This window comes from Streptomyces sp. NPDC091287, from assembly GCF_044768525.1.
Classification (GTDB): domain Bacteria; phylum Actinomycetota; class Actinomycetes; order Streptomycetales; family Streptomycetaceae; genus Streptomyces.
This window is the reverse complement of sequence record NZ_JBIVUV010000002.1, coordinates 414,588-465,840: the sequence shown is the minus strand read 5'-3', so window position 1 is coordinate 465,840 and position 51,253 is coordinate 414,588. Positions and strand designations below refer to the sequence as shown.

At 73.1% G+C, this 51,253-nt stretch carries 42 protein-coding genes and 1 pseudogene (1 of these 43 running past the window's edge); 22 read left to right on the top strand and 21 right to left on the bottom strand.

The window, feature by feature from the left end:
• On the top strand, positions 1–207 hold a 207-nt coding region (locus ACIQRW_RS04825; RefSeq protein ID WP_403754382.1), incomplete at its 5' end, for a response regulator transcription factor.
• Positions 208–364: 157 nt separating this feature from the next.
• Here the strand turns inward: ACIQRW_RS04825 and ACIQRW_RS04820 are convergent.
• Positions 365–886: a redoxin domain-containing protein gene (locus ACIQRW_RS04820; protein WP_403754379.1), complete on the bottom strand. Its 522-nt coding sequence runs from the start codon at positions 884–886 to the stop codon at positions 365–367.
• Positions 887–1,013: 127 nt separating this feature from the next.
• Entirely contained in the window at positions 1,014–1,400 is a 387-nt protein-coding gene (locus tag ACIQRW_RS04815; protein WP_403754376.1) for an ArsR/SmtB family transcription factor, read from the bottom strand.
• 95 nt (positions 1,401–1,495) lie between these two features.
• Between ACIQRW_RS04815 and ACIQRW_RS04810 the strand changes: the two genes are divergently transcribed.
• Complete coding sequence (locus ACIQRW_RS04810; protein ID WP_403754373.1) at positions 1,496–3,487, top strand: heavy metal translocating P-type ATPase; 1,992 nt, start codon at positions 1,496–1,498, stop codon at positions 3,485–3,487.
• 40 nt (positions 3,488–3,527) lie between these two features.
• Here ACIQRW_RS04810 and ACIQRW_RS04805 read toward each other — a convergent pair whose 3' ends face one another.
• The 7 genes from ACIQRW_RS04805 to ACIQRW_RS04775 form a co-directional block, all read right to left on the bottom strand.
• On the bottom strand, positions 3,528–5,678 hold the full coding sequence (locus ACIQRW_RS04805) for an ATP-binding protein (protein WP_403754370.1): 2,151 nt from the start codon (positions 5,676–5,678) through the stop codon (positions 3,528–3,530).
• Positions 5,675–6,379, bottom strand: a complete 705-nt coding sequence (locus ACIQRW_RS04800) for a DUF4255 domain-containing protein (protein ID WP_403754367.1) — start codon at positions 6,377–6,379, stop codon at positions 5,675–5,677. Before ACIQRW_RS04800 ends, ACIQRW_RS04805 begins: the two co-directional genes overlap by 4 nt.
• Positions 6,376–9,618: a hypothetical protein gene (locus tag ACIQRW_RS04795; RefSeq protein WP_403754364.1), complete on the bottom strand. Its 3,243-nt coding sequence runs from the start codon at positions 9,616–9,618 to the stop codon at positions 6,376–6,378. The genes ACIQRW_RS04800 and ACIQRW_RS04795 overlap by 4 nt, the downstream gene beginning before the upstream one ends.
• Positions 9,619–9,966: 348 nt before the next feature.
• Positions 9,967–10,350, bottom strand: coding sequence for an XRE family transcriptional regulator (locus tag ACIQRW_RS04790; protein ID WP_215107157.1), 384 nt, complete (start codon positions 10,348–10,350; stop codon positions 9,967–9,969).
• Positions 10,351–10,852: 502 nt separating this feature from the next.
• Positions 10,853–11,554, bottom strand: a complete 702-nt coding sequence (locus ACIQRW_RS04785) for an RES domain-containing protein (RefSeq protein WP_403754361.1) — start codon at positions 11,552–11,554, stop codon at positions 10,853–10,855.
• 215 nt (positions 11,555–11,769) lie between these two features.
• The gene (locus tag ACIQRW_RS04780; RefSeq protein ID WP_403754358.1) at positions 11,770–14,076 is read right to left on the bottom strand and encodes a WD40 repeat domain-containing protein; all 2,307 of its coding nucleotides are present in this window, start codon (positions 14,074–14,076) and stop codon (positions 11,770–11,772) included.
• Positions 14,073–16,181, bottom strand: a complete 2,109-nt coding sequence (locus ACIQRW_RS04775; protein ID WP_403754355.1) for an AAA family ATPase — start codon at positions 16,179–16,181, stop codon at positions 14,073–14,075. Before ACIQRW_RS04775 ends, ACIQRW_RS04780 begins: the two co-directional genes overlap by 4 nt.
• An 18-nt stretch (positions 16,182–16,199) precedes the next feature.
• Here ACIQRW_RS04775 and ACIQRW_RS04770 point away from each other — a divergent pair, with 18 nt between their 5' ends.
• On the top strand, positions 16,200–17,699 hold the full coding sequence (locus ACIQRW_RS04770) for an esterase/lipase family protein (RefSeq protein WP_403754352.1): 1,500 nt from the start codon (positions 16,200–16,202) through the stop codon (positions 17,697–17,699).
• Between the two features lie 124 nt (positions 17,700–17,823).
• Here the strand turns inward: ACIQRW_RS04770 and ACIQRW_RS04765 are convergent, their stop codons facing one another.
• A complete protein-coding gene (locus tag ACIQRW_RS04765; RefSeq protein WP_403754349.1) occupies positions 17,824–18,591 on the bottom strand; it encodes a response regulator transcription factor in 768 nt (255 codons plus the stop codon).
• Between the two features lie 241 nt (positions 18,592–18,832).
• Between ACIQRW_RS04765 and ACIQRW_RS04760 the strand changes: the two genes are divergently transcribed.
• The 5 genes from ACIQRW_RS04760 to ACIQRW_RS04740 all read left to right on the top strand — a co-directional run bounded on the left by ACIQRW_RS04760 (position 18,833) and on the right by ACIQRW_RS04740 (position 23,543).
• The gene (locus tag ACIQRW_RS04760) at positions 18,833–20,143 is read left to right on the top strand and encodes a hydrolytic protein (protein ID WP_403754449.1); all 1,311 of its coding nucleotides are present in this window, start codon (positions 18,833–18,835) and stop codon (positions 20,141–20,143) included.
• A gap of 703 nt (positions 20,144–20,846) precedes the next feature.
• Complete coding sequence (locus ACIQRW_RS04755; protein WP_403754346.1) at positions 20,847–22,388, top strand: phage tail sheath family protein; 1,542 nt, start codon at positions 20,847–20,849, stop codon at positions 22,386–22,388.
• A 62-nt stretch (positions 22,389–22,450) separates the two neighbouring features.
• A complete protein-coding gene (locus tag ACIQRW_RS04750) occupies positions 22,451–22,891 on the top strand; it encodes a phage tail protein (protein WP_073802749.1) in 441 nt (146 codons plus the stop codon).
• Positions 22,888–23,388: a hypothetical protein gene (locus ACIQRW_RS04745; protein WP_403754343.1), complete on the top strand. Its 501-nt coding sequence runs from the start codon at positions 22,888–22,890 to the stop codon at positions 23,386–23,388. The genes ACIQRW_RS04750 and ACIQRW_RS04745 overlap by 4 nt, the downstream gene beginning before the upstream one ends.
• Positions 23,385–23,543, top strand: coding sequence for a DUF6760 family protein (locus ACIQRW_RS04740; protein ID WP_003966147.1), 159 nt, complete (start codon positions 23,385–23,387; stop codon positions 23,541–23,543). The genes ACIQRW_RS04745 and ACIQRW_RS04740 overlap by 4 nt, the downstream gene beginning before the upstream one ends.
• A gap of 696 nt (positions 23,544–24,239) precedes the next feature.
• Here the strand turns inward: ACIQRW_RS04740 and ACIQRW_RS04735 are convergent.
• Both ACIQRW_RS04735 and ACIQRW_RS04730 read right to left on the bottom strand, forming a co-directional pair.
• Positions 24,240–24,905: a hypothetical protein gene (locus ACIQRW_RS04735; protein WP_403754341.1), complete on the bottom strand. Its 666-nt coding sequence runs from the start codon at positions 24,903–24,905 to the stop codon at positions 24,240–24,242.
• A 129-nt stretch (positions 24,906–25,034) separates the two neighbouring features.
• Complete coding sequence (locus tag ACIQRW_RS04730; RefSeq protein WP_403754338.1) at positions 25,035–25,703, bottom strand: hypothetical protein; 669 nt, start codon at positions 25,701–25,703, stop codon at positions 25,035–25,037.
• Positions 25,704–26,274: 571 nt separating this feature from the next.
• Between ACIQRW_RS04730 and ACIQRW_RS04725 the strand changes: the two genes are divergently transcribed.
• From ACIQRW_RS04725 to ACIQRW_RS04670, 12 genes are all read left to right on the top strand, one after another.
• Entirely contained in the window at positions 26,275–26,799 is a 525-nt protein-coding gene (locus ACIQRW_RS04725; RefSeq protein ID WP_403754335.1) for a hypothetical protein, read from the top strand.
• A gap of 92 nt (positions 26,800–26,891) precedes the next feature.
• On the top strand, positions 26,892–27,317 hold the full coding sequence (locus tag ACIQRW_RS04720) for a phage tail protein (RefSeq protein ID WP_403754332.1): 426 nt from the start codon (positions 26,892–26,894) through the stop codon (positions 27,315–27,317).
• A 58-nt stretch (positions 27,318–27,375) separates the two neighbouring features.
• Positions 27,376–28,098 carry a LysM peptidoglycan-binding domain-containing protein gene (locus ACIQRW_RS04715; protein WP_361326005.1) on the top strand — a complete coding sequence of 241 codons (723 nt, stop codon included), beginning with the start codon at positions 27,376–27,378 and terminating at the stop codon, positions 28,096–28,098.
• Positions 28,095–29,876, top strand: a complete 1,782-nt coding sequence (locus tag ACIQRW_RS04710) for a VgrG-related protein (protein WP_403754329.1) — start codon at positions 28,095–28,097, stop codon at positions 29,874–29,876. The genes ACIQRW_RS04715 and ACIQRW_RS04710 overlap by 4 nt, the downstream gene beginning before the upstream one ends.
• Positions 29,877–29,985: 109 nt before the next feature.
• On the top strand, positions 29,986–30,303 hold the full coding sequence (locus tag ACIQRW_RS04705) for a PAAR domain-containing protein (RefSeq protein WP_012378964.1): 318 nt from the start codon (positions 29,986–29,988) through the stop codon (positions 30,301–30,303).
• Positions 30,300–30,749 (top strand): GPW/gp25 family protein, encoded by a 450-nt coding sequence (locus tag ACIQRW_RS04700; RefSeq protein WP_359626507.1) that lies wholly within the window; start codon positions 30,300–30,302, stop codon positions 30,747–30,749. The genes ACIQRW_RS04705 and ACIQRW_RS04700 overlap by 4 nt, the downstream gene beginning before the upstream one ends.
• Positions 30,749–32,710, top strand: a complete 1,962-nt coding sequence (locus ACIQRW_RS04695) for a putative baseplate assembly protein (protein WP_403754325.1) — start codon at positions 30,749–30,751, stop codon at positions 32,708–32,710. The genes ACIQRW_RS04700 and ACIQRW_RS04695 overlap by 1 nt, the downstream gene beginning before the upstream one ends.
• Complete coding sequence (locus ACIQRW_RS04690; protein WP_403754323.1) at positions 32,707–33,282, top strand: phage tail protein I; 576 nt, start codon at positions 32,707–32,709, stop codon at positions 33,280–33,282. Before ACIQRW_RS04695 ends, ACIQRW_RS04690 begins: the two co-directional genes overlap by 4 nt.
• A 4-nt stretch (positions 33,283–33,286) precedes the next feature.
• A complete protein-coding gene (locus tag ACIQRW_RS04685) occupies positions 33,287–34,540 on the top strand; it encodes an NADase-type glycan-binding domain-containing protein (protein WP_403754320.1) in 1,254 nt (417 codons plus the stop codon).
• A gap of 484 nt (positions 34,541–35,024) precedes the next feature.
• Positions 35,025–36,002: a terpene synthase family protein gene (locus ACIQRW_RS04680; protein ID WP_403754446.1), complete on the top strand. Its 978-nt coding sequence runs from the start codon at positions 35,025–35,027 to the stop codon at positions 36,000–36,002.
• 317 nt (positions 36,003–36,319) lie between these two features.
• Positions 36,320–38,614 carry a peptidoglycan recognition protein gene (locus ACIQRW_RS04675; RefSeq protein WP_403754318.1) on the top strand — a complete coding sequence of 765 codons (2,295 nt, stop codon included), beginning with the start codon at positions 36,320–36,322 and terminating at the stop codon, positions 38,612–38,614.
• Between the two features lie 41 nt (positions 38,615–38,655).
• Entirely contained in the window at positions 38,656–40,131 is a 1,476-nt protein-coding gene (locus ACIQRW_RS04670) for a carboxylesterase/lipase family protein (RefSeq protein ID WP_403754315.1), read from the top strand.
• A gap of 36 nt (positions 40,132–40,167) precedes the next feature.
• On the opposite strand, the gene ACIQRW_RS04665 is transcribed toward ACIQRW_RS04670, so the two are convergent.
• The 8 genes from ACIQRW_RS04665 to ACIQRW_RS04630 all read right to left on the bottom strand — a co-directional run bounded on the left by ACIQRW_RS04665 (position 40,168) and on the right by ACIQRW_RS04630 (position 48,081).
• Positions 40,168–40,824 (bottom strand): TetR family transcriptional regulator, encoded by a 657-nt coding sequence (locus ACIQRW_RS04665; RefSeq protein WP_403754312.1) that lies wholly within the window; start codon positions 40,822–40,824, stop codon positions 40,168–40,170.
• 92 nt (positions 40,825–40,916) lie between these two features.
• Positions 40,917–41,984, bottom strand: coding sequence for a CopD family protein (locus ACIQRW_RS04660; RefSeq protein ID WP_403754309.1), 1,068 nt, complete (start codon positions 41,982–41,984; stop codon positions 40,917–40,919).
• A gap of 157 nt (positions 41,985–42,141) precedes the next feature.
• Positions 42,142–42,357, bottom strand: coding sequence for an EF-hand domain-containing protein (locus ACIQRW_RS04655; protein ID WP_217223211.1), 216 nt, complete (start codon positions 42,355–42,357; stop codon positions 42,142–42,144).
• 39 nt (positions 42,358–42,396) lie between these two features.
• A complete protein-coding gene (locus tag ACIQRW_RS04650; protein ID WP_403754306.1) occupies positions 42,397–43,284 on the bottom strand; it encodes a polysaccharide deacetylase family protein in 888 nt (295 codons plus the stop codon).
• Between the two features lie 440 nt (positions 43,285–43,724).
• Positions 43,725–44,240, bottom strand: a complete 516-nt coding sequence (locus tag ACIQRW_RS04645; protein ID WP_403754443.1) for an ATP-binding protein — start codon at positions 44,238–44,240, stop codon at positions 43,725–43,727.
• A 274-nt stretch (positions 44,241–44,514) separates the two neighbouring features.
• Entirely contained in the window at positions 44,515–45,282 is a 768-nt protein-coding gene (locus tag ACIQRW_RS04640; protein WP_403754303.1) for an enoyl-CoA hydratase/isomerase family protein, read from the bottom strand.
• A 93-nt stretch (positions 45,283–45,375) separates the two neighbouring features.
• Positions 45,376–46,623 carry an Ig-like domain-containing protein gene (locus ACIQRW_RS04635; RefSeq protein WP_403754300.1) on the bottom strand — a complete coding sequence of 416 codons (1,248 nt, stop codon included), beginning with the start codon at positions 46,621–46,623 and terminating at the stop codon, positions 45,376–45,378.
• A gap of 216 nt (positions 46,624–46,839) precedes the next feature.
• Complete coding sequence (locus ACIQRW_RS04630; protein WP_403754297.1) at positions 46,840–48,081, bottom strand: Ig-like domain-containing protein; 1,242 nt, start codon at positions 48,079–48,081, stop codon at positions 46,840–46,842.
• 151 nt (positions 48,082–48,232) lie between these two features.
• On the opposite strand from ACIQRW_RS04630, the gene glgX reads away from it, so the two are divergent.
• Positions 48,233–50,491, top strand: coding sequence for a glycogen debranching protein GlgX (gene glgX / locus ACIQRW_RS04625; protein WP_403754294.1), 2,259 nt, complete (start codon positions 48,233–48,235; stop codon positions 50,489–50,491).
• An 81-nt stretch (positions 50,492–50,572) separates the two neighbouring features.
• Here the strand turns inward: glgX and ACIQRW_RS04620 are convergent.
• Positions 50,573–50,803 (bottom strand): annotated as a pseudogene (locus ACIQRW_RS04620) (response regulator transcription factor); the annotation flags it as partial.
• A gap of 139 nt (positions 50,804–50,942) precedes the next feature.
• Here ACIQRW_RS04620 and ACIQRW_RS04615 point away from each other — a divergent pair.
• A protein-coding gene (locus ACIQRW_RS04615) for an ABC transporter transmembrane domain-containing protein (RefSeq protein ID WP_403754291.1) crosses the window boundary here: on the top strand, positions 50,943–51,253 show its 5' portion. The gene runs 1,654 nt beyond the window's last position; only the first 311 of its 1,965 coding nucleotides appear in the window; its start codon is at positions 50,943–50,945; its stop codon lies beyond the right edge, outside the window.

The window sequence follows — 51,253 nt, the reverse complement described above, 5'->3', positions numbered from 1 at the left end:
CACGGCGCCACCAACCGGCAAATCGCTCAGGCCCTGTTCATCAGCGAGAAGACCGTTGCCATCCACGTCTCCCGGTTGCTGGCGAAGCTCGGCGCAGCCAACCGCGGCCAGGCCGCGGCCATAGCGCATCAGCAGGGCTGGGTACCGGGAACAGGCGACATCCCCCGGCCCCCCGGGTCCTGCTCATCGCAGAGCTGTTCCCGGTAGCCGACGACGTGGGTGAGCGGCGGGGCGAAGGCAGCCCTGCTCATGTGCGTCGTCGGGTACCGATCGCGTCAGTCGTTGTGCTCCGAAGCCGAGGTCGGCCCGGCCTGGGCATGGGAGGAGGAGCGGCGCGCGTTCCTGCGGCGGATGGCCCAGGCCGTCAGGAGCAGCGCGGCCAGGAGCCCGGCCAGGGTGGCGGGGCCGACGGTGTCCAGGGTGTCGGCGAGGACGCGTTGGGCGGCGCCGGCGGTGTCGATGACGGGGTCGGTGGTGGCCGGGTCAAGTCCTTCATGCCCTCGTTCTTGTCCATCCCCGCCACACCGACGACGTTGGCCCTGCCCGCGTAGTCGGCCGCGACCTTCGCGGTCGCTGTGGCCTGGGCCTTGCACTTGGGACACCAGGGCGCCCAGAACCACAGCACGGTCGGCTTGCCCGCCAGCGCGTCGGCCTGGAACGGCTTCCCGTCCACCGTGGTCGCGGTGAACCGCAGCGCCTGCGGCACGACGGGCGCAGTGGTTCCATCGCTGCCGGCGTCGGGGGAGGCCGTCGGCTGTCCGGCGGACGACGAGCCCGGAGGGGATGCACCTGTCGGCTCGTCGTCGTCGCCGCTGTCCGCTCCGCATCCCGTGAGGGCGAACAGGGCGGCGACGAGGAGGGCAGGCAGAACAGTGCGGGCGCGCATGGTGGACTCCTGTGCGGTCGGGATGGGAGTGACTCCGGATCCGCCCTCCCCGCCCTGCGGCCGCTACAAGCCGCGAGGCTGTCGGCGGTGAGCGCTCCGCCTTGCGGGGAGCCGACCCTCGCGGGAATCAGCCGGCGACGGCGGACCCGGGGGCCTCGGCCGGGAGGTCACGGACGCCCAGGCGCAGGTGTTCGACGTGGTAGAGGGCCTGGTCGAGGAGTTCGGCGACGTGGTTGTCGTAGAGGGCGTAGATGATCGAACGGCCATGACGTTCGCCGGTGACCAGGCCGAGGTTGCGCAGCAGGCGTAGCTGGTGGGAGCAGGCGGAGGCCTCCATCCCCACGGCGTCGGCGAGGTCGCTCACCGAGCAGGGGCCTTCCTGGAGGCGGGCGAGAATGTGCAGCCGCGAGGGTGTGGCGAGGGCCTGGAGGGTGGCGGCGACGTCGGCGGCGCCGACCGCGTCGAGGCGTTCGCGGGTGGTGGCGCTGCTCCTGGCGTCTGCTCCGTGGCCCATGCCGTCATCATACGCGCGACACATGAAGACCTATTCATATATTCTTGTATGGTGAGCGTGTTGCCCGTCGTCCACCCGTGAAGGGTTGCTCTGTCATGTCCTCTGTCGTGGATCAACGGCCCGAGCCGGCGACCGCCGGGGCTCCGCGCCCGGTGGCGCCGAGGCGGCGTACGCGTCTCCTGGCGCTGCCGGAAGCCCGGTGGGCGCTGGCCTCCCTGGTGCTGTTCCTGCTGGCGCTCCCCGTGTATCTGCTGGGTGCTCCGGCGTGGGCGTGGGGCCCGCTGTTCGCCGCCTGCTACGTCACCGGCGGCTGGGATCCGGGGTGGGAGGGGCTCAAGGCCCTGCGGGAGAAGACGCTGGACGTGGACCTGCTGATGGTCGTCGCCGCGCTCGGCGCCGCCGCGATCGGGCAGGTCCTGGACGGGGCTCTGCTGATCGTCATCTTCGCCACCTCCGGCGCCCTGGAGGCGGTCGCGACCGCCCGCACCGCGGATTCCGTGCGCGGCCTGCTCGATCTCGCCCCCGACGTCGCGACCCGGCTCCGTGCGGACGGCGTCGAGGAGACCGTGGACGCCGAACGCCTCGCGGTGGGGGACGTCATCCTGGTGCGCCCCGGTGAGCGGGTCGGCGCGGACGGGCACGTCCTGGACGGGGCGAGCGACGTCGATCAGGCCACGATCACCGGCGAGCCGCTGCCGGTGGCCAAGCAGGCGGGGGACGAGGTGTTCGCCGGCACGGTGAACGGCACCGGTGCTCTGCGGGTGCGCGTCGAGCGGGATCCGGCGGACTCGGTGATCGCCCGGATCGTGAAGCTGGTCGAGGAGGCCTCCGGGACCAAGGCGCCGACCCAGTTGTTCATCGAGAAGGTCGAGCAGCGGTACTCGATCGGCATGGTCATCGCCACCCTGGCCGTCTTCGGCATCCCGCTGGTCTTCGGCGACGACCTCCGGTCGGCGCTGCTGCGCGCGATGACGTTCATGATCGTCGCCTCGCCGTGCGCGGTGGTCCTGTCGACCATGCCGCCGCTGCTGTCCGCGATCGCCAACGCGGGCCGCCACGGCGTGCTCGCGAAGTCCGCGGTCGTGATGGAGCGCCTGGGCCAGGTCGACGCGGTGGCGCTGGACAAGACCGGCACCCTGACCGAGGGCACCCCGCGGGTCACCGACGTCCTCCCCCTGCCCTCGTCGGGCCTGGACGAGGACCGGCTGCTGGCGCTGGCGGGGGCCGCCGAGCACCCGAGCGAACACCCCCTCGCCCGCGCCGTCGTCCGGGCCGCCCGGACACGCGGCCTCGTCCTCGCCGAGGCGACCGGTTTCGCCTCCTCCCCCGGGGCCGGCGTCACCGCGACCGTCGGCGGCCGCACCGTCCGGGTCGGGTCCCCGGCCCGCCTCGCCGCCGGCGGTCCCGGCCTCGACGAGACGGTCCGGTCGCTGGAGGACGGGGGCCGTACCGCGGTCCTCGTACTCCTCGACGGCGCCCCGGCCGGCGTGCTGGGGATCGCGGACCGGCTGCGCCCGGACGCGCGGGCGACGGTCGCCGCGCTCACCGAACTGACCGGCCGCACCCCGGTGTTGCTCACCGGTGACAACGAACGCGCCGCCCGCCGACTGGCCGCCGAGGTCGGGATCAGCGACGTCCGTGCCGGGCTCCTCCCGCAGGACAAGGTCGCCGCCGTGCGGGCCTGGGAGGCCGAGGGCCTGCGGGTGCTGGTCGTCGGCGACGGGGTCAACGACGCGCCCGCGCTGGCCGCCGCGCACACCGGCATCGCGATGGGCGGGGCCGGATCCGACCTCGCCCTGGAGACCGCGGACGCCGTCGTCGTCCGCGACGAACTCGCCGCCGTCCCCGCCGTCGTGGCCCTCTCCCGGACCGCCCGCCGGCTGGTCGTCCAGAACCTGGCCATCGCCGGTACCTTCATCGCCGCCCTGGTCGCCTGGGACCTGATCGGCACCCTCCCCCTGCCGCTCGGCGTCGCCGGGCACGAGGGCTCCACCGTCATCGTCGGCCTCAACGGCCTGCGTCTCCTGCGGGAGGCCGCCTGGGAGAGGGGCGCCCTCAGCGACATCGGGCCGGCGCGCGGGCGCTGAGGCCAGAGGAGGCCGGCGACGACCGTCGCCGTAACACCCGCTACCGCAGGCCGCGCCGCCGCTCCTTCGCCAGCCACGGCCCGAACTCGCTCTCCAGCACCAGCCGTCCGAGCTTGCGGTACTCCTGGAGCACCGCCGTGACGAGCTGGTCCATGTCCAGTGGCTCCCCCGACTCGGCCGCGAAGTAGGCGGCGGTCACCGCGCAGGCCCGGATCGACCCGCCGGCCAGCTCGAACCGGTCCGCGCAGAACTCCAGGTCGAGCGCGGCGTCGCGCGGGATCGCCGGGCCCAGACAGCGGTCCCACAGGGCCAGGCGCTGCCGGGCGTCGGGCATCGGGAACTCGGCGATCACGTCGAGGCGGCGGGTGAACGCCTCGTCGAGGTTGGCCCGGAGGTTGGTGGTGAGCACGGCGATGCCGTCGAAGGACTCCATGCGCTGGAGGAGGTAGGCCGACTCCACGTTGGCGTGCTTGTCGTGCGCGTCCTTGACCTGGGACCGCTTGCCGAAGATCGCGTCGGCCTCGTCGAACAGGAGGATGCCGTTGACGTCGGAGGCCTCGACGAAGATCCGCTCCAGGTTCTTCTCGGTCTCCCCGATGTACTTGTCGACCACCGTGGACAGGTCCACGACGTAGAGCTCCATGCCCAGTTCGGCGGCGATCACCTCGGCGGACATCGTCTTGCCGGTGCCGGACTCCCCGGCGAACAGGGCGATGACGCCCCTCCCCCGGCCGCCGCCCGGCCGCATCCGCCACTTCCCGAGGACCGTCTCGCGGTGGCGGGCGCGCAGGGCGAGTTCGCCGAGCTGGGTGCGGGTCGCCGGGGGCAGCACCAGGTCGTCCCAGCCGACCGCGGGCTCGATGCGGCGGGCGAGCCGTTCCAGGCCCGCGCCGTTCTGGGCGCGGACGGCCGTACGCAGGTCCTCCGGGGTCACCGGCCGCTGCCCGATGACGGCCAGCCGGGACGCGACGGTGCTCGCCCTGCGCAGTTGGTCGGAGTCGAGCCGGTAGGCGGCGGCGGACTCGATGAGGGCGTCGCCGGCGGACGCGTGCGCGGCGGACAGGCCGACCGTCCGGCCCGCTTCGGCGAGCGCGCGCCGCCATTGGCGCCCGGCGCCGTCGGGGTCGGGGGGCGGGACGGTGACGGGCACCGGGCTCTCCGCCGTCCACAGGGGGTCCCAGTTCTTCTTCCCGTACGCGATCAGGGGCGTGGAGCCGAGCGCCGCGCACAGGGAGCCGAGCAGCCGGGCCCCCTCGGGGCGTTCGGGGGCGAGCTTTTCGAGCGGGCCGAGGATCACCCCGGCGTGGCCGAGGCGGGCCTCGGTCGCCAGGGCCCGTACGAGCGGGGCCGGTTCGGCGGCGGTGGCGAGCGCCGCGACGTCGACGACCAGCGGGCGCCGGCCGGCCGCCGCCAGCGCCTCGACCGCGAGGCCGCGCGGGTCGCCGCCCCGGTCGAGCAGGTGCACCAGACCGCTGCCCGTGCCGAGGGCTGCCGCGATCCGGGAGACCTCGGGGCGCTCGTCCGGCTCCCGAGGGGGCGTGGCCTCCTGGACCAGCCCGCGCAGCCGGCCGTCGGTCCCTTCGTCTCCGAGGAGATGCGCGGTGACCCGGTCCGGTACGCGCAGGGTCCGGGAGAGCAGTGGGCGCTCGCCGTCCGTGATCTCCAGCAGCCCGCCCGCGACGAGCGGGGCGGACGGCGTGAACCGGAAGCGCCCGGAGCCCGCGGTGGGCAGCCCGCAGAGTTCCAGGGCCAGCCCGATGGTGGGCCGGCGGCGGGTGAGGTCGTCGTTGAGGTAGCCGTACAGCCGCTCGAACCGGGTGTCGATGTCCGGGGCCACGGCGACCAGCAGGAGTTCGACGTCCAGCGGGGCGAGACCGAAGCGGGCCGCCAGTCGGCCGAGCCGGCTCCCGGCCGGGGTGTCCGGCGAGGACCCGTCCGCGTACGCCGGTACCGCGGGCCCGTCCTCGTACGCCGGTACGGGCGTGAACGCGTCGCGGGTCTCCAGGATCCGTGCCGCGCCCTCGGGGGTGAGGTACTGCCCCCGGTAGGGGTCGTCGGGGTCCGGGTCGACGGCCCGGCGAGCCGCGACGGCCTCCCGGACCCGCTGCTCGACGCGGCCGAGCCGCTCCCAGAGTTCCTCGACGCCGGTCAGGGGGCCGTGCCCGTGGAGCTGTTGTGGTGCCAGGGTCATCGTGCGGCGTTCCCCCGCTTGCGTCGGCCGGGCGGCAACCGCCGCTCGCGAGGCGCGGCGAAGCCCTCCCCGCCCGGGTCGGACGCTCCCTCGTAGCGCAGGCGCCGGCCGGGGCCGTCGTCGTCGCCTTCCAGGTGGGGTGCGGCCTTCATCACGAGTCCTTCGGTGACGGGCGGGCCCGCGGGGGTACGTTCGCCGGCCAGCGGTGCGACGACCCGCAGATCGATCGCGGCCTTCAGCTCGCCGCCGAGCGCGGACCAGACGTCCGAGGCGGAGGGTCCGCCGGCTCCCGGCCCCGCCGCCTCCAGCTCCACGGTCAGGCCGAGTTCGGCGAGGCTTCCGGTGTGCATCCGGGCGGGCAGCACCTCGGAGCGGACGAGGACGCGCAACACCTCGGAGAGCAGCCGGTGTTCGTCCTGCGGGCGGTTGGTCCAGGCGGTGACCAGATAGGTCAGCTCGAACCAGCGGGGCGGGGTCCGCCAGCCGGTGACCATGCCCTCCTCGTCGTGTGTCTCGGCCGTGCCGCTGCGCCGCCTGCCCGCGTCCTCGCGGATGCCGTGCAGGAAGACGCTGATGGTCGGGGCGTTGCGGCGGGCGGACCAGTCCTTGGTCGGGGCGTCGAAGACCAGGTCGACGCCGCTGTCCTCCAGGCCGGCCTCGGCCAGCAGCAGCCGCAGCCCCTCGTCGACTTCGTGGATCATCGGCGGATCACCTCGTCCGGCGGGGTGATGGTGCCGAGCACCACGAGGAAGTCGGTCTTCACGGGGCTGAAGCCGGGGCCCTTCGCGGTGATCGTGCGCGGCCCGGTCCGGTCCTTGGCCACGATGAGGAGCTGGGCGATGAACGTGCCGTCGCCCAGCGGCCGGGTCGGGGCCGCGGCGGCGGTGATCCCGGGCTTCCAGCTGAGGGTGACGGGCGCGCCGGGCGGGAAGTCCTTGCCCCGTACGGAGGTGACGAAGCCGGGCTTGCCGACGGCGGGCACCGAGATGATGCGGGGCTGGAGGATACGCAGCGGGATCCGGGAGACGTTGTCGCGGAGGCCGGCGTCGGTGCCCGTGGTGGTGAGCGATGCCGTGATCGTCGTACGGAGGGCCTTGTCGGGCGACAGGACGACGCTGATGACCGTGGACGCGCCGGGTGCGAGGTCGGGGAGCGTGCACGTGCCGCCGGTGCAGCCCGCGGGGAGCGGTCCGGCGGGAATGCCTCCGGGCAGTCCGAGCTTCAGCCGGAGTCCGGTGGCGAGCGCGTTTCTGCCGTTGCGCACGGTGTACGTCACCACGACCTTGCCGCCGACGTAGCCGGGGCTGGGCTGGGCCCGCACGGTGACGCCGGGCCCGGCCTCGGGCGCGGGCGGCGGCGGTGCGGGGGCCGGCGGCGGGGGCGGCGTGGTCGTCGGCGGCGGGGTGGGGGTGGGCGTCGTCGGGGTCGGGGACGGCGTCGTGGGAGTGGGCGTGGGCGTGGGCGTCGGGGTCGGCGGCGGCACGTCCTCGACCGGGACGATCGTTCCGGTGGCGTTGTCCGTGGGGTTGGGGTCGAGGACCGCCCCGGTGACGGACCAGTTGACCCGCTGGTCGCCGGTGGTCACACCGGTCAGCCGGGCCGTGATCGTCACGTCGGTCCCGGGCGGGACGATGCCGAGGTCGCACTGGGGCGTACCGGCGGCGCAGGTCCCGGCGTCGGTGGTCAGCTCCTCCAGCCGTACGCCGGGCGGGGCGTCGACGGTGAGGAGGGTGCCGGGCGAGGGCGAGGGGCCCCGGTTGGTGACGGTGATCGCCACCTCGGTGGACGAGCCGACCTCCACCGGGTCGCCGGTGGGCGGTGCGGTCAGCGACAGGTCGACCGACTGCTGGAAGGCGGGCTCCTTCTGCCGCCCGTTGTGCGTGTTGTCGAGGGGAGCCACGTCGCCGGAGGCGATGTCGAGTACGGAGAGCTGCTCCATGGAGTTCGCCGGGAACTCCCGGCGCGAGGTGAACAGAAGCTTGCCGCCGTCGGGGGACCAGGCCACGTCACGGGGCTGGTGGGGGCCGGTCACGGAGGTGTCGGGGACCGGCAGGTCGCAGCCGTCGGGGTTGTCCTTCTGGACGGAGGGCAGCACGACCCGGCAGCCGCCGCCGCGCAGGGGCTTGATGAGGACCCCGGCCTGCTGGTTGACCCTGCCGCCGCCGTCCTTGCGGTTGAAGGCCACCTTCAGGCCGTCCGGGGAGAAGGCGGGGCTGTCGTCGATGACCTCGCAGTCGCCGGGGCAGATGGTGGCGCTCAGATCCCGCTGGCGGTCGAGGTTCGCCACCGGCACGACCCAGATGTGCTTGTTGGCGCCGTTGCCGTTGATGACCTGGCTGCGGGTGAAGGCGAGGTTGACGCCGTCGGAGGACCAGGTCGGCTGGGCGTCGTCGCCCGTCTGCCGGCCCTCGGGCGGCCGGATCTCGTCGAGGATCGCGCCGCTGGCGACGTCGGCGATGAGGATGCGGCTCGGGCCCGCCTCGTCCCCGACGCCGCCGGGCGAGGTCCGGGTGAACGCGAGCTTGGTGCCGTCGGGCGAGAAGGTGGGGTCGGTGTCCCAGTCCTTGGGGCCGCGCCCGTCGAGTCGCAGCACCTCCGCGTTCGTGCCGTCGGCGTCGGCCATCCAGATCTGTTCGATCCGCCCTTCGGCGCCGTCCTCGAAGCGGGTGACGACGATGCGTAGGCCGTCGGGCGTGTAGCTCTGCCGCTCGTGCCACGGGTCGTACCCGGCGGCCGGCCTGAACAGGGGGTTCTTGGCGTGGTCCGTGTTCGTGCGGGCCGCCGGGTCCTCCTTCAGGATGGTGAGGTGCAGGTCGCGGGGGTCGGAACCGTCCTGGCGGACGTCCTGGAGCGTCACGATGGACGACGCCGACAGGTCGCCCACCGGTTTGGCGGTGATGCGGGGCACGATGACGGTTCCGGCCGGGGCGAACCAGGTGGGCGGTCCCACCTCGCGGTTCTCGTCGACCAGTTGGTTCGGCGGCTTGTCCTGGAACGCGGTCACCCGGTAGGCGTGGTCGAAGTCGTCGCAGCCGCAGGTGTGGTACGGGCTGAGGAAGACGATGTCGTTGCCGTCGGGCAGCCAGGAGGCCGAGCGGGTGCCCCATTCGGCGTGCGCGCCGGCCAGCAGCGGCCGGTCGGTCCCGATGCCCTGGGTGGCCCGCAGTTCGGTGCCGTCGTCGACGGCCGGGTCGGGGTTCGTGGTGAGGGTGTACGCGACGAGGCCCCGGCGGGCGTCGTCGTCCACCGGGTTCCAGGACGGCTCGGTGGCGTCGCCGGCCGGTCCGTCGCTGATCCGGGTGCGCGGGCCGCCGGCGACGGCCTGCACGAATATCTGCCATCCCCGCAGGGCGTCGCCGTCGCAGGCGTACGCGATGCTCTTGCCGTCCGGGGACCAGGTCGGGGACTCTTCGTTGTCCGGGGTGTCGCTGAGCCGGCGCAGGCCCGAGCCGTCGACGCCGATCGACCACAGGTCGCGCTGGACCGTGCCGCCGGGCCCGGGCTCCGCCGAGTCGAAGACGACGGTCCGGCCGTCCGGGGAGAGTTCGGGGTGGGCCGCGTCCCGGTCGGTGGTGAGCCTGCGCACCGATCCGTCCGCGCCGCGTACGTACACCTGGGGCCGGGCGCTGTCACGCAGGCTGGTGAAGACCAGGAGGTCCCCCCGGGCGGAGGGGTCCTGGTCGTAGTGGGTGGGGCCGTCGCCGAACAGCGGGTCGGTGGTGTCCGTGTCGTTGGCGCGCCCCAGGCTGCGGTGTTCGGTGCCGGCGAAGGCGACGCGCCCCGCCTGGAGCGGTTCCGCGTCCGCCACGGCGGCGACGGCCTCGGCGGCCGCGTGCGGGGCGGCGGCCGAGCCGACCAGCAGCAGCGGTGCCAACAGCACCACCGCACCGGTCAGTCGGCCCAGCCGGGAATGCTTTGCCGGGCCAGCAGTGCCGGTCACGGCCCACCTCACAGTCTGTCGATGACTCTCCACCGGCCAGCTTCGCCCCCGCGCGGGGGCGAAGGACAGGCCGCGAGTACCCGGGACGGGGGAAGGGATCGCTGCCCTTTGCGGCGGGTGGGGGCACCGCGCCCGGGGCACCGGGCCGGCGAGGGGCCGGATTCGGCCGATGGGGTGGCGGATTCGGCCGGTCGGGGCCGGAGTGGTCGGCCGGTCGGGGCCGGAGTCGGGCGGTGGGTGGGCGGAGTCGGCCGGTGGGTGGGTGCCGGGCGGGGCGTACGACGGCGCCGCCGGTGACGGAGGTCCGTCAGGCCGGCGGCGGCGTCGCTGCTCAGGTGGGCGGGGGCGTCAGAGGTCGCCCTGGAGGTAGGAACGGGCCGCGGCCATCACGTCCTTGAAGTGCCCGTCGGCGATGGCCTGCAAGGGCGACTCGTCCTCCAGCTGGGGGTTCATCCCGATCATCCAGGCGCGGGCGGTGTGAGGGTTCTCGCCCTCCTCGATGAGCTTGAAGATCTGGTAGGCGGTGCGCAGGCGCACCTCGGCTTCGTAGCGCGGGGCGTTGAGCGCCCTGCACCATTTGCCGACCTGCTTGGCGTCCTCGATGCCGGCGACGTGCGCGGTCACGCGCTGGCTGAAGTTGTCCTGCAAAAAGCGCGCGATGTCCGCGATGGTCTGCTCCGTCGTGTCCCGGTGCGCGCGGGCCTCGGCGGCGGTCTCTCGCATGGTCTGCATGGTCTCCTCGTTTCCTCTCGCTCGCCGTGAGGCGACGGCCGAGGATGCGGGCGCCGGAAGCGCGATGACAGGAAGGGGGCTCGTGGCGCTGCCGTTCGTCAGGCTCGGGCGTGGGGTCCGCGCTGTGCGCGTGGATCCCCTGGCCGCTTCGGGCGCATCTTCGGGCCGGAGGAGGGGGCCGGGGTGCTGGGACATGCGGGTCGCTCCGCCACCGCGGTCGGGCGCGGCTTTCGGCAGGCGTAAGTGACCGACAGTCCGGGTCAACACGGCTTCCCCCCTCTGATATTGAGGAAAGGGTACCCGTCCACCTGTCACTTACTCCATACTTTTCCCACCTTAAAAGAGTGCTAAATCCCTCCTCTTGTTGCCATGCACGCCCCTGAGCTGCACGTTTCCGGCGGGGCCTCATGGTGGTGGAGCACGGGTAGGACCGCGTGCCGCGGGGCGGGGCACCGGATAGGGGGACACGCCGCACCGCCAGTCGGCCCCACCGGGGTGCGGATCACCGGACGGTGAGGCCGTACTCGCGGGCCACTTCCTTCAGTTCGACGGATTCGGCGAGGATCGGGCGGCGCTCGGCCTCGACGTAGTCGGTGCCGCTGAGGACGGCCCAGCAGCGGCGTCCGCCGTATCCCGACCGGTAGGCGATGCCCTGGGCCAGCCGGTGCCCTTCGGCGTTGCGCTGGGCCACGGTCCAGGCGGCGATCTGCCGTGCGACCCGGCGGTCCCGTCCGTGGATGTGTTCCTCGCTCAGCGGTCCTTCGATGCCCCACGCTTCGAACTCGTGCCGCAGCTCCCGGCGGAGCACCTCGCGGGTGGCGTCCGCGTCGACGTCCAGGAACCGGGCGTCGGACGCCAGCTTCAACCGGACCAGGATGTGGGTGTCGCGCCAGCTGGACGCGAGATGGCCGAGCTTCATCCGGCCGGCCGCGACGGGCTCGTCGGCGAGGAGTTCACGCATCTTCGGCTGGACCCGGAAGTGGGCCAGGGCCTCGGCGTAGCAGCCGGCCTGTTCGGACGCGCAGTAGAGCATGCCGTAGGTGAAGAGGCTGAAGCGGCCCGCCGACGATCCCTCGATGGTCTCGGGTTCGATCCGGTTGAACTTCAGCGGATCGCTCGATTTGCCGAGCCGCCAGATGCCCCGGTTCGGGGGGAGCGCGAGCTCGACCGGAGGAACGGCGCCTGGGTCTAAGACAGCGGTCATGAGTCCTCGATAGCGATATCTGTGATGGCGTGCCCGTGGGTCCCGGCTCGCGGCTGATCATTGTGGCGTACGCACCCCGCGCCTGTCGGCCCGTCATGGCCCGTCGTCGGGCGCATCGGCGGAGCACTTCGGCGCGCGGACGGCGCACGCGCGTGTCAGGGACGGTCGGGTCAGGGACGGTCGGGTCAGAGACGGTCGGGTCAGGGACGGTCGGGTCAGAGACGGTCGTGGTGGACACGGAAGATCATGGTTCCCGCCTCTCCGGTCGCGAGGAGCACGGTGGACGGCTCTCCTTCCGGCCGCGGAGCCGTGCGGAGGGCGCTGACGGGGTGGCCCGTGACGATCTGCAGGAGCAGCCTTTCGGCGGCCGCGTCCCACAGGTGGATCCCGGTGGCCCCGGCGGCGGCGATGACCACGCGTCTGCCGTGGGCCCGGAAGGCAGTCACGGCGTGGAGTTCCCCGTCCCCGGGGGCGAATTCGGCGAGGTGGCCGGAGGGCGCGTCGGGGTCCCAGAGCCTGAGCGTGCCGTTCTGCCCGGCGGTGACCAGCCGGAGGCCGGCCCCGCCCCGCGGACGGGCGAAGGCGACGTCGTTGACGATGTTCTGGCCGCACCGGATCGTCGGACCGCGCTGGGCGAGGGCGGTGACGTCCCAGACGCGGAGGTTTCCGTCGCTGCCGCCGGACGCGAGGAGGACGCCGTCGTCGGTACGGGTGGAGGCCAGGCAGCGGACGCTGAACCGGTGGTCGTCGAAGACGGCCACGGCTCGGTGCCGGTCGAGGTCCCACAACCGCACGGTTCCGTCGGCGCTCCCGCTGGCCAGCAGGCCGGAGCCGGCGCCGGGCAGTGCGAGGAGGGCGAGCGCGGGCGAGAAGTGGCCGCGCAGACGCGGCGGTGGCGTCGGGTCGTCGCCGGGAGAGGGGTTGTGGAGCGCGATGCTGTTGTCGCTGAGGGCGGCGGCCAGCACCGGGCGGTGGTGCGGACCGGCCCAGGCGAGGGCGGTGACCGGCTCGTCGTCGATGACGGACCGCTTCTCGCCGGTGCCGATGTCCCGGACGAGCGTGGTGGTTCCCTCGGTCACCGCGAGGAGATGCGCGGGTCCCGATGACAGCGCACTGGCGGTGACGCGGTTCCACCCGGCCCGCCCGTGCCGGAACCCGGATCCGGCCAGCGGCCAGTTGCGGATCGTGCGGTCGGATCCGGCGGTGATGAGGCGGGTTCCCGATCGTTCGGGCAGGGCGGTGAGGGCGGTGACCGCTTCGGAGTGTGCTTGAAGGGATTCACCGACGGGTTCCAGGTCCTCGGGCCGCCAGAGGCGGACGGTGCCGTCGGCGCCCCCGGAGGCAAGGGTTTCGCGGCCCTCGACGGTGACGACGGCCAGGGAGGTGACGGCGCCGCTCGTCGTCGCCCGGGTCGATCGCGTACGGGACACGGCGTCGACGGCGTGCACGGAGAGGGTGCCGTCGGCGTCGCCCACGGCGTACAGCCCGGGTTCCGCCGGCGCGACCAGGGTGCGGACGGGTGCGGGGTGGCGGGAGAGGATCCGGGTGGTGCGGCCGTCGAAGCCGGTGACGGTGTCGTGCTGGGCGACGAGCAGCAGGGCGGAGCCGTCCGGCCCGGTCGTGCCGCGCAGGAGGGCCGGCGCGGGTCTGATCGACGGCAGCGGGATGCGGGCCTCCTTCAGCGTCGTCGTGTCGTACGCGGCGAGGTGGCCGTCGCTCCAGGCGGCGAGGAGCACCGGGGACCGGTCGTCCCGCGGCCGGTGGAGCGTGAGCGCGGTGACCCAGGCCCCGGTGCGGCGCACGACCGGCCGGATCGGGCGGCCGCGGGGGGCGTCGAGCATCGCGACGGCGCCGTCGGTGCTCCCGGTGGCGACGATCCCATCGGGCAGGGTCAACAGGTGGGCGACGGCCCCTTCGTGCAGGGGGATCGGCGGTGCGGACGCGGAGCCGTCGCGCCTCAGGACGCGCACGACGCCGTGGTCGTCCCCGGTGACCAGCAGGGCCTGGTGGGGTGCCCGTGGGCGGGGGACGGTCGACGTCAGGGAGACGACGTCGGCGTCGTTGAGGGCCCACACGTTGTCCGGGCTCGCGCAGTCGCTCCACAGCGGTGTGACGGGCGAGCGGTCGAACGGCGCGTCCGGGGCCCCGGGCCGGGGGGAAGGCGTGTCCCGTGACATCGCGGCGTGGTGCGCCAGGTGCAGGCTGGTCAGCCGGGACAGGGGGCTGAGATCGCGGGCGTAGGGCTCCAGGGTGGCCCAGGTCTGCAGCCACTGCTGCTGGGCCGGCCGGTCCCCCTCTCCCGCCAGCAGGCGGCCGAGCCCGGAACTCGACTCCCAGGGCAGCAGGGCGGGCGGTACGTGGGTGTCGTCCAGGACGCGCCCCTGGGCGGCGTGCTGGGCCAGGTGCCGCCGCAGATAGGGGTGGGGCGGGATGCTGGGGTCGTCGGGGACGAGTTCGGCGAGCGCGGCGGCCAGTTGGCGGTGGATCTCCGCGTGCCGGTCGTCGCCGGCCGGTCCGCTCATGCCGCCCCTCCCCCATCGAGCCAGTCCGTGTCGACGTCGCGCAGGGCCTCGGCCAGCGTTTCGTGGGCGGGCCGGTAGACCCGCCGGTCGTCCTCGTGGTCGTGGGCCAGATAGCCGTTGAGCCGGCTCTTGAGCAGTTTCGCGATCATCTCGTCCCAGTCCGGCAGGGCCCGGCCGAGCAACACCCGGGCCATCTGCGGCCAGATGGTGGACCAGGGGATGCCCGCTCCCCCGGCGAAGGCGGACGCGCGCAGGAGGGCGAGCGCCACCTCGGAGGGGAGCCCGTCGGCCTCGACCAGCACGAGGTCGCGCCTGAGGAGCCCTTCCGTGCCGTTGTTCAGCATTCGCTGCCACTCCGGCTGCCGGGCGACCGCGGCGGGGTCCTTGACGGACCGGAGCTGTTCCCCGGCTATGCGCGCGTCGATGAAGGAGGGCCAGACGACGGGTGCGACCAGTGCGGCCGCCTCCTCGGCCGAATCGCGGTGCCCGCCGCCGCCCTCGCAGATGAGGGCGTGCAGATACTCGGCGATGTCCTTCTCGCTGCCCTCGTCGTCCGTACGCTGCTCCTCCGCCGTCGGGAAGATGGCCTTCAACGCTTCGTTGTGTCCCTGTTCCTCCTCGGGCAGCTCCCCGGACGGTTCGCTGAGCGGCCGGCTGGAGCGCACGCCGATCAGCAGCCGCAGGCCGCGTCCCCGGTCGGCGAACGGTTCGCCGTCGAGCCGCGGTACGGGTACCTGGTCCAGCCGCGGCGCGCAGAACGCGTTGAGCGGCGCCAGCACGTCCTCGATGATGCGCTGCCGTTCGTCCGCCTCGTCGAGGCCGTCGATGACGAGGGTGACCGCCTCGTCACGGCCCCGGAGCACGGCGAGGATCTGCTGGGCGGCCTCGACGACCGGGTCCTCGGTCGACCGGATCCGCCGGGGCGTCTCCCCCAGGGCTTCGAGGATGTCGTGGGCCAGCTCCGCCGCGCCCCGGTGCCGGGCCAGGACCGCCCCGGTGATGGATCCGGGCGCGGGGACGGTGTCGGGCTCGGACAGGTCGAGTGCCGTCTTGCACAGGGGGTCGTCGCGGAACGCGGGGTCGCTGAGGACGACGGCCCGGGCGAGCACGGCGGACTTGCCGCTGCCCGCGCTGCCGGTGACGAGGAGGACCCCGCGGGTGCGGGCCGGGCTGAGGAAGGCGGCGATGCTGCGGTTGATGTCCTCGCGGCCCCGGAAGTACCAGCCGGGGTCCTGGTCCTGGGTGCGCCCCGTGGCCCGGTCGAGCCAGTGGTCGCCGACCGGCGTGCCCGGGTGCCGGCCGTCCGCGCCGGTCAGTTCGCGCACCCGGCGGTATCCGGGGTTGGGGATGCAGGGGGTGGGGGTGAGGACGCCGCTGCCGTCGACCACCCGGTGGAGCCGGTGTCGTTTGCGCTCCGCCGGGTCCAGGCCGCGTTCGAACTCCGACATCAGCTCGACGACGCTGAGATGGGGGGTGGTGATGCCCGCGGTGGTACGGAGCCGTTCGAGCGCGCCGCGCAGCAGGGTGGAGAACCGGCGGACCTGGACCGGCCGGTCGTGGCCCGCGGTGACGAGGACGTCGAGCCGGCAGGTGTTCCGGCGTTCGGCGCGGATGTCCTCGACCAGATCGTCGATCTCGCCGCTGATCTTTCCGGCGTAACAGGTGTTGACGATGACGAGGACGTTCCTGGCGTGGGAGTCGAGTGCCGCGGTGATGAGGTCGGTGGTGCGGACCGAGGTGTTGAGGTGGCGGCCCTTGACGGAGTCGGGCAGTTGCAGGAAGTGCGTCCTGGTGCCCGCGTGGCCGTGGCCCGTGATGAACAGGACCAGCGCCTCGCCCTCCATCTCCCGCACCCGGTTCTCCCGGAGGAAGTCCTCGACGTGCTCGCGCCGGGTGACAGTCGGGGCGGGCACGTGGCGGAATCCGTCGGACGCGACCGGTGAGGACCACCACTCGGCGACGACGTCCAGTTGTTCGTCGATGCCCGCGGTGAAGCTCTCGTCGCCGTCGCCGTAGTCGCGTACGGCCAGCGTGAGCAGGGTCCGCTGTGACCCGTTCTGCTCGGCGGCCCGATTCCGCCCTAACTCCCCCACCGTGTTACGCATCTCTCTAGTCTTCCAGGCATGACGAAGCCGCCGCAGACGAATCCGGGCCGCAGCCCCGGCAGTGCCCCCCGCTTCCTTCCGGACGTGACTCCGGCCGTCACGCACGACGCGGTCGTGATCGTCCCCGGCATCATGGGGAGCGAGCTGTACGACACCGTCACCGGCAAGGTGCTCTGGGGGCTGGCGCACCCCCAGTGGCTCGCCAAGGCCTGGCTGACCCGGGACGGTCTCGCCCCGCTGCGTCTCACCCCGGAGGAACAGGCCGGGGAGTACGGGCGGATCCAGCCGCGCAGGCTCCTGCGGACCCCGGTGTGGATCCCCTTCGTGCGGGGCATCGAGCCGTACCACAAGCTGACCCGGGCGATCGAGGAGACCGTCGCCCACCCCGACGCGGTGCTGCCCTTCCCCTATGACTGGCGGCTGCCGGTCGAGGTCAACGCCCGGCTCCTCGCGGCTCAGGCGCGCAGGCATCTGGAGCGGTGGCGCGGGCACCCCGCCCACACCGCGGCCCGCCGCCGGGCGCTCGACGAGCGCGAGGGGCGTCTCGTCTTCGTCGCCCACTCCATGGGCGGGCTCGTCACCCATGCGGCGCTCACCCTGGGCTTCGACGACGATCTGGCGGCCGACACCCGGGGAGTGATGACGCTGGGGACACCGTTCCGGGGCTCCGTGGTCGCGGCGAACATCCTCAACGCCGCGCAGGGCGCGCCGCTGCCGCTGCCGCATCGCAGGCTGGCCGCGCTGGCCGCCTCGATGCCGGGCGTCCATGACCTGCTGCCGCGGTTCGTCTGCCTGGAGGAGGGCGCCGGGGCGCGCCGGCTCGCCCCGTCGGACGTCGGCGCACTGGGCGGGGACGAGGAACTCGCGAAGGAGTCGGGGGAGTTCTTCGCCCGGCTCGCCCGGCACGAGCTGCCCCACCACCGCCCGGTCGCCGGAGTCCACCAGGACACGGTGCAGTCGCTGCGGCTGGAGAACGGGGAGGTCCTGGCGTCCGAGTACTGCTTCCGCACCCACCGGGACGGCGAGTTGAGGCGCGACGAGAACGGGGTGGCCCTCCGCTTCGGGGCCCGGGGGGACGGTACGGTCCACCGGGATTCGGCGTCGCCGAAGGGCGGGGCTGTTCCGATCGCGCTCCAGCACGGTGCGCTGGCCAGCGGCGGGGCGGCGCGGCACGCGGTCGTCGACTTCCTCCTGGAGGAGGAAGACCTCGGTCCGGACCAGGCGGACGAGGGCCTCGGGCTGACCGTCCCGGACTACGTGACGCCGGGGGCGGCGTGGTCGTTCCGGATCACCGGGACCGACGATCCGTCCGGGGTCGACTGCACGGTGGCCTCGGTCGACGGCCCCGTCCGCCGCCGGGTCCGTCCGTACGCGGAGGACGGCGACGCGCTGACGGCCGACGTGGAACTCCCCGAGGCCGGGCTGTACCGGGTCACGGTGGAGGCCGACCGGCTGCCCTCGCCGCTGACGCAACTGGTGTTCGCCGGTCCCGGCGGCACGCGGCCGGCCGAGCGCTGACAGGGGGCCGGGGCGCCGTTCCCCGCGAGCCGGGCCGGGGCGCCGTTCCCCGCGAGCCGGGCCGGGGAGGCCGGGTCCTCCCGTGTCCGGCCGGGGCACCTGCCGGACACGGGGCGACGGGTCCTCAGATCAGCCCGTGCCGCATCGCGTATCCGACCGCGTGGGCCCGGTTGCGCAGTTCGAGCCGGGTCGCGACCTCGTGCAGGACGTTCTTGACGGTGCGTTCGGAGTACGAGGTCTTCTGCGCGATCTCCGCGGTGTCGCAGCCCTCCGAGACCAGCCGGATCATCTCCGCCTCGCGCGCGGTGAGGGTGGAGAGCGTGAGCCCCCGGGGGTCGAGGACCGTCCGCTGGAGGGAGCTGACGTGGTCGAGGAGCTTGCCGAGCAGATCGCCGGGCAGGACGCCTTCGCCGTTGGCCATCGCCCGCACCAGGTGGACGAGCCGGTCCTGGTCGGCCTCGCCGCGCCGGAGTACTGCGGCGACCCCGCACTCGATCATGGTCTGGAGTGCGCCCGACTCGAAGAACCCCACGACCAGTCCGGTGCGGGTGGAGGTGTTGCGCTGGAGGCGGTGCAGGAGCTGGACGGTGGGCTCGTCGACCATGTCCACCACGACCAGCGAGACCTGGGCCCGGTCCGCCTCGGCCTCCGGCAGCAGTTCTATCTCGGGCCGCACGCGCAGTTGGTGGATCATGCCGGTCTGCAGGATCAGGTCCTCCGCGTACACCGCCACGGAGACCCTGCCCCCGGGCGCTCCCCCGGGGCCGGCCGTGCGGCGGTGCGCCGCGTCGGGCCTGCGGTAGTGCCCGCGCGTCGCCGTGCCGTTGGCGGTTGCCGTGCCGTTCGCGGTCGCGTTCGCCGTGCTGTTCGTCGTGTCCGTGATCGTCGTCATCGTTCCGTGCCCGTCTTCCTCAGGTACTTCAGCCCGATATGCGTGCTCGTCCTCGTGTCGCCCCCCCCGTCGGCCGGGGGCACGGCCCGCGGGCTCGCGGAGGGGGCGCGGGGACACCGTGCCGAGGGGCCCGCGGGGCACCACCCCTGCCCGCTTGTTGCCCTCGCGTCTCTGCTGCCGAGCGGTGCGGGCGGCCTAACGTCGCAGAGTGACCACATCTGCCGAACTCGAAAGCCCCACGGTGACGGTGTCGCCTGGCGGTACCGCGACGACCACCCTGACCGTGCGCAACGACGGCGACATCGTCGAGGCCTACACACTTGAGGTGGTCGGCGACTGCGCCGCCTGGAGTACCGTCGAGCCGGCGCGTGTGTCGCTGTACCCGGGCACCTCCGAGACGGTGACCCTGACCTTCGCCCCGCCGCGCTCCCACGAGGTCCGGGCTGGTGAAACCCCCCTGGCCGTGCGGGTCCTGCCCGCGGAGCGGCCCGAGTCGGTGGTGGTCCCCGAGGGCACGGTGACCGTGGAGCCCTTCCACGAGCTCCGCACGGAGCTGGAACCGCGCCGCCGCCGGGGCTGGCTGGGCGCCCGCTTCGGTGCCGCGGTGCAGAACAAGGGGAACACCCCGGTCGATGTGGCCCTCGCGGGCAAGCAGGCGGGGGAGGATCTGCGGCTCGCCTTCACGCCGGACAAGAAGCGGCTGGAGCCGGGGGAGTCGGCGGAGGTCCGGCTGAAGGTCCGGGCCCGGAAGCTGATCTGGTTCGGGGAGCCCGTCACCTGGCCGTTCGAGGTCCGGGCGACCGAGGGCGCCGAGGGGGAGTCCGAGGACGAGCAGCCCGGTGGACCCGAGCCGCTGCCCGGGGAGTTCGCCCAGATACCGGTGCTGCCCAAGTGGCTGCTGATCGTGCTGGCGGCACTGCTGGCCCTGCTGCTCGCGTGGTTCGCGCTGGTGCGGCCCGCGGTGCAGAGCACGGCCGAGCAGGCGGGGACGAAGGCCGCGCAGAAGGAGACCGAGCGGGGCAAGGAGCAGGGGTCGACGCCGCCCGGCGGCGCGGAGAACCCGGCAGGCGGTCAGGGAGAGGGCGCCGGCCCCGACGGAACGGGCCCCGGTACGGGCGGTTCCGGCCCGGGCGGTTCCGGCCCGGGCGGCTCCGGCGGAGGCGGGGGCACCGGCGGGAGCGGTGGCGGTGGCGGTGCGCAGCACTCCAAGACCATCGACGTGAAGACCGCGTCGGGAAGCTCGAACGAGGGCGTCTACAAGGTTCCGGCGGGGAAGGTGTTCGGCGTCACCGACATCGTGGTGGCGAACTTCCAGGGGGACGAGGGCATCGTGACGATCTCCTTCGGAGAGAACAAGATCACGACGATCGCGCTGGAAACCTTCCGCAACCAGGACTATCACTGGGTCACCCCCATTCAGATTCCGGAGAACGCCACCGTCACCGCTTCCGTCACCTGCGCCAAACCCGGCACTCCGGCCACCGGTACACAGGCTTCCGGGTGCCATCAGGTTCTGAATGTCAGCGGCGAACTGAGCGATCTCGCACGATAGAAACAGCGACGCCGAGCGTTCTGCTTCGTCTGTCGACGAGACAACAGCAGAAACCCGGTCGAGGGGAAACCCGGCGTGCCGGGAGGTGGCGGATTCGCCCTCCCCGGTACACCAGAGGTCTCGACCAGTTCGGTCGTCCGCGGCGACGACAGCATCGGAAGAATATCCGCACCCGATGGCCGCGGGCACGAACATGCCTGCTCAGAAACGGTCCTGACGGCGCGATGACGAACGGCGGGTGCCCGTTCGGAGCGCCCCGGTGCCCGATTTCCGCGCCCGTATACGACCGAATCCACCCACCTTCTCGGCGCATTCTGGCCGAATCACGTCACCTCGGTCTGTTTCCCCGGTGGCCTCGGACGGCGATCGGCCTTCCGGGGTTTACCGGGAAAAAAGAGATACCAAACACATCAGGTCCCTGGCGCGGCGTCCGCCTTTCGCTCAACCCCCGGCGAGGGCGGCGGCTTCGGGCCGTTCCGTAACACGTTGTTCTCGTTCTCTTCATGTCGCCCGGGGAATGCGGGCCGGCTCCGCGAATACGGCGACCGGTCCGCCCGGCCCGCCAAGGGCAGCGTTACCCGGCGTACGGGGGCCCGGAAAGGCAGCCTCATTGCCCCGTGTCCAGGACTCTGGGGCCTACTCTCCGCCCGGCCGGACGGTCAAGACTGGCCAGTGATCGAGTGACCGTCCAGAAGGAGCGAGCATGCCGTCGTACCTCACCCCCGGTGTTTACGTGGAGGAGGTGCAGTCCGGAGCGCGGCCCATCGAAGGTGTCGGCACCGCGGTCGCAGCCTTCGTCGGCTTCGCCGGGACGGGCCCCTTCCATCAGCCGACGCTGGTGACCAACTGGGACCAGTACGTGCAGACGTTCGGCGCCTTCACCGCCGACACCTATCTGGCGCACGCCGTCTACGGCTTCTTCGCCAACGGTGGCGGCGCGGCCTACATCGTCCGCATCGGCGGCCCCGCACAGGGCGCGGAGAGCACCGCTCAGGGCTCGGTCGCCCAGGCCCCCGCCCCGGTCGCGCTCGGCGGGTTCCTGGTCTCCGCGAAGCCCGGCACGGGCGCCGACCTCTCCGTGGAGATCGCCGACGCCGAGGGCGAGAACCCGCCGGAGGACCGCTTCCGGCTGCTGGTGCGCCAGAGCGGCAAGGCCGTGGAGACGTACGACGTCTCCACCCGCAAGAACGTCAAGGGCTACCTGGTCACCCAGGCCCGCGACTCCAAGTTCGTCCAGGTCACCGAGCAGCCCGGCACGGCGCAGAGCCGCCCCGAGAAGCAGACCGTCGCCCTCGCCCCCGCCGCCGCGGGCGCCCCCGGCTCCGGTGTGGCACGGCTCGACGCCTCGGAGTACGTGGGCGACGCCTCCGCGCGTACCGGGTTCTCCGGCCTCGAAGCGATCGACGAGATCACGATGGTCGCCGTACCGGACCTGATGAGCGCCTTCCAGCGCGGCGACATCGACGCCGAGGGCGTCAAGACCGTGCAGCTGGCGGTCATCTCGCACTGCGAGCAGATGGGCGACCGGGTCGCCGTCCTCGACACCCCGCCGGGCATGAACGCCCAGCGCGTGCGCACGTGGCGCAACGAGGACGCCGGTTACGACTCGCGCTACGCGGCTCTCTACTACCCGTGGGTCAAGGTCTTCGACCCGGCGAGCGGCCGCAACTCCCTGGTCCCGCCGAGCGGTCACGTGGCCGGCGTCTGGGCGCGCAGCGACAACGAGCGCGGCGTCCACAAGGCCCCCGCCAACGAGGTCATCCGGGGCGCGGTGGACCTGGAGATCCGCCTCAGCAAGGGCGAGCAGGACCTCCTCAACCCGATCGGCGTGAACTGCGTACGCGCCTTTCCCGGCCGCGGCATCCGCATCTGGGGCGCGCGCACCCTCTCGTCCGACCCGGCCTGGCGCTACCTCAACGTGCGCCGTCTCTTCAACTACCTGGAGGAGTCCATCCTCCTGGGGACCCAGTGGGTGGTGTTCGAGCCGAACGACGACCGCCTCTGGTCGAGCATCCGGCGCAACGTCACCTCGTTCCTCACCGAGGAGTGGCGACGCGGTGCACTGTTCGGCCGTACGGCCGAGGAGGCGTTCTACGTCCGGTGCGACCGGAGCAACAACCCGCAGGAGTCGATCGACCTCGGTCAGGTCGTCTGCGAGATCGGGGTGGCCCCGGTGAAGCCCGCGGAGTTCGTGATCTTCCGTCTCTCGCAGTTCTCCGACAGCACCAGCCTCGTCGACGAGTGACCCGCGCGGTCCTCCCCCACCCCTTCACTTTCACCATCGATCGGAACAGGTGACACAGAGTCATGGCAGAGGGCGACGCTCTTTCCACCCACGTCTTCGGCGTACAGCTCGGCGGCTATCTCGTGGAGTCCATCCAGGAGATCAGCGGCATGACCGTCGAGGAAGAAGTCGTCGAGGTCCGTCAGGTGACCGCCGAGGGCAAGCAGATCATCCGCAAGCAGCCGGGTGCCCGGCAGGCGGGCGAGGTGACGATCACCCGCGGGCTCGACCAGAGCAGCGAGTTCACCACCTGGATCAAGGAGACCCTCAACAACGGGGCCGTCGACACCGCGCGGCAGAACCTCACGATCGAGATCAAGGACTCGACCGGCGAGACCGTCCGCCGCATCCAGCTGATGCAGGGCTGGGCCTCCAAGTGGGAGGGCCCCTCCCTCAAGGCCGGCGAGTCCAGCGCGGCGACCGAGACGGTGACCATCACCTTCGAGGAGATCGTGGTCGAATGAGGCGCCGGACCGTTACGCCGGGCAGCGGCCTCGAAGAGGTCCTGGACAACCTCGCCACGGCGCCCGCCGCACGCGAGGAGGCCGCCGCGCCCGCGCCCGCCCGCCCCCGGGAACGGGAACGGGACACGCTGCAGACGGAGTTCGCCTTCGAGCTGCCGCGCGGGTACGTCGACGACGAGGGCCATGTGCACCGCAACGGCACCATGCGGCTCGCGACGGCCCGGGACGAGCTGCGCCCGCAGATCGACCTGCGGGTGAAGGAGAACCCGGCGTATCTGTCCGTGGTGCTGCTGAGCCAGGTGATCACCCAGCTCGGCACGGTCACCGATGTGCACGCCGGGATCGTCGAGCGGATGTACGCGACCGATGTGGCGTTCCTCCAGGACTTCTACCGCCGGATCAACAGCGAGGGCCACACGCATGCCGCGGTGACCTGCCCGCTGTGCCACGGGGCGTTCGAGGTGGACCTCTCGGGTGGGCGCCTGGGGGAATCGTGACGTACGCGCTTCCCCGGCTGCGGGAGGAGATCGCGTACGTCGCCTACCACTTCCATTGGCAGCGTGAGGACATTCTCGACCTCACCCACGGCGAACGTCAGCAGTGGGTGCGGGAGATAGCGCGGATCAACACCCGCGTCAACGAAGGCGGGTGATCGTGTGGGGCTCGGGGACTGGCTGCGCCGGGCGGACCGGCAGCGCTCCGGCGCGCCCTCGCGAGAGGGCGGCGGGCACGCCGACGTGTCCGCCGCACCCACATCCGGCCAGAACTCCGGCCCGGATTCCGGCCCCGCATCGGCTTCCGGTTCGGCTTCCGGTTCGGCTTCCGGTTCGGCTTCCGGTTCCTCGGCGGCTTCCGGCGGGGACGGCGGTGGCTGGGACGGCGGCTGGCGACGGGTGGCCCCGCCGACTGTGACCGTCGCCCGGTCCTCGATCGGTGTGAGCGACGGGCTGCGGTTCCGGTCGCGGCTGGCCTCCTGGCAGAACCCGGCCCTCGGCGGCGAACTCGGCCACTCCGTCCTGCCGTCGGCCCCGGTCGGCCTCATCCACGGCGTCGCCCGCCCAGGTGGCGCACGGACCACGTCCCCCGGCGGACCGCTGCTGCTGCGCGCGGTCCGGCCCCCGGACGCCGACGAGCCCGCCGCTCCCACGACGGACCTGCCGCCCGCCTCGGTGAACCGGGCGGCGGGCAGGGGCAGCAGGACGAACAGCGGTACGGGGACGGGGAAGCCGAGCCCCGGCTCTCCGACGGTCCAGCGGTCGAGCGCGGCGCGTGCCCCGTCCCCGGCCCCGTCCCGGTCCACCGCGAACCGGTCGCCGTCGGGCGGGTCGAGTACGTCGGGCGGGTCGGGTCATTCCCGTACGTCGGCCGCCTCGGGATCGGCCGACCCGTCCTCCTCCACCGCCCCGTCCGACTCCACGGCTCCATCCGGGGCGTCCGTGTCCTCGTCCTCCGGTGCGCGCACTCCCGCCGCCGTACGTCCGCAGCGGATCGCCCTGCCGCTGATCGTCGCCCGGCGTCCGGCGATGCCGCTGCGGCAGATCGCCGGGCTCGTGCCCGCCACGCCCACCGCCCCTTCGGCCCCTTCCTCCTCCTCCGCATCTCCTGCTTCCTCCGCTTCTTCCTCCGCTTCTTCCTCGGCAGCCGCGCCGTCAGCGGAAGCTGCGGCCCCCGCCGTCCAGCGGGCCGGGTCCGAGCGGCGGAGCGGTCCGGACCGTGCGGTTCCGGAGGGCGACGCCCCGTCTCCCGACCGTGAATCCGGCCGGCCCGCCGCCGATGTGGTGCGCCCGGCCCTGGGCAAGCCTCTGCACGAGATGCCCGCCGGAGCCAGGCCGGCCGGAGCCGACGGACCGGCGGGCGTCATTCCGTCCGCCCCCGCGACGGACCGCCCGGCGGAGATGCCGGTGCTCCAGCGCCAGGCGTCGGACCCGCAGAGTCCGCCGAGCTCGCCGGGCCTTCCGGCCACGACGGCCGCGACGGCCGCGACACCCGCGTCCCGTTCGACCGGTTCGGCCAAGGCAGCGACACCTGCGTCTGCTCCTTCGCCTGCGCCTTCGCCCTCGCCGGCACCGCAGCAGCAGCAGCAGCCGTCGTCGCCGGAGAACCGTTCCCGTACGCCCCGGTCGACCCGGTCGTCCCAGTCACCTCAGTCGTCCCGGAGCACCCGGCCGGCCGGTTCGTCGACGCCATCGGGCCCCTCCGCTCCGGTGCAGCCGGCACCGCGGGCCGACGCTTCCGGCGGCGGACGGGCCCGTGCGCGGGGCGGGATCGGCACGCCGCTTCCCTCGCTGCCGCCCACGGCCCGGCTCGGCGGCGACGCGCCGCTGCTCGGTGACCGCGCGCCCGCCGGGGCGCGGCCGGATCCGGGTCGGCCCCAGGGCACCGGGCCCGCTGTTCCGGCCCCCGCTCCGGCGCCTCCGGGCGCGCCCTCCGCGATGCCGGTGCGGACGACTTCCGTCCCGGCCGCCGTACCCTCAGCGCCCTCAGCACCCGCCGGGTCGTCGTCCGGAAGCGCGGCCGTCCAGCGCGCGGCGGATCCCGCCCGTACCCGGACCGGTCCGGCCTCCGCCGCTCCCCCGCCGCCCGTACGCGTCCGGCCGATCGCTCGGGGCCGTACGGCCCAGGGCTCCGCCGGTGCGACGCCGTCGCCCACGGTCCAGCGGTCACGGACTCTGCTCTCCGGCCGTGCCCTGACGGTGAACACCGGTTCCGCCGAGGGATTTTCGGCGCCTCCGTCGACGGCGACGGCGGGCGGCAGCACCGCGCGCCCGGTCGTGGCGGCCACCTGGCGGCGCGACGTGCGGCAGCCGGGCACCGGCGCTCCGTCACCGGGCCCTGCCGACGGGCGGGCCGGGGGCAGGCCGAGCGCCGGCCCCCAGCGGCCGGCGTCCTCCGGTACGGCTCCGGGGACCCTGGTCCAGCGCTCGGCGACCGGGAACCCCGCGCACCGGGGTGGCGACGGCTCCACCGACCCGGCCCGAGGTACCGCGAACCGGAGCGCCGTACCCACCGACCGGCACGACGGGAGCGCACCGGGTCGCGCGCCGGGGACCACGGCCGCCCCCACCGGGCGCGGTCCGTCCGCCGGTGGCGTACTCCAGCGACTCGTACGACGGTCCGGGCGGGCCGCGACGCCCTCGCCCACGCCGCCCGGCTCGCCCTCGCCGCAACAGTCTTCCGGGCCGACGCCCCGCCAGGCTCCGCAGCGGGTTTCCGAGCCCGCGTCCCACCGCGGTCCGCAGCAGGTTTCCGCACGCCACGCCGCCCCGGCCTCGGACCAGGCCGCCGTCCCGGTCACTCCCCCCGCCCCCGCCCCTGTTGTCCAACGCGCCGCACCGCTTCCGCACGCCCTGCCCTCCCGGCCGGGGATGCCGGGTGCGGCGTCGATGCCTCCGGCGTCCGCGACCGCCCCCGGCACGCGCCCCGTTCCCGTCGTCCGGCCGCATCCGCCCGGGGCGGCGCGTCCGGAAGCCGCCGTACCCGTACAGCGGCTGGCCCTGCCGGTGGCGCCCGACGGCGCAGGTCCACCGCTCACCGGACCCGCCCCCGCGGGCGGCACCGCTCCCGACGTGTCGCCCGGACTCTCCGTACGGGTGCCGCCCCGCGCGCCCGCACAGCCCGCCGCAGCGGGCCGCCCGGAGAGCAGAGCGCAGGCCGTCCAGCGTGCGGCGGCGAAGGCCGGGATCACCGGGGTTCCCGTGCAGGCCGCCCCGCCGAAGCCCGCCGCCGGGGCGACGGACGCGGCCACCGGCTCCGACGACGCTTCCGACGCTCCGTCGGCGAACCGGCTGAGCGGAACGGAGATCGAGGAGCTGGCCCGCCGACTCCTCGACCCGGTGAGCCGGCTCATCCGCGCCGATCTGCGCCGGGGCCGGGAACGCACCGGGCGGCTCCACGACGGCCGCCGCTGACGGGCGACCACCCCGGCCCACCCGCGCACGCCCCGCACACCCGCACGCCCCGCACGCCCCGCACGAGAGACAGCAGAGAAGACGAGAGACGCATGACGGACAACATCTTCGCGACGAGCGTGTTCTTCAAGCTCGCGATCGGCGGCAGCGACCTGGGCGCGTTCCACACCTGCTCCGGCCTGGGCGCCCAGGTGGAGATGGAGACGTACGCCGAGGGCGGCAACAACGGATTCACCTGGCAACTGCCGGGGCGGATCACCTGGACGAACATCACGCTGACCCGCCCGGTGACCGCCGACACCCTCAAGATCGCGCGCTGGCTGAACGAGACGATCCAGCGGGTCGAGCCCAAGGACGGCGAGATCGTGGCGCTGCGCCCCGACCTCAGCCGGATCATCAGCTGGCAGGTGCACGGCATCGTGCCGGTGCGCTGGCAGGGGCCGTCCTTCGATCCGGCCAACTCCGAGGCGGCGATCGAGACGCTGGAGATCGCGCACGAGGGCCTGGAGCCCTCCTGACCGGCACCGACGGCACCAACGCATCCGCCAGGAACCGGACGAAGGAAGGAGGAACGCAATGTCACCCGCTCTCCGCGCGAGCCGCGCTCGCGCCCAGCTGACCATCATGGAGCCGCCGTCGACGGTCGGCGCCAAGCCCGGCGGGGCGCTCGCCCGTCTCACGTTGCAGTTCAACCCGTCGAAGCTGTCGCTGAGCAAGACCACCGAGTGGCGGCGCACTCCGTCCCGGATGGCCGGACAGTCCGCGCTGCCCGAGTTCGTCGGCAGCGGGCCGCGGGCCCTGTCGCTGGAGGTCTTCCTGGACGCCACCGCCACGCACGACAACTCCGTGGAGAAGGCGGTGGAGCAGTTGATGACCGCGTGTGTCCCCACCCCCAAGAGCCTGGCCCGCAAGACGCCCGCCAGCCCCTGGGTGCGCTTCGACTGGGGGACGTCCAAGACGACCTCGTTCGACGGGGTGCTCTCCAACCTCTCGGTCTCCTACACCCTGTTCGACGTCGACGGGAAGCCGCTGCGCGCCACCTGCTCCCTGTCGATCGAGGAGGCGAGCATCGGCCCGGCCGGCCAGAACCCCACCTCGGGTTCGAAGGAGGCACGGCGCACGCACCGGGTCGTGGCCGGGGACAGCTTGCCGCTGCTGGCCTGGCGGGAGTACGGCGATGCCACCGCCTGGCGGACCATCGCGCACGCCAACGACATCGACGACCCCATGCAGTTGACCCCCGGCCGGGAACTCCTGGTGCCCGGCCGGGCAGACCACCTGACGGAGGAGAGCCGATGAGCGGCAAGGAAGCCCCCGGCCGTTCCTTCGCCGCCGACCCGGTCGTCGAGGCGCCCGCCGCGCTGCCCGCCGCCTGGGCCACCCAACTGGTGAGCTGTGTGGTCGACGAGAACGTGGGCCTGCCGGACACCGCCGTACTGATGTACCGGGACCCCGACCACACCTTCCTCACCGCGACCGGTATCGGCATGGGCACCCCGCTGAAGATCTCGGTCGTCACCGCGCGGGACCGGGCGCCCGAGCGGCTGTTCACCGGGGAGGTCACGGCGGTCGAGCTGGACACCGACACCACGGGATCGTTCACCGTCGTGCGGGCGTTCTCCAAGGCGCACCGGCTCCAGCGCGGCCGGAAGGTCATGGCGTACCGGAACATGAAGACGGCGGACATCGTCCGCAAGGTCGCCGCCGGCGCCGGTCTGGCCTGCGGGCGGATCGAGGCCGCGCCGGTCACGTACAAGCAGGTGACCCAGCCGAACGTGTCGGACTGGGAGTTCCTCCAGCATCTCGCGGCCGAGAGCGGGGCCACCGTGCGGGTGGACGACAAGGGCCGGCTGCAGTTCACCAAGCCGGACCCCGCCTCCTCGGCCCCCTCGCCCTCGACCTCCGCCGCGAACGACCCGATGGTCCTGGAGTACGGGAACAACCTGCTGGCCCTGCGCGCGGTGCTGACCGGGGCGGACGGGGCGGACAGCGTCGAGGTGCGCGGCTGGAACGTCGACACCAAGACCCGGCTGGTGGCCAGGCAGCAGTCCGTCCGCAGCGACACCGTAGCCCCGGGGATGAGCCCGTCGACGGCGGCCAAGATGTTCGGCTCGGGCTCCCGGACCACGATCGCCGACACCCCGTACCGCACCCAGGCGGAGACCCGTGCCGTGGCCGGTGCGCTCGCCGCGTCGGTCAGCGCCGGCTTCGGGGAGATCGAGGCGGTCGCCTACGGGAACCCGCAGCTGCGGGCGGGTATGCCGGTGGCCCTCGGCAACGTGGGGCCCGCGTTCTCCGGCCGCTACACCGCGACCGCCGCGCACCACGTCCTCGAACCGGACACCGGGTACCGCACGACGGTGATCGTCAGCGCATCGCCGGACCGATCGCTCTCGGGCCTGGCCTCCGGCGGCAACGCCCCCTCGCGCGGCCCTCGCATGCCGGGCCTGGCGATCGGAGTGGTCACCGACATCCGCGAGGAGGGCCGGGGCCAACGCGGCTGGGTGCGGCTGAAGTTCCCGTGGCTCGACGACACGTACGTCACCGACTGGGTCCGTACGGTGCAGTGGGGCGGCCAGGGCGGCGGCGGGGTGTTCAGCCCCGAGGTCAACGACGAGGTACTGGTCGGGTTCGAGCAGGGGCTGCTGGACAGCCCGTATGTGCTCGGCGGTCTCTACAACGGGGTCGACAAGCCCTCGCCGCACGACGTCCCGCTGGTCGACCCGACGAGCGGGAAGGTCAACCGCCGTTCCCTGGTGTCCCGTTCCGGCAACCGGCTGGAGCTGCTCGATGCCCCGCGCGGCCCGTCCGGGGTGCGCATCGCCAGCGGTGACAAGCGGCTCGACGTGATGCTCGACGAGAAGACGGGCGAGATCACGCTGACGGTGAAGGCCCGCGGCGGCACCCGGGAGCTCAGCTCGGTGACGCTGTCCGCGTCGGGCATCACGCTCGACGCGGGGGCCACGGGCGACGTGAACATCACGGGCCGCTCGGTGACCGTCAACGGCAGGACGGGGGTCACGGTCGACGGTGGGCTGCTCGCGGTCCTCAAGGCCAAGCTCATCAGGATCAACTGACCCGGCCCCTCTTCTCTCCACCTCCACCTCCACCTCCGGCTCCCCCGCTTCCGCTTCCCCTTCCGCTTCCCCTTCCGAAGTCCCTTTCACAGCAAGGAGAACCCCGGCCATGCCCCCCGCAGCCCGCACGGGCGACAGCACCGCCCACGGCGGTCTCATCGGCACCCCGCCCCCGGGTGCGGTGGCTGTGGCCACCGTGCTCATCGGCGGACGGCCCGCGGCCGTCACCGGGAGCCTCCACGTGTGCGTCGTCCCTCCGCACGCCGCGCTCGGGCCGGGCAACGTGATCATGCCCAACCCGGCCGCCGCGCTCACCGGCCAGGTGCTGATCGGCGGGCTGCCCGCCGCCCGGATGCGGGACAACACCAGCTGCGGCGCGCCCATCATCAGCGGCGCGCTGAACGTCCTGATCGGGGGCCCGATGTGAGCGGCGGCGGATTCATCGGGCGCGGCTGGGGCTTCCCGCTGCGGGTCGGGCCGACGGGCGGGATCGCGCTGGTCGAGCGGGACCGGGAGATCGAGGAGGCGATCGGGCTGATCCTCGGCACCGCGCCGGGCGAGCGGCCGATGCGCCCGGAGTTCGGCTGCGGCATCCACGACTACGTGTTCGCGCCGGGCGACGGGGCGACGGCCGGGCGGATCGCGCAGGAGGTCCGCACCTCGCTGGAGCGGTGGGAGCCGCGCATCGAGGTGACGGACGTGGTGATCGCGTTCGACGCCATCGAGGAGGGCACGCTCTACATCGACGTGCACTACACCGTGCGGGCCACCAACGACCTGCGCAACCTCGTCTTTCCCTTCTACACGATCCCGTCGTCGGAGGGCTCTTCCGAGAGCTCGTCCCAGGCCGCTCGGGAAGCGGGAGTGCGCTGATGGCCCTGCCTTCGCCCAATCTGGACGACCGGCGTTTCCAGCAGCTCGTCGACGAGGCCAAGCGGTACGTCCAGCAGCGCTCCCCCGAGTGGACCGACCACAACGTGTCGGACCCCGGGGTCACGCTGATCGAGACGTTCGCGTACCTGGTCGACCAGCTCCTGTACCGGCTGAACCGGGTGCCGGACAAGAACTACGCGGCCTTCCTCGACCTGCTGGGCGTGACCCTGTTCCCGCCGGCCGTGGCGCGCGCCGAGATCGACTTCTGGCTGTCCGCGCCACAGCCGGAGACCGTGCACCTCCTCGCGGGGACCGAGGTCGCCACCGCGCGCGGGGAGGCCGAGGAGCCGGTGGTGTTCTCCACCTCCGACGACCTGCCGATCGTGCCGAGTTCGCTGGTCCGGCTGGTCACCGCGCCGGTGTCGGGCGAGCAGACGGACCGGACGGGACCGCTCGGCGCGGGCAAGGACATCCCGTGCTTCCAGGCCCGGCCGGAGCCCGGCGACGCCCTGCTGTTCGGGCTGCCGACGGCCGTGCCCCGGTGCATCGTCGCCGTCCGCCTCGACAGCCGGGTGGAGGGCGTGGGTGTCGACCCGCGTCAGCCGCCGCTGGTGTGGGAGGCGTGGGACGGGGCCCGCTGGGTGACGTGTGCGACCGGCACCGACAGCACCGGTGGGCTGAACAGGCCGGGCGAGGTCGTCGTGTTCGTCCCGGCCGGGCACACCGCGTCCGTCGTGGCGGGGACCCGGGCGGGGTGGCTGCGCTGCCGGGTCACCGCCCCGGAGCCGGGCCAGCCGTTCTACTCGGAGTCGCCGACGATCCGGGAGGCCGAGGTGTTCACGGTCGGCGGCACGGCGGCCGCGGAGCACGCGGAGACCGTCCTCGACGTGCCCCTCGGGGTGTCCGAGGGCGTCGCCGGGCAGCGGTTCTCGGTGAGCCGGGCGCCGTTGCTGCTGGACGGGGAGCCGCCGGTCGTCCAGGTGTCGACGGACGAGGGCTGGCAGGTGTGGACCCCGGTCGAGCACTTCGGCGCGTCCGGTCCCGGTGACCGGCATGTGCGGATCGACGCCGTCGCCGGGGAGTTCGCGTTCCCGCCGGAGGTGCGGGAGCCGGACGGCACGATGCGCGCGTACGGCGCGGTGCCGGAGAAGGGCGCCCAGCTCCGCGTTCCGCGCTACCGGACGGGCGGCGGCGCCCCGGGCAACGTCGCGCGGGGCGCGATCTCCGTGCTGCGCAGTTCGGTGCCGTACGTCGCGGGCGTGAACAACCGTGAGGCGGCGACCGGCGGCGTCGACGGGGAGACCGTGGAGAACGCGAAGGTCCGCGCGCCGAACATCCTGCGGGTGCAGGAGCGGGCGGTGACGGCCGAGGACTACGAGGTCATCGCCCGGGAGGCCGCGCCGTCGCTGCGCCGGGTGCGGTGTCTGCCGGCTGTGGCGGGCGAGGCCGGTGCGGTACGGGTGCTGGTGGTGCCCGACGCGACCGCCGACGAGGACGGCCGGCTGCGGTTCGAGCAGCTGATCCCCTCGGACCCGGTGCTCGCGGCGGTCACCGAGCGGCTCGACGAACGGCGGCTGGTCGGCACCCGGCTGGTCGTGGAGCCCCCCGCCTACCAGGGCGTCACGGTCGTCGCCCGGCTGGTGGCCGCGCCCGGCGATGTGGACCGGGTCCGGGCGGAGGCGCTGGAGGCGCTGTTCCGGCACATCGACCCGTTGCGGGGCGGGGCGGACGGCCAGGGGTGGCCGTTCGGCAGGCCCGTGCAGTACGGGGAGGTCTTCGCCGTGCTCCAGAGCGTGGAGGGGGCCGGTCTGGTGGAGGACGTCCGGCTGTTCCCGGCGGACCCGATCACCGGGCGGCGCGGGGCGGCGGTGGACCATGTCGACGTGGCGCCGGGGGCGTTGGTCTTCTCGCACCAGCACCAGGTGGTGGTCACCGCGAACGGGGCCGGTGAGGGCGTATGACGCGGGCCGCGATACCCGGGCTGCCCAGCCGGTACCCGATCGGCGAACTGCTGCCCGCCCTGTACGCGGACGACGACCTGGCCCAGCGGTTCACGGCGGGCCTGGACACGGTGCTGGCCCCGGTCCTGTCCACCCTGGACAACCTGCCCGCCTACTTCGACCCGTCGCTGGCCCCGGCCGACTTCCTGCCCTGGCTGGCTTCCTGGGTGGGCGTCGAGGCCGATCCGGCGTGGCCGGTCGAGCTGCGCCGGGCGGTCGTCGCCCGCGCCGTGGACCTGCACCGGTGGCGCGGCACGCGACGGGGTCTGATCGAGCGGCTGCGGCTCTGCTGCGGAGTGCACGCGGACGTCCGGGACGGCGGGGGTGCCACCTGGTCGGCCGAGCCAGGTGCGGCTCTCCCGCCGCCGCCGACCGGTGAACTGCTCGTCCGGGTCTGGCCGGTGCGCGAGGGGGTCACGGTGGATGGCCGCCGTGTCCTGGACGTCGCCACCGCCTCGTGCCCCGTCCACCTCACCTGCCGGGTGGAGGTCCTGCCGGGCCCGCCCGGAGAGCCCGAACAGACAGGAAGCTGACGTGATGCGTTCGTGCCCGGCGTGCGGTACGGCCAACGGCGAGACCGACGACTTCTGCGGCAACTGCGGCGGCTACCTGGGCTGGTCCTCCCAGCCGACGCGGCCGAGGCGAGCGGCGGCTCCGGAGCCGGATCCCGAGCCGGAACCGGAGCCGGAACCGGAACCGGAACCGGAGAAGCCGTCGACGGCAGCACCGGTGGCAGAGGCCAGGCCCGTGCCGAACCCGGCCCCGAACCCGGCCCCGAAGCCGGCCGGGCCGCCGACGCAGCCGGCGCCCGCAACGGACCCGGGTCCGCCCGCACCCGCGCCCACCCCCGTACCGCCGCAGCCCACCGCGCCCCCGGCGAACCCCGTGCCGGCGACTCCGCCCGTGCCTCCGGTTCGGCCCGCCCCCGCCCCCGTACGCCCCGGAGTCCCGGTCGTCGCACCGGTCGCCGCACCGGCTTCCAGGACTGCGTCCGATGGGGACGGGGGAAACGAACCCATCGGGGCGGTGCGGCCGGCCAAGCCCGTGGCCCGGCGGCCCGTCGTACGGCCGGTGGAGGCGGACGAGACACCGGACGGTCCGCCCTGCCCTGCCTGCGGCACGCCGAACCTGCCGGGGAGGCAGTTCTGCCGGCGGTGCGCCGCTCCGCTCCGGACCCGGGAACAGCCCGCCGCCCTGCCGTGGTGGCGCACCGTGTGGCCGTTCCGCCGCCGGGTGCGGGGCGGTTCGGGCCGGGCGCTGCGGCGGACGCTGCTGGTCCTGGTCGTGGCCGGGCTGCTGGTGGCGGGCTTCCTGTTCTTCCCGCTCGGGCGCTACGTCTACGAGGACGTCCGGGACAAGCTCGGCGGCACGCGGGAGATCAGCCCCACCGGGGTGACCGCCAGCGCCTCGGCTCCCGGCCACCCGGCGAGCGCGGCGATCGACGGCCTGACGAACAAGTACTGGGGCGCCCCCGCGCTCGGCGCGTCGCTGACCTCCTCGTTCGCGACGCCGTTCCGGCTGGTCGGCGTCGTGGTGTACACCGGTGTGTCGAAGGAGCCGCAGGAGTTCCGGCGGGGCGCGCGGCCGACCCGGGCGGAGCTGATCATCACCACGAAGGACGACAAGGTGCACAAGAAGACGGTGACCCTCAACGACAAGCCCGGCAAGCAGGAGACACGGTTGGGCATCAGCGACGTCGTCTCCGTCGGGCTGGTGCTGCGGGAGGCCACCGGCCAGGGCGAGGGCCGTCCGATCGCGGTCGGCGAGGTCGAGTTCTTCAAGCGCACCTGAACACGCCCGTCCCGAGCAAGCGCAGCTAGGCAAGCGTGCCGGCGCCGGTGCCGGAAGCCGTCACTCCGCCGTCTCCTCGGAGCCTCCGGGCCACCTCTCGTCACGGCCGGCACCGAGGCCCCATGAGGTCACCAACTACCCATGAGCGATCACTGAGTTCGCGACGATCAGACAATTTCGGTCACAAATGGCTTCCCTCCGCGCCCCCACCCGGGGTTGACTGGGCATTACACATGGTGACGCGCCCGCCCACCGGCTCGCCGACCCTGCCCCGGCGCCCCGGGCTCCCGGCGGAGGAAGGAGGACAGGGATGGCCCTCCCACCTCGCACGACGCCCGGCCGCCCGGCCTCCGGGTTCTCGGCCGCCGCCTCCCAACGGGCCCGTCCCCTTGCCCGATCACCCGGAATGCGTCGTTCACATCGTCCGCCCGTATTCATCAGACGAGGGGCAGCAATGAGCCAGATCACGTTACCGGCGTTTCATATGCCGTTCCAGAGTGCTGGATGCCATCCAGGCCTGGCGGAAACCCGTGGGGCCGCCTGGGAATGGGCCGAATCCGAAGGGCTCGATCTGTCCGTACCGGCCCGGAAGAAAATGATCCGGACCCGCCCGGAACTATGGATATCCCTCATTTTCCCGCAGGCCACGCAGGAGCATCTCGACCTCTTCTGTCAATGGCTCTTCTGGGCCTTCCTGGTTGACGACGAGTTCGACGACGGCCCGGCTGGACGCGATCCGCTGATGTGCGAGACGGCGATCACCCGCCTGGTGGACGTCTTCGACGGGGCCGCACCGAACGGGCCGATGGAGCGGGCGCTCGCCGGGCTGCGTGACCGCACCTGCCGCGGGCGGTCGCCGCAGTGGAACCGGCAGTTCCGGCGGGACACCGCCGCCTGGCTGTGGACGTACTACGCCGAGGCCGTCGAGCGGGCCGCCGGACAGGTGCCGAGCCGCGCCGAATTCGCCAAGCACCGGCGGGATTCGGTCGCCATGCAGCCCTTTCTCTGCCTGCACGAGATCACCGCCGGAATCGACCTCCCGGATTCCGCCCGGAGCCTGCCCGCCTATATCGCCCTGCGGAACGCGGTCACCGATCATTCCGGGCTCTGCAACGACATCTGCTCCTTCGAGAAGGAGGCCGCTCTCGGGTACGAGCACAACGCCGTACGGCTGATTCAGCGCGACCGGGGGTCCACCCTCCAGGAAGCGGTCGACGAGGCCGGTATCCAACTGGCCCGGATAGCCGAGCGGGTGCAGCGGGCGGAAAAGGAACTGATCGAGGAAATCGAGGCGGCGGGCATCGGCGGCCCGACCCGGGCGGCCCTGGAGCGCTGCGTCCAGGACTACCGGGGACTCGTACGGGGCGACTTCGACTACCACGCGCGCGCCGAGCGCTACACCCGCCCGGATCTGGTGGAGCTGGACGAACGGGACTCGCTGTCCCGGTACTTCGCCGCCTGAACGACCTGTCCGGCGACGACCGTCCCCGCGTGGCACGGCGGCCCGGGAGCCGCTTCCCACCCGGCCGGGGCCCGGGAGTCACCACCCGGCCCCCTGCCGGGAGGTGGCCCCCGGCCCCCGTGACCACCCGAACGTTTCCCGCCGGACCGGGGTGGGGTGGAGCGAGGTCCGGTCCGATCGCATGGAAGACTGGGGCCCGCAAGCATGTTCCGGGTCGCCCCACCGGCCGGGCCGACGCGGACGTCGTGCCCCCGGTCAGCGACTGACCGGCCGGAATGCCCTGCCTTCCAGCCAGCGTCGTCCCCGGGGAATCACACGTGAGAGCACAGCGAAGAGTTTGGACCACGGCCGCCGTCACGACGGCGGCCGTGGCGGGTGTCCTGGTGTTCCAGGGCGTGACCGGCACCTCCGACGCCGACCGCGACGGGCGGGCGGCGGACGCCAAGTCCGACCCGGTGAAGTCCGATGTGCACAGGACCGCGCTGAAGACCTCGCCCGACGGCGGCTCCGCGTCGCTCGCGCGGCGCGACGCCGAACCGTTCAGTCTGCTCGGCGTCACCTGGACCGATCCCGCCGCCCGGGTGACGGGGAGCGTCGAGGCCCGTACCCGCTCCGCCGCCACCGGCGAATGGACCGGCTGGCTGCCCCTGGACACCGAGATCGACGGCCGCACCGAGACCGGCCGGTCCGGCGTCCGCGGTACCACCGAACCCCGCTGGGTCGGTCCCTCCGACGGCGTCGAGGTCCGCGTCCGCGCCGGTGACGGCGCCCGGGCCGGACTCCCCGATGGGCTGCGGCTCGACACGGTCGACCCGGGCGGCGACACCACCCCGCTCGCCGCCGAACCGGCCGCGTTCAGCGTCGAGGAGACCCCCTCCGAGGAGCCCACGCCCGGCGAGGAGCCCCCGGTCACCCCGCCCACGGAGGAGCCGGTCGAGGAGCCCACGGACGATCCTTCGCCCACCCCGACCACCGAGACGCCGGCGCCGCCGAGCCCCACGCCGAGCCCGAGCACCGACTCCCCGACGCCGTCCGCTTCGCCGACGACGCCCACCGGCTCCCCGTCGCCGACGCTCCCGCCCGTCCCGCCGTCCACCGTTCCCCAGCCGCCGATCGTCTCCCGGGCGGCCTGGAAGGCCGACGAGTCGCTCAACAGCGAGGCGCCCGACTACCTGGACCGGGTCAAGGCCGTCTTCGTCCACCACACGGCGCAGACGAACGCGTACTCCTGTGCCGACTCGGCGGCCATCGTGCGCGGTCTGCACACGTACCACGTGAAGTCGAACGGCTGGAAGGACCTCGGCTACAACTTCATCGTCGACAAGTGCGGCACGGTCTTCGAGGGCCGCAAGGGCGGTGTGGACCGGCCGGTGATGGGCGCGCACACCTACGGCTTCAACCGGGACACCACCGGTATCGCCGTGATCGGCATGTACACCGACACCAAGGCCGCCACCGCCGCGACCACCTCCGTCGCCCGGGTCGCCGCGTGGAAGCTCGGCCAGTACAAGGGCGACCCGGCCGGTTCCGTCCAGCTCACCGCCGGGGCGAACGGCGGCAACTTCGCCGGCCAGTCGTTCGCCGCGGGCAAGGCCTACCCCTTCCGGCAGATCTCCGGACACCGGGACGGGTTCAACACCCAGTGCCCCGGCGGGGGCCTCTACGCCCAGCTCCCGGCCATCCGCTCCCTGGCCGCCGGACCCGTCACCGGGCTCACCATCGCCTCGGTGACCGGGGCGAACGCCTCCGGCTCCACGTACTACACCCGGTCGAAGATAACCGTCGGCTGGAAGGCGGCCACGCCCTCCTCCTTCGTCAAGGGCTACGAACTGCTCGTCGACGGAAAGCCGGTGGCCACCGTCAAGGGCAACGTCACCTCGGCCCCGGCCACCCTCGTCGCCGGCAAGCACTCCGTGCAGGTCCGGGCCACCCACCAGTCGGGGAAGACTTCCCTGTCCCCGGTCGCGACCGTGGTCGCCGACACCGCACCGCCGGTCTTCTCCACCAAGCCGGGCCTCACCCTGCGCCCCGGCACGGTGAACTCCACCGCCGTCCCGCTCACCCTGAAGTGGAAGGCCACCGACGCCGCCTCCCTCAAGGAGGTCCGGCTCACCGCCCCCGTCGCGAAGACCTACGGCCCGACCACGGTCAGCGCCTCGCACACCGCGAAGCCCGCCAAGGCGACCGCCTGGAAGATGACGGCGTACGACCGCGCGGGCAACACGGCCGCCGCCTCGGTCTCCGGCACCCCGGTGATCCTCCAGGAGTCCGCCGCCAAGAAGGGCGGCAAGTGGACCACGAAGTCCTCCGGCAGCTACCTGGGCGGCAGGTCGTACTCCAGCAGCACCAAGGGCGCCAGTCTGACCTGGACGTTCACCGGCCGTTCAGCCGCCTGGGTGGTGTCGCGGGCCGCCACTTCGGGGCAGGCATACGTCTACGTCGACGGGAAGAAGGCCGCCACGGTGGACCTGAAGTCCTCGGCCACCAAGTACCGGCAGGCGATCTGGACGAAGTCCTGGTCCTCCAGCACCAAGCACACGGTCAAGATCGTGGTCGTCGGCACGAAGGGCCGCCCGGCCCTGACCACGGACGGGCTGGTCTACCTGAAGTAGCCGCCCGGGCCACCGCACCGCGAGAGGGGTGGGCACGCATCATGTCCGACATCGTGGCGGGGACTCCCCCGCAGGTGAGGACCGTGCACGGCACCGTGCGCGGTGCGGTGGAGCGGGGCGTCGCGGTCTTCCGCGGCATCCCGTACGCGGCTCCGCCGGTGGGCGCGCGCAGGTTCCGCGCCCCCGGGCCCCCCGAGCCGTGGACGGGGGTGCGCGAGGCCGTGGCGTACGGCCCGACGGCCCCCAAGCGGCCCTACGCCCCACCGCTGGACCGGCTGCTGCCGGATCCGGCGGTGGCGGGCGACGACTGCCTGAACCTGAACGTGTGGACGCCGTCGCCGGAGCGGGGTACGGCCGGGCTGCCGGTGCTCGTGTGGATCCACGGGGGTTCGCTGGTGCACGGCTCCTCGGCGGTGCCGGTGTACGACGGGTCCGCGTTCGCCCGGGACGGGGTGGTCCTCGTCTCGGTCAACTACCGCCTGGGCGTCGAGGGCTTCGGCGTCTTCCCGGACGCGCCCGCCAACCGGGGGCTCCTGGACCAGCTGGCCGCCCTGGAGTGGGTGCGCGACAACATCGCGGCGTTCGGCGGCGACCCGGACCGGGTGACGGTGGCCGGGGAGTCGGCGGGGGCGGTCAGCATCGCCGCCCTGCTGGCCTCGCCCCGGTCGGCGGGACTGCTGCGGCGGGCGGTGCTCCAGAGCGGGGCGCCCGCCGCGCTGCCGCCCGCCGCCGCGCGCGGGACGACCGAGCTGATCGCGAAGCGGCTCGGGGTCCCCGCGACGGCCGCCGCGCTGGCCGCAGTGGACCCGGAGGCGCTGCTCACCGCGCAGACCCAGGTCACCGGCGGCGGGAACCCGCTGACCGGCCGCAACTCCTTCCAGCTGGTCGTGGACGGCGAACTGCTGCCCCACGACCCCGTGGAGGCACTGCACGCGGGCGCGTCCGCCGGGATCGACCTGCTGCTGGGGACGAACACGGAGGAGTACCGGCTGTGGTTCGTGCCCGGTGGGCTCACCGAGAAGATCAGCGCGCTGCGGCTCCGCCTCGCCCTGCTGAAGTTCAAGGTGCCGGGCGCCACGGCGCGCGCCTACCGCGCCAACCGCCCGGACGCCACCCCCGGTGAGATCCTCGGCGCGCTCGCGACGGACCTGCTGCTGCGGGTCCCGCTCAACCGGCTGGCCGACGCTCGGACGCGCGCGCCGGGCGCCACGTACGTGTACGAGTTCGGCTGGCCCACCCCCGTACAGCGGCTGGGCGCCTGTCACGCGCTGGAGCTGGGCTTCGTCTTCGACACGCTCGCCCACCCCGACACGATGGCCCTGACCGGCCCGGACGCCCCGCAGGAGCTGGCGGACGCGATGCACCGGGCATGGGTGGACTTCGCGACGGGCGGGGACCCGGGGTGGCCGTCCTGGGACGCGCGGCGGCCCGTGACGGTCTTCGGCCCGGGCGCACCGGAGCTGGTCCTGGCCCCGCGCGACGACGAGTTGCGCGGCTGGAAACCGTACAGGCGCTGAGGCCGCACGGAGATCCGGCGCGGACCGGGCCGGGGGTCAGCGCTGCCGCGCCGTGTCCGCGGGGGGTGCGCTCAGGCGCAGCCGGGTGAGGACGGCGGGGCGGGCGAGGCCGGGCATGATCAGGGCCCACATGGCGCTGACCTGCTGGTGCAGGGCGTCGCGCTCGTCGAGGGCGAGTGCGAGCAGCTGCACTCCGCTGTAGCAGCCGACGATGGTCCGGGACGCCTCCTCCGGGGTGACGTGATCCTGGAGTTCGTCGGCGGCACGGGCGGATTCGAGGACGGCGGTGACGGCCCCGAGCGGGCCCGCGTAGCTTTCGGCGGTCAGGTAGGGGCCCGGTTCGATCGACAGGCGCACGGCGGCCCGCAGGACGGGGTCCTCCAGGATGCCGGCGGTGTAGAGGTGGCTGATGTCGATCAGCGCCTGGAGCCAGACCTTGGGAGCCGGGCCCGAATCCGCCCGCTCGGAGATCTGCTGGAAGAACTCGTGCTGGCGGTCCAGGATCGCGTTGCCGAGCTGTTCCTTGCCCTCGAAATGGTGGTAGAAGGCGCCGCGGGAGACCCCGGCCCGGCGCAGGATCTCCGGGGTCGACGCACCGGCGTACCCGGCCCGGTCGATCACGACTCCGGCGGCCTCGACGAGCCGCCGGGCCAACTGCTCGCCGTGGTCTCCGCTCTCCCCGTGCTCCTGCATCGCCGTGACGCCTCCCTCGGTCGTCTCCGACGCTACCCGGGCGCCCGGCAACACGCTCCCGGTACGCAGCCGGATGTCAGGCCTCCGTCCCACTAAGGCCGCAGGGAGATCCAGTGCGGGTCGGGGACCACGGTGAGGATCGCCGAGACCACCACCACCAGGCCCAGCACGACCTGTTCCCGGCGGGCCAGCAGGTGGGCGACCGACGGGTCGGCGTCCCGGAGCATCCGCCGCCGGGCCGCCACCGCCAGCACGCTGACCACGGCCATCAGCGCCAGCTTGGCCAGCAGGGTGCGCCCGTAGGCGGAGGTGAACACCACGTCCAGCGGCAGCCGGCGCAGGGTCGACGCCGTGCCGGTGGCGGCGAGGGCGACGTACAGCCAGATCGCCAGGCGCGCGTACCGGCCGAGCAGTGCGCGGGCCGCCACGGGTGAGCCGCGCCAGAGCCACATGGTGCGCAGGACGTACAGCAGGCCGCCGGTCCACAGCGACGCGGCGGTCAGATGGACGACGGTGAGGGCGGCGCCGAACTCGGGGCTGTACGCCTCCGGGTGGGCGCGCAGGGCCTCCGCGCCGATGACGAGGGCGAGCGGGGCGAGTGCGAGTGCCGGGCGCCTGCTCGCGGCGCAGCAGGCGGCGAGGACCAGGCCGTTGGCGATGAGGAGGAGCAGTCCGCCCTCGCGGGTGCCGTAGGTCTCGGTGATCCCGAGATCGCTGACGGCGGCGAGCCGGACGATCTGTCCGGCCGCGGCGGCCGCCCCGGCGAGCGAGGCGTACACCGCCCAGCTCCGTACGGCGGTACGGGGGCGGCCCCGGACGGGCCGGATGAGCTGCGGGGCGAGGAGTTCGCCCAGGTGGAGGGCGAGCGCGGCGAACAGGACGGTGCGGAGCACGGTGGTGAGCCCCGCGCCGGGTATCCGGAGCTCCCCGGTGCCGCGTGCCACGAGGCCGGGGCCGAGCAGGGCCACGAGGAGCGCGAGGGTGCCCGCGGCGCAGAGCAGGAGGGGGGCGGTCCAGGAGCGTCCGGGGGCCGGCCGCCCGGAGGGTCCCCCGGGTATCCCGCCGGCGAAGGGCGCGTCGTCCGTCGGCGCCGGTACGGCCGCCGCCGGCAGGCCGGGCCCGGCCTGCGCGGCCGGGTCGGCGGGGGGTCCGGAGAGCATCACGGCCCGATCCTCGCCGGTGGACAAAGACACAGCAAGCCGCGCACGGTGGGCGGGACCGCCGAAAGGCGCCCGGAAAGGGGCCGGAAGGGGGCCCTTCGGACGTGACCGGCGGCGGCCGGGCCCCGACGGGCGCGGGACCGGCCGCCGCGGCGGATCAGGCCTTGTTCTGCGAGGCCCAGAACTCGTCGAAGGTGAGCAGGCCGTCACCGTTGGCGTCGTGGGCGTTGATGATCGCCTGCGCCACCGTCTCGGTGACGAAGGGGTCGCCCAGCTGGGCCATCGCGCTCTTGTACTCGTTGGCCGTGATGAGCCCGTCGCCGTCTCTGTCGAACCGCTCGAATGCCGTCCGCGCCGACTCGATGTCCGCCACAGTTCCGCCCCTTCGTGATGCCGAATGTCAGGGGTCAGATTATCGGGCCGTCCGGGTGGTCCCGTCGGCCGGTCGGCCCAGCAGCTCCGTGGCCGTCACCGCGCGCAGCCCGCGGCGGCCGATCTCGGCGAGAAGCAGCGGCAGCGCGTCGACGGTGACCGGCCGGCCGAGACTCAGCTCCACCACCGATCCGTTGCGCAGCTCCCCCGCGACCTTCCGGGTGACGGCGGCGACGCGGGTGGCCGCGTGGTCGAGCGACTCCACGTCGCAGCCGAGGACATGGGGGTAGCCGGCCCGCTGGACCAGGCGCTGGAGGAGCGGGGAGGCGTACGCGGTGGGCGAGGGGCGGAACCAGGTGCCGATGGACCCGGTGAGCCGGCGAAGTCGCCGGGCGCACGCGGCGATCTCCTCGTACGCGGCGCGTTCGTCCAGGGACGCGAGGTCGAGGTGGTGCTCGGTGTGGTTGCCGATCTCGTGGCCCCCGTCGAGGATCCGGCGGGCCAGGCCGGGGTGTTCGGCGAGCCAGGCGCCGACCGCGAGCACCGTGACGCGCGCCCCGGCCTGTTCGCACCGGGCGAGCGCGGCGTGGGCGAGGTCCGGGTCGCCGCGCCCGTCGAAGGTGAGGGCGACGCGGGGCCGGTCGCGGGGACCGTGCGTGATCCGGAAGGGCATCCGGGGGAAGCGGTGCGGGGCGGGGGCGGCGGCCCGGGAGGCGGCGGGGCGCGGAGTCACGGTGGCGTCAGGGGCCGGGGTGCCGGAGGCAGCGGTGGCGGGGGCTTCGCCAGGAGGACGGGTGACGGCCGCGGGTCCGGCGGCTCCGCCCCGCCCGTCGCTCCGGGCGCATCCGGCGGCGAGGACGGCGGCCAGCGCCCCGGCCCCCGCGCCCAGTGCGTTCCGGCGGCCCAGCGGGGCCCTGTGTCCGTCCATGCCCGACCACCTCACGTTCCACGGGTTCCCTCGGTTCCCGGGACACAGTAGAGGCGCGATGGGCGAAATGAACCGATTGAGCAATTCATCAGATGATCAATGAATCATTCAGGCTTTGCCATAAGGGTGCATGGAATGCCAGGCGAGTGACCGAGCACACCTACGATTCAACCGACAAATGCCCGGTTGTTCCATAAATATCCCGACAAGTCGCTTTGGCACCGAGGTCGCCCGTCTGCCATAGTCGGAGCCACGACCCCCACTGACCCGGGCACAGGTCGTTCACTAGCGGCCGTGGACACACCCCCCATTTCACGGCCCCCGCCAGAAGCCCCCGCAGCGCCGCACCACGGCCGACCGGGGGCTTCTGCGCATCCGGCGCGACCGGGGCGTCAGAGCAGTCACGGCGGGCGGGGCGGTCGGGGCAGGGTGGTCGGCGGTCAGCGGTCGGAGATGCGCATCTCGAACCAGGTGGTCTTGCCGCGCGGCAGCAGATCCACCCCCCAGCGGTCGGAGAGCTTGTCGACGAGGAAGAGCCCGCGGCCGCTGATGTCCATCTCGCGCACCGGCATCAGACACGGCAGCCCGCGCGAGGGGTCGCGCACCTCGATCCGGATCCAGCCCCGGCGGCGGACCATCCGTAACCCGAAGGCCCGGGCCCCGGTGTGGCGCACCGCGTTCCCCACGAGCTCGGAGACGAGGAGCACCGCGTACTCGGCGGTCTGGGGCGAGAGGGCCCACTGGCGGAGCACGACGCAGGAAGTGATGCGCCGGGCCGTCGCCGCCGACTCCGGGCGGGACGGCAGCCGAACCTCCCCCTCGGTCGGATTTCCGAACAACTCCAGCGCCTTGAACGCCTGTTCGTCATCCATGGTCGACGTCCAGCGTGCCGCGGTCGCGCTGCTGCGCGGTCGCGGCTGATCCACACCCTCCAGGCCCGCCATGCCCACCATCATGGCCGCACGCATCGCCCTCCGGGGCCGTTCCGGAGGAATACGCACCCCGGAACAGCCCCTGACACAGAAGGCTTTTGGCATATGCCTCTGGCAGAACAGTCCCCCGAACGGCCCCGCTGAGCTGCGGTGATGCCCTGCCCGATGAGGACAGCCCGGCCGAAGGCAGCCCCTGGCCTTAAGGTTGCCTTAAGGCCCGGATAATCCGCTCTGACGGATGAACTCCCCGCGCGGGACCGCCCGACCCGACTACCGGGCCACCCGTTCTGACTACCGGTCAGCCGAAGGTGGCCTTGCCCGGACCCTCCTCGACGAAGCTGCGCATGCCCCGCTCGCGGTCCTCGGTGGCGAACAGACCGGAGAACCAGTTCCGCTCGATCGTGAGCCCGGTGTCGATGTCCGTCTCCAGCCCGGCGTCGATCGACTCCTTGGCCGCGCGCAGCGCCAGCGCGGGCCCCTTGGCCAGCTTGGCGGCCCAGGCGTGCGCCTGCTCGTGGACCTCGGCGGCCGGGACCACCCGGTCGACCAGACCCAGCGTCAGAGCCTCCTCGGCCTTGACCATACGGCCGGTGAAGATGAGGTCCTTGGCCCGGGAGGGGCCGATCAGCCGGGCGAGCCGCTGAGTGCCGCCCGCACCCGGGATCAGGCCGAGGAGGATCTCCGGCTGGCCGAGCTTGGCGTTGTCCGCGGCGATCCGGAAGTCGGCGCAGAGCGCCAGCTCGCAGCCGCCGCCGAGCGCGTAGCCGGTGACGGCGGCGACGACCGGCTTGGGGATGCGGGCGACGGCGGTGAAGGCGTCCTGGAGGCCCTTGGACCTCAGGACCATCGCCGTGTGGTCCATCGCCTGCATCTCCTTGATGTCCGCGCCCGCCGCGAACACCTTCTCGCCGCCGTAGAGGATCACCGACCGCACGTCCTCGCGCCGGGTCGCCTCCTCGGCCAGCTCCCGCAGCCGGTCCTGGATCGCCACGTCCAGGGCGTTCATGGGCGGCCGGTCCAGGAGGATCGTGCCGACGCCGTCGCGTACTTCGAGGGTCACAGTCATGGAGGCAGGTTAACCAACGCTAACGCCGGTGGGCCCGGTGCCGTTGGTCACAGCACCGGGCCCGCCGGGTCGATCGGGGAGCGGAAGGAATTCCTACTTCTTCCACTCCTCCCAGTCCATGTTCCAGCCGTTGAGGCCGTTGTCGGGCTGGATGGTCTTGTCGTGGGAGTTCTTCACGATGACCACGTCGCCGATCAGCGACTTGTTGTAGAACCAGGCCGCGGGCGTCTGGTTGTCGTAGCCGCCGCGCACATCCCGCAGACCGACGCAGCCGTGGCTGGTGTTGCTGTTGCCGAAGATGGAGGACGCGCCCCAGTAGTTGCCGTGCAGGAAGGTGCCCGACGTGGACAGCCGCATGGCGTGCGGCACGTCCTTGATGTCGTACTCGCCGCCGAAGCCGACGGTGTCGCCGTTCATCCGGGTCACCTTGAGCTTCTCGCTGATGACCATCTGACCGTTGTACGTGGTCGTCGCCGGGGCGCCCGCGGAGATCGGGATGTCCTTGATCTGCTCGCCGTCGCGGACCACCTTCATCCGCTTCGCGCTCGCGTCGACGGTGGAGACCTGGCTGCGGCCGATGGTGAACGTCACCTTCTTGGCCTGCTTGCCGTAGACGCCCGGCCGGCCCTCGACGCCGTCGAGGTTGAGGTCGACGGTCACCTTGGTGCCCGCCGCCCAGTACTTCTCCGGGCGGAAGTCGAGACGGTCGTTCCCGAACCAGTGGCCCTCGATCTCGACGGCCGGCTCGGCCGTCACCTTGATCGCCCGCTCCACCGCGTCGGGGTCGGTGATGCCCCGGGTGAAGTTGATGGAGACCGGCATGCCGACCCCGACGGTCGAGCCGTCCTCCGGCGTGTAGTGCCCGATGAAGGTGTTCGCCGGGACGAGCGTGGTGAAGGTGGTGTCCTTCGCCGACTCGCGTCCCTCCGCGTCCTTCGCCACCGCGTGCACCGCGTACTTCGTGGCGGCGGCGAGGTGCCGCTCGGGCGTCCAGCTCGCGCCGTCGGCCGCGATCTCGCCCTCGACCTCGTTGCCCTTGGGGTCGGAGACCTTCACCGTGGTCAGCTTGCCCTGCGTGGCGCCGATCTTCAGCGCGCCGCTGGTCGCCACGGACTCCGCGCCGTCCTTGGGCGCGATGGTCACCACCGCCTGCGAGGCGGTCGTGTCCTCCTTCTTCGCGCTGCCCGCCGGCCCCTTCTTGTCCCCCGCGCCGGTGTCACCGCCGCCGCACGCCGTCACCAGCAACAGCAGCGCTCCCAGAACCAGGGCCAGAAGCCCCGGCCCGCCGCGCCGCTTCCCGCTCGCCCCGGCCGATGCCCCCGATATCGGCTGCCCGTTCACTGTGGTCGTCTCCCCTCGCACGGCCCGGCTCCCGCCATGGCCCGCACCCCCGCGCGCCGAACATGCGCGCCGCCGCAAGATAATCACATCGCGAGCGGGGTGAACTCCCTCCGGAATGTCACCGTTCCGTACCAGTGGTCCGGGGAGCTGTGCAGGTGGCGCGGGGTGCCGGGGCGCAGTGCGGGGTTCGGGCGCAACGCGACGGGGCCCGGGGTGTCAGCGCAGGGCGGAGCCCGCCTTCCACTTCTTCCAGCCGAGGTTCCAGCCGCTGAGCCCGTTGTCCGGTGCGACCTTCTTGTCCTTGGAGTTGACCACCTCGACCACGTCGCCGATCAGGGTCCGGTCGAAGAACCAGCCGCCGGGCGTGGAGCCGCTGCCGCCCTTGGCGTCGCGCAGCCCGATGCAGCCGTGGCTGACGTTCTCCTCGCCGAAGACGGAGTCGTCGGCCCAGTAGTTGCCGTGCAGGAAGGTGCCGGACTCGGTGAGCCGGATCGCGTGCGGCACGTCCTTGATGTCGTACTCGCCCTTGCCCTTCTTGTCCGTGAAGCCGACCGTGGCCCCGTTCATCCGGGTCACCTCGTGCATCTCGGTGACGACCATCTTCCCGTTGTACGTGGTCGTCTTCGGGGCCCCCGCGGTGATCGGGATCGTGTCCACGAGCTCTCCGTCCCGGCGCACCTCCATGGTCTTCTCCTCCGCGTCGACCCGGGAGACCTGGGAGCGGCCGACGGTGAAGACGACGGTCTTGTCCTGGCTGCCGTAGACCCCCGGGGCGCCCTCGACGTCGCGCAGCCCGATGTCGACGGTGACCTCGGTGCCGGGCTTCCAGTACGCCTTGGGGCGGAAGTCGAGCCGGTCCTTGCCGAACCAGTGGCCGGAGACCTCCACCACCGGATCGGACGTCACCCGGATGGCCTTCTCCACCGCGGCCCGGTCGGCGATCGGGCGGTTGAAGGAGAACGAGACGATCATGCCGGTGCCGACGGTGGAGCGGTTCTCCGGTTTGAAGTACCCGATGAAGCGGTGCTCGGGGACGAGCGTGGTGAACGTGGAGTGCCGGGCGGAGCGGCGGCCGGCCCCGTCCACGGCCACCGCGTCGATGCTGTACTTCGCGGCGAGGGCGAGCCGTCCCGCGGCGGCCTCCGGCTTCCAGGACCTCCCGTCATCGGCGATGCGCCCGGCCACCGTCTGCTGCCGCGCGTCCTCGATCCGCATGACCTTCACGCTCTCCAGCCGCCCGTCGGGGACCTTCACCGCGATGCGCGTCTCCTCGTCGACGTCCTTGGCGCCGTCCTCCGGGAAGACGCCGATCGGGTCGTCGGAGGACCAGGCCTTGCCGTTGAACACGGCCTCCCGGGCATCGGTGCAGCCGGTCAGAAGGGCCAGCACGGTCAGCAGTCCTGCCCATGTCAGCACGGCGGCCGAGCCGGCCCGTGCGCTCTTCACTGTGTGGTTCACGCTCCCCCAACGACCGGGGCCGGTCGGGGGAAACGTGAGTGCGGGCCGTCCGGTGGGCAGAACAGAGGGGAGGACTACCCGAAGAGGCCGTGGCCGGGACGCCGCGCGCCACTCGTAGGTGCCCGTCCCACGAGCCGCGGGAGGCGACACGGTGTCCAGCGCAGCCGAGCAGGAGGCAGTACAGGATCCGGAAGCGGTGGCCGGCGCCGGGGCGGAGAACGCGGAGGCCCACCGTGCCGACACCGCCCGGGCGGGGGCGCCGTCCCCCGCCGTCTGGCCCGGGGCCCCGATGCCGCTGGGTGCCCGCTTCCGGGTCGGCCCGGACGGGGTGGCGGGGACCAATTTCGCGCTGTGGGCGGGCGGGGCCGAGGCGGTCGAGCTGTGCCTCTTCGACGAGCGGGGCGCGGAGACCCGCTGTCCGCTGACCGAGCTGACCCATGAGATCTGGCACGGCTTCGTGCCCGGGGTGCGGCCCGGTCAGCGCTACGGCTACCGGGTGCACGGCCGCTGGGACCCGTGGACGGGGGCCCGCTGGAACGCGGCGAAGCTGCTGCTGGACCCGTACGCCCGTGCGGTCGACGGGACCTTCACCCTGCCGCCCGAGGTCTACGGGCACGTACGGGACTGGCCGGACCAGCATGTGGCCGACACCGTGCGGGACGACCGGGACTCGGCGCCCTTCGTGCCCAAGGGCGTCGTCGTCCGCGACGACGACGACTGGGTGGAGGACCGCCGCCCCAAGACCCCGTGGGCGGACTCCGTGATCTACGAACTGCACGTGCGCGGCTTCACCAAGCTGCACCCGGACATCCCGCCCGAGCTGCGCGGCACATACGCGGGGCTCGCGCACCCGGCCGCGATCGAGCACCTGACGCGGCTCGGGGTGAGCGCCGTCGAACTGCTCCCGGTGCACCAGTTCGCCCACGAGGACCATCTGCTGCGGCGCGGCCTGCGCAACCACTGGGGCTACAACTCCATCGGCTACTTCGCCCCGCACGCCGGCTACTCCGCCTCCGGGACGGTGGGCCAGCAGGTCGGCGAGTTCAAGCGGATGGTGCACGCGCTGCACGAGGCCGGGATCGAGGTGATCCTCGACGTCGTCTACAACCACACCGCGGAGGCCGGCGAGCTGGGCCCGATGCTGTCGCTGCGCGGCATCGACAACCGGGGCTACTACCGGTTGAGGGACGACCCGCGCCGCTACGCCGACTACACCGGCTGCGGCAACACCCTGCACGTGGTGCAGCCCCAGGTGCTGCGGCTCATCACCGACTCACTGCGCTACTGGGTCACCGAGATGGGTGTCGACGGCTTCCGTTTCGACCTGGCGGCCGCGCTGGCGCGCTCGATGCACGACGTCGACATGCTCTCCCCGTTCCTCGCGGTGATCGCCCAGGACCCGGTGCTGCGCCGGGTGAAGCTCATCGCCGAGCCGTGGGACGTCGGCAACGGCGGCTACCAGGTGGGGGCCTTCCCTCCGCTGTGGACCGAGTGGAACGACCGCTACCGCGACGCGGTGCGCGACTTCTGGCGCGGCGCGCTCCCCGACGTACGGGATCTCGGCTACCGGCTGACCGGCTCCAGCGACCTGTACGCCTGGGGTGGCCGCCGCCCGTACGCCTCGGTCAACTTCGTCACCGCGCACGACGGCTTCACCCTGCGCGACCTGGTCAGTTACGAGCAGAAGCACAACGAGGCCAACGGGGAGGGCAACCGGGACGGGACGAGCGACAACCGGGCGTGGAACTGCGGGGTGGAGGGCGAGAGCGACGACCCGGAGGTCAACGCGCTGCGCCGCCGTCAGCTCCGTAACCTGCTGACCACCCTGCTGCTCTCCACCGGGGTGCCGATGCTGGTGGCGGGCGACGAGATGGGCCGGACGCAGGGCGGCAACAACAACGCCTACTGCCAGGACAACGAGACCGGCTGGCTGGACTGGTCGCTCCTCCAGGTGCCCGCGTGGCGGGAGCTGACCGAGCTGACGGCCCGGGTGCTGACGCTGCGCCGGGCCCATCCGGTGCTGCGGCGCCGCGCGTTCTTCTCCGGCCGGGCGCAGGCCCCGGACGGGCTGCGGGACCTGGCGTGGTTCGCCCGGGACGGCCGGGAGATGACGGAGGGCGACTGGTACGCACCGGCGGCCACGCTCGGGCTGTACCTCTCGGGCCGGGACATCCCGGGGCGGGACGCGCGGGGCGAACCGGTCACCGACGACAGCTTCCTGGCGGTCCTGCACGCGGGCGCGGAGCCGACGGTCTTCGCCCTGCCGGGAGCGCCGTGGGCGATCGCGTACGAACTGGTCCTGGACACCTCGCGGGAGGAGCAGGCCGAGGCCCCCGGCACGGTCCTGGACGGCGGTACGGACATGCCGGTGCCGGCCCGTTCGGTGCTGCTGCTGCGGGTGACGGCCTGAGCGGGGGGAGCAGGAGCAGGGAGCCGGAGCCGGATCAGCCGAGGATGCCCCGGCCGTAGCCGGCGGCGACGGCCGCGGCCCGGTCCTTGGCGCGATGGCGGCCACTCCCCCGCCGCCGGCCATCCGCAGGTCCATCAGGACGACGTCGGGGTCGAGGCGCTCGACGACCACCAGGGCGTCCACGCCGTTCGCCGCCTCGCCGAGGACCTCGAATCCGGGGGCGGCGGTGAACATGCCCCGCAGTCCGTCCCGGACGACCGGGTGGTCGTCGACGACGACGAGACTGATGGAACGGGCGGCGGACTCGGTCATGACGGCACCGTACGGGAGCTCACACCGGCCCGACCAGCGGCGACCGGGGTGCTGTTCACAGGTGCCCGACCGGGGGCTCCGGCGGGCGGGCGGAAATTGGCAGGACCGATGTCAGTGGTGAAACGTAAGGTCGCCCCTGATGCCCAAAAAGCCTGCAGAGCGCACGGACCGGTCCGCCGTGCGCTCCCTCCTGCGCCTGTGGCCCTATGTCCGACCCGTGCGGGCACGCCTGTTCACGGCCGCCCTCGTGGCGATCCTGGCGTCCTGCCTGGGGCTGGTGATCCCGCTGGTTCTGAAGTGGATGGTGGACGGCCCCGTCGCCGACCGCGATCCGGGCGGGGTGTGGCTGGGGGCGCTGTACCTGCTGTTGCTGGGCATCGCGGAGGCGCTGCTGTTCGGGCTCCGGCGCTGGCTGGTGGCGCGTCCGCTGGCCGGGGTCGAGGCGTCGAT

Excerpts from the sequence above, each read along its gene's own strand:
- ACIQRW_RS04820 (WP_403754379.1), bottom strand. The coding sequence starts at position 886 with ATGCGCGCCCGCACTGTTCTGCCTGCCCTCCTCGTCGCCGCCCTGTTC.
- ACIQRW_RS04815 (WP_403754376.1), bottom strand. The coding sequence starts at position 1,400 with ATGGGCCACGGAGCAGACGCCAGGAGCAGCGCCACCACCCGCGAACGC.
- ACIQRW_RS04810 (WP_403754373.1), top strand. The coding sequence starts at position 1,496 with ATGTCCTCTGTCGTGGATCAACGGCCCGAGCCGGCGACCGCCGGGGCT.
- ACIQRW_RS04805 (WP_403754370.1), bottom strand. The coding sequence starts at position 5,678 with ATGACCCTGGCACCACAACAGCTCCACGGGCACGGCCCCCTGACCGGC.
- ACIQRW_RS04800 (WP_403754367.1), bottom strand. The coding sequence starts at position 6,379 with ATGATCCACGAAGTCGACGAGGGGCTGCGGCTGCTGCTGGCCGAGGCC.
- ACIQRW_RS04790 (WP_215107157.1), bottom strand. The coding sequence starts at position 10,350 with ATGCAGACCATGCGAGAGACCGCCGCCGAGGCCCGCGCGCACCGGGAC.
- ACIQRW_RS04785 (WP_403754361.1), bottom strand. The coding sequence starts at position 11,554 with ATGACCGCTGTCTTAGACCCAGGCGCCGTTCCTCCGGTCGAGCTCGCG.
- ACIQRW_RS04780 (WP_403754358.1), bottom strand. The coding sequence starts at position 14,076 with ATGAGCGGACCGGCCGGCGACGACCGGCACGCGGAGATCCACCGCCAA.
- ACIQRW_RS04775 (WP_403754355.1), bottom strand. The coding sequence starts at position 16,181 with ATGCGTAACACGGTGGGGGAGTTAGGGCGGAATCGGGCCGCCGAGCAG.
- ACIQRW_RS04770 (WP_403754352.1), top strand. The coding sequence starts at position 16,200 with ATGACGAAGCCGCCGCAGACGAATCCGGGCCGCAGCCCCGGCAGTGCC.
- ACIQRW_RS04765 (WP_403754349.1), bottom strand. The coding sequence starts at position 18,591 with ATGACGACGATCACGGACACGACGAACAGCACGGCGAACGCGACCGCG.
- ACIQRW_RS04755 (WP_403754346.1), top strand. The coding sequence starts at position 20,847 with ATGCCGTCGTACCTCACCCCCGGTGTTTACGTGGAGGAGGTGCAGTCC.
- ACIQRW_RS04750 (WP_073802749.1), top strand. The coding sequence starts at position 22,451 with ATGGCAGAGGGCGACGCTCTTTCCACCCACGTCTTCGGCGTACAGCTC.
- ACIQRW_RS04745 (WP_403754343.1), top strand. The coding sequence starts at position 22,888 with ATGAGGCGCCGGACCGTTACGCCGGGCAGCGGCCTCGAAGAGGTCCTG.
- ACIQRW_RS04725 (WP_403754335.1), top strand. The coding sequence starts at position 26,275 with ATGCCTCCGGCGTCCGCGACCGCCCCCGGCACGCGCCCCGTTCCCGTC.
- ACIQRW_RS04720 (WP_403754332.1), top strand. The coding sequence starts at position 26,892 with ATGACGGACAACATCTTCGCGACGAGCGTGTTCTTCAAGCTCGCGATC.
- ACIQRW_RS04715 (WP_361326005.1), top strand. The coding sequence starts at position 27,376 with ATGTCACCCGCTCTCCGCGCGAGCCGCGCTCGCGCCCAGCTGACCATC.
- ACIQRW_RS04710 (WP_403754329.1), top strand. The coding sequence starts at position 28,095 with ATGAGCGGCAAGGAAGCCCCCGGCCGTTCCTTCGCCGCCGACCCGGTC.
- ACIQRW_RS04705 (WP_012378964.1), top strand. The coding sequence starts at position 29,986 with ATGCCCCCCGCAGCCCGCACGGGCGACAGCACCGCCCACGGCGGTCTC.
- ACIQRW_RS04695 (WP_403754325.1), top strand. The coding sequence starts at position 30,749 with ATGGCCCTGCCTTCGCCCAATCTGGACGACCGGCGTTTCCAGCAGCTC.
- ACIQRW_RS04690 (WP_403754323.1), top strand. The coding sequence starts at position 32,707 with ATGACGCGGGCCGCGATACCCGGGCTGCCCAGCCGGTACCCGATCGGC.
- ACIQRW_RS04685 (WP_403754320.1), top strand. The coding sequence starts at position 33,287 with ATGCGTTCGTGCCCGGCGTGCGGTACGGCCAACGGCGAGACCGACGAC.
- ACIQRW_RS04680 (WP_403754446.1), top strand. The coding sequence starts at position 35,025 with ATGCCGTTCCAGAGTGCTGGATGCCATCCAGGCCTGGCGGAAACCCGT.
- ACIQRW_RS04670 (WP_403754315.1), top strand. The coding sequence starts at position 38,656 with ATGTCCGACATCGTGGCGGGGACTCCCCCGCAGGTGAGGACCGTGCAC.
- ACIQRW_RS04665 (WP_403754312.1), bottom strand. The coding sequence starts at position 40,824 with ATGCAGGAGCACGGGGAGAGCGGAGACCACGGCGAGCAGTTGGCCCGG.
- ACIQRW_RS04660 (WP_403754309.1), bottom strand. The coding sequence starts at position 41,984 with ATGCTCTCCGGACCCCCCGCCGACCCGGCCGCGCAGGCCGGGCCCGGC.
- ACIQRW_RS04650 (WP_403754306.1), bottom strand. The coding sequence starts at position 43,284 with ATGGACGGACACAGGGCCCCGCTGGGCCGCCGGAACGCACTGGGCGCG.
- ACIQRW_RS04645 (WP_403754443.1), bottom strand. The coding sequence starts at position 44,240 with ATGATGGTGGGCATGGCGGGCCTGGAGGGTGTGGATCAGCCGCGACCG.
- ACIQRW_RS04640 (WP_403754303.1), bottom strand. The coding sequence starts at position 45,282 with ATGACTGTGACCCTCGAAGTACGCGACGGCGTCGGCACGATCCTCCTG.